General features: G+C 64.6%; 51 protein-coding genes and 1 pseudogene (2 of these 52 running past the window's edge). 24 read left to right on the plus strand and 28 right to left on the minus strand.

Going from position 1 to position 56,952, the window contains the following annotated elements:
- Positions 1-157: the beginning of a LacI family DNA-binding transcriptional regulator gene (locus NU688_RS30305; RefSeq protein WP_257864553.1), read on the minus strand. 902 nt of this gene lie to the left of the window's left edge; only the first 157 of its 1,059 coding nucleotides appear in the window; its start codon is at positions 155-157; its stop codon lies off the left edge, out of view.
- 168 nt (positions 158-325) lie between these two features.
- Between NU688_RS30305 and NU688_RS30310 the strand changes: the two genes are divergently transcribed.
- A complete protein-coding gene (locus NU688_RS30310) occupies positions 326-991 on the plus strand; it encodes an FABP family protein (protein ID WP_257864555.1) in 666 nt (221 codons plus the stop codon).
- Here NU688_RS30310 and NU688_RS30315 read toward each other — a convergent pair.
- Together NU688_RS30315 and NU688_RS30320 are read right to left on the minus strand one after the other, a co-directional pair.
- Entirely contained in the window at positions 961-2,106 is a 1,146-nt protein-coding gene (locus tag NU688_RS30315; RefSeq protein ID WP_257864557.1) for an aromatic ring-hydroxylating dioxygenase subunit alpha, read from the minus strand. The genes NU688_RS30310 and NU688_RS30315 overlap by 31 nt on opposite strands.
- Positions 2,107-2,210: 104 nt before the next feature.
- A complete protein-coding gene (locus tag NU688_RS30320; RefSeq protein ID WP_257864559.1) occupies positions 2,211-3,122 on the minus strand; it encodes a LysR family transcriptional regulator in 912 nt (303 codons plus the stop codon).
- 88 nt (positions 3,123-3,210) lie between these two features.
- Between NU688_RS30320 and NU688_RS30325 the strand changes: the two genes are divergently transcribed.
- From NU688_RS30325 to NU688_RS30340, 4 genes are all read left to right on the plus strand, one after another.
- Positions 3,211-4,602, plus strand: a complete 1,392-nt coding sequence (locus NU688_RS30325) for an acyclic terpene utilization AtuA family protein (protein WP_257864561.1) — start codon at positions 3,211-3,213, stop codon at positions 4,600-4,602.
- 130 nt (positions 4,603-4,732) lie between these two features.
- Positions 4,733-5,110 (plus strand): hypothetical protein, encoded by a 378-nt coding sequence (locus NU688_RS30330; RefSeq protein ID WP_257864562.1) that lies wholly within the window; start codon positions 4,733-4,735, stop codon positions 5,108-5,110.
- 45 nt (positions 5,111-5,155) lie between these two features.
- Entirely contained in the window at positions 5,156-6,121 is a 966-nt protein-coding gene (locus tag NU688_RS30335) for a tripartite tricarboxylate transporter substrate binding protein (protein WP_257864563.1), read from the plus strand.
- A 76-nt stretch (positions 6,122-6,197) separates the two neighbouring features.
- Positions 6,198-8,294 carry an alpha/beta hydrolase domain-containing protein gene (locus tag NU688_RS30340; protein WP_257864564.1) on the plus strand — a complete coding sequence of 699 codons (2,097 nt, stop codon included), beginning with the start codon at positions 6,198-6,200 and terminating at the stop codon, positions 8,292-8,294.
- Here the strand turns inward: NU688_RS30340 and NU688_RS30345 are convergent, their stop codons facing one another.
- On the minus strand, positions 8,295-9,083 hold the full coding sequence (locus NU688_RS30345; protein WP_257864565.1) for an NAD(P)H-dependent oxidoreductase: 789 nt from the start codon (positions 9,081-9,083) through the stop codon (positions 8,295-8,297).
- 92 nt (positions 9,084-9,175) lie between these two features.
- On the opposite strand from NU688_RS30345, the gene NU688_RS30350 reads away from it, so the two are divergent.
- A complete protein-coding gene (locus tag NU688_RS30350) occupies positions 9,176-10,069 on the plus strand; it encodes a LysR family transcriptional regulator (RefSeq protein WP_257864566.1) in 894 nt (297 codons plus the stop codon).
- 25 nt (positions 10,070-10,094) lie between these two features.
- Here the strand turns inward: NU688_RS30350 and NU688_RS30355 are convergent, their stop codons facing one another.
- The 4 genes from NU688_RS30355 to NU688_RS30370 all read right to left on the minus strand — a co-directional run bounded on the left by NU688_RS30355 (position 10,095) and on the right by NU688_RS30370 (position 12,952).
- The gene (locus tag NU688_RS30355; protein ID WP_257864567.1) at positions 10,095-10,796 is read right to left on the minus strand and encodes a phytanoyl-CoA dioxygenase family protein; all 702 of its coding nucleotides are present in this window, start codon (positions 10,794-10,796) and stop codon (positions 10,095-10,097) included.
- 203 nt (positions 10,797-10,999) lie between these two features.
- On the minus strand, positions 11,000-11,977 hold the full coding sequence (locus tag NU688_RS30360; RefSeq protein ID WP_257864568.1) for a tripartite tricarboxylate transporter substrate-binding protein: 978 nt from the start codon (positions 11,975-11,977) through the stop codon (positions 11,000-11,002).
- A 76-nt stretch (positions 11,978-12,053) separates the two neighbouring features.
- Positions 12,054-12,506, minus strand: coding sequence for a heme-binding protein (locus NU688_RS30365; RefSeq protein ID WP_257864569.1), 453 nt, complete (start codon positions 12,504-12,506; stop codon positions 12,054-12,056).
- Positions 12,503-12,952 (minus strand): nuclear transport factor 2 family protein, encoded by a 450-nt coding sequence (locus NU688_RS30370; protein WP_257864571.1) that lies wholly within the window; start codon positions 12,950-12,952, stop codon positions 12,503-12,505. Before NU688_RS30370 ends, NU688_RS30365 begins: the two co-directional genes overlap by 4 nt.
- Positions 12,953-13,063: 111 nt before the next feature.
- On the opposite strand from NU688_RS30370, the gene NU688_RS30375 reads away from it, so the two are divergent.
- On the plus strand, positions 13,064-13,903 hold the full coding sequence (locus tag NU688_RS30375; RefSeq protein WP_257864573.1) for a FadR/GntR family transcriptional regulator: 840 nt from the start codon (positions 13,064-13,066) through the stop codon (positions 13,901-13,903).
- 106 nt (positions 13,904-14,009) lie between these two features.
- Here the strand turns inward: NU688_RS30375 and NU688_RS30380 are convergent, their stop codons facing one another.
- From NU688_RS30380 to NU688_RS30405, 6 genes are all read right to left on the minus strand, one after another.
- Positions 14,010-14,492 carry a hypothetical protein gene (locus NU688_RS30380; protein WP_257864575.1) on the minus strand — a complete coding sequence of 161 codons (483 nt, stop codon included), beginning with the start codon at positions 14,490-14,492 and terminating at the stop codon, positions 14,010-14,012.
- A gap of 154 nt (positions 14,493-14,646) precedes the next feature.
- On the minus strand, positions 14,647-16,413 hold the full coding sequence (locus NU688_RS30385; protein ID WP_257864675.1) for a CocE/NonD family hydrolase: 1,767 nt from the start codon (positions 16,411-16,413) through the stop codon (positions 14,647-14,649).
- A 402-nt stretch (positions 16,414-16,815) separates the two neighbouring features.
- Positions 16,816-17,217 carry a hypothetical protein gene (locus NU688_RS30390; protein WP_257864576.1) on the minus strand — a complete coding sequence of 134 codons (402 nt, stop codon included), beginning with the start codon at positions 17,215-17,217 and terminating at the stop codon, positions 16,816-16,818.
- Positions 17,218-17,229: 12 nt separating this feature from the next.
- Positions 17,230-18,783 (minus strand): peptidase, encoded by a 1,554-nt coding sequence (locus NU688_RS30395; protein ID WP_257864677.1) that lies wholly within the window; start codon positions 18,781-18,783, stop codon positions 17,230-17,232.
- 532 nt (positions 18,784-19,315) lie between these two features.
- Entirely contained in the window at positions 19,316-20,887 is a 1,572-nt protein-coding gene (locus NU688_RS30400; RefSeq protein ID WP_257864577.1) for a S10 family peptidase, read from the minus strand.
- Between the two features lie 419 nt (positions 20,888-21,306).
- Complete coding sequence (locus NU688_RS30405) at positions 21,307-22,233, minus strand: LysR family transcriptional regulator (RefSeq protein WP_257864578.1); 927 nt, start codon at positions 22,231-22,233, stop codon at positions 21,307-21,309.
- A 141-nt stretch (positions 22,234-22,374) separates the two neighbouring features.
- On the opposite strand from NU688_RS30405, the gene NU688_RS30410 reads away from it, so the two are divergent.
- The 3 genes from NU688_RS30410 (at position 22,375) to NU688_RS30420 (ending at position 26,463) form a co-directional block, all read left to right on the plus strand.
- Positions 22,375-23,808 carry an MFS transporter gene (locus NU688_RS30410; RefSeq protein WP_257864579.1) on the plus strand — a complete coding sequence of 478 codons (1,434 nt, stop codon included), beginning with the start codon at positions 22,375-22,377 and terminating at the stop codon, positions 23,806-23,808.
- Positions 23,809-23,938: 130 nt separating this feature from the next.
- Positions 23,939-25,348, plus strand: coding sequence for a DUF2130 domain-containing protein (locus tag NU688_RS30415; protein WP_257864581.1), 1,410 nt, complete (start codon positions 23,939-23,941; stop codon positions 25,346-25,348).
- Positions 25,349-25,827: 479 nt separating this feature from the next.
- A complete protein-coding gene (locus tag NU688_RS30420; RefSeq protein ID WP_257864583.1) occupies positions 25,828-26,463 on the plus strand; it encodes a regulatory protein GemA in 636 nt (211 codons plus the stop codon).
- A 20-nt stretch (positions 26,464-26,483) separates the two neighbouring features.
- Here NU688_RS30420 and NU688_RS30425 read toward each other — a convergent pair whose 3' ends face one another.
- The 3 genes and pseudogenes from NU688_RS30425 to NU688_RS30435 all read right to left on the minus strand — a co-directional run bounded on the left by NU688_RS30425 (position 26,484) and on the right by NU688_RS30435 (position 28,174).
- A complete protein-coding gene (locus NU688_RS30425) occupies positions 26,484-27,251 on the minus strand; it encodes a GNAT family N-acetyltransferase (RefSeq protein WP_257864585.1) in 768 nt (255 codons plus the stop codon).
- A gap of 33 nt (positions 27,252-27,284) precedes the next feature.
- Positions 27,285-27,713, minus strand: a pseudogene (locus NU688_RS30430) (VOC family protein).
- A gap of 74 nt (positions 27,714-27,787) precedes the next feature.
- Positions 27,788-28,174, minus strand: coding sequence for a VOC family protein (locus NU688_RS30435; RefSeq protein WP_257864586.1), 387 nt, complete (start codon positions 28,172-28,174; stop codon positions 27,788-27,790).
- Between the two features lie 355 nt (positions 28,175-28,529).
- Here NU688_RS30435 and NU688_RS30440 point away from each other — a divergent pair, with 355 nt between their 5' ends.
- The 10 genes from NU688_RS30440 to NU688_RS30485 all read left to right on the plus strand — a co-directional run bounded on the left by NU688_RS30440 (position 28,530) and on the right by NU688_RS30485 (position 40,986).
- On the plus strand, positions 28,530-29,483 hold the full coding sequence (locus tag NU688_RS30440; protein WP_257864588.1) for a LysR family transcriptional regulator: 954 nt from the start codon (positions 28,530-28,532) through the stop codon (positions 29,481-29,483).
- Positions 29,484-29,715: 232 nt separating this feature from the next.
- Positions 29,716-31,338 carry a tannase/feruloyl esterase family alpha/beta hydrolase gene (locus NU688_RS30445; RefSeq protein WP_257864589.1) on the plus strand — a complete coding sequence of 541 codons (1,623 nt, stop codon included), beginning with the start codon at positions 29,716-29,718 and terminating at the stop codon, positions 31,336-31,338.
- Between the two features lie 128 nt (positions 31,339-31,466).
- On the plus strand, positions 31,467-32,819 hold the full coding sequence (locus NU688_RS30450) for an MFS transporter (RefSeq protein WP_257864590.1): 1,353 nt from the start codon (positions 31,467-31,469) through the stop codon (positions 32,817-32,819).
- A 184-nt stretch (positions 32,820-33,003) separates the two neighbouring features.
- Positions 33,004-33,813 (plus strand): alpha/beta fold hydrolase, encoded by an 810-nt coding sequence (locus NU688_RS30455; RefSeq protein ID WP_257864591.1) that lies wholly within the window; start codon positions 33,004-33,006, stop codon positions 33,811-33,813.
- 42 nt (positions 33,814-33,855) lie between these two features.
- On the plus strand, positions 33,856-36,252 hold the full coding sequence (locus NU688_RS30460) for a DUF6351 family protein (RefSeq protein WP_257864592.1): 2,397 nt from the start codon (positions 33,856-33,858) through the stop codon (positions 36,250-36,252).
- A gap of 150 nt (positions 36,253-36,402) precedes the next feature.
- Positions 36,403-37,560, plus strand: a complete 1,158-nt coding sequence (locus tag NU688_RS30465; RefSeq protein ID WP_257864594.1) for an ABC transporter substrate-binding protein — start codon at positions 36,403-36,405, stop codon at positions 37,558-37,560.
- Between the two features lie 138 nt (positions 37,561-37,698).
- Entirely contained in the window at positions 37,699-38,580 is an 882-nt protein-coding gene (locus NU688_RS30470; protein ID WP_257864595.1) for a branched-chain amino acid ABC transporter permease, read from the plus strand.
- 2 nt (positions 38,581-38,582) lie between these two features.
- Positions 38,583-39,446 (plus strand): branched-chain amino acid ABC transporter permease, encoded by an 864-nt coding sequence (locus NU688_RS30475; protein ID WP_257864678.1) that lies wholly within the window; start codon positions 38,583-38,585, stop codon positions 39,444-39,446.
- Positions 39,443-40,258, plus strand: a complete 816-nt coding sequence (locus NU688_RS30480) for an ABC transporter ATP-binding protein (RefSeq protein WP_257864596.1) — start codon at positions 39,443-39,445, stop codon at positions 40,256-40,258. The genes NU688_RS30475 and NU688_RS30480 overlap by 4 nt, the downstream gene beginning before the upstream one ends.
- Positions 40,255-40,986 (plus strand): ABC transporter ATP-binding protein, encoded by a 732-nt coding sequence (locus NU688_RS30485; RefSeq protein ID WP_257864597.1) that lies wholly within the window; start codon positions 40,255-40,257, stop codon positions 40,984-40,986. The genes NU688_RS30480 and NU688_RS30485 overlap by 4 nt, the downstream gene beginning before the upstream one ends.
- A gap of 40 nt (positions 40,987-41,026) precedes the next feature.
- Here the strand turns inward: NU688_RS30485 and NU688_RS30490 are convergent, their stop codons facing one another.
- Together NU688_RS30490 and NU688_RS30495 are read right to left on the minus strand one after the other, a co-directional pair.
- Positions 41,027-41,653, minus strand: coding sequence for a class I SAM-dependent methyltransferase (locus tag NU688_RS30490; RefSeq protein WP_257864598.1), 627 nt, complete (start codon positions 41,651-41,653; stop codon positions 41,027-41,029).
- A gap of 167 nt (positions 41,654-41,820) precedes the next feature.
- Positions 41,821-43,311 (minus strand): HD domain-containing phosphohydrolase, encoded by a 1,491-nt coding sequence (locus tag NU688_RS30495; RefSeq protein ID WP_257864599.1) that lies wholly within the window; start codon positions 43,309-43,311, stop codon positions 41,821-41,823.
- 171 nt (positions 43,312-43,482) lie between these two features.
- Between NU688_RS30495 and NU688_RS30500 the strand changes: the two genes are divergently transcribed.
- Positions 43,483-44,079 carry a DUF308 domain-containing protein gene (locus NU688_RS30500; RefSeq protein WP_257864600.1) on the plus strand — a complete coding sequence of 199 codons (597 nt, stop codon included), beginning with the start codon at positions 43,483-43,485 and terminating at the stop codon, positions 44,077-44,079.
- Between the two features lie 137 nt (positions 44,080-44,216).
- Here the strand turns inward: NU688_RS30500 and NU688_RS30505 are convergent, their stop codons facing one another.
- The 4 genes from NU688_RS30505 to NU688_RS30520 all read right to left on the minus strand — a co-directional run bounded on the left by NU688_RS30505 (position 44,217) and on the right by NU688_RS30520 (position 48,201).
- Complete coding sequence (locus NU688_RS30505; RefSeq protein WP_257864601.1) at positions 44,217-46,526, minus strand: FG-GAP repeat protein; 2,310 nt, start codon at positions 46,524-46,526, stop codon at positions 44,217-44,219.
- 71 nt (positions 46,527-46,597) lie between these two features.
- On the minus strand, positions 46,598-47,653 hold the full coding sequence (locus tag NU688_RS30510; RefSeq protein ID WP_257864602.1) for a hypothetical protein: 1,056 nt from the start codon (positions 47,651-47,653) through the stop codon (positions 46,598-46,600).
- Between the two features lie 3 nt (positions 47,654-47,656).
- Complete coding sequence (locus NU688_RS30515) at positions 47,657-47,908, minus strand: hypothetical protein (protein WP_257864603.1); 252 nt, start codon at positions 47,906-47,908, stop codon at positions 47,657-47,659.
- Positions 47,909-47,919: 11 nt separating this feature from the next.
- A complete protein-coding gene (locus NU688_RS30520) occupies positions 47,920-48,201 on the minus strand; it encodes a hypothetical protein (RefSeq protein ID WP_257864604.1) in 282 nt (93 codons plus the stop codon).
- Between the two features lie 450 nt (positions 48,202-48,651).
- Between NU688_RS30520 and NU688_RS30525 the strand changes: the two genes are divergently transcribed.
- The gene (locus tag NU688_RS30525; RefSeq protein ID WP_257864605.1) at positions 48,652-49,653 is read left to right on the plus strand and encodes an OmpA family protein; all 1,002 of its coding nucleotides are present in this window, start codon (positions 48,652-48,654) and stop codon (positions 49,651-49,653) included.
- Between the two features lie 21 nt (positions 49,654-49,674).
- Here NU688_RS30525 and NU688_RS30530 read toward each other — a convergent pair whose 3' ends face one another.
- Positions 49,675-50,169, minus strand: coding sequence for an Lrp/AsnC family transcriptional regulator (locus NU688_RS30530; protein WP_257864607.1), 495 nt, complete (start codon positions 50,167-50,169; stop codon positions 49,675-49,677).
- A gap of 65 nt (positions 50,170-50,234) precedes the next feature.
- Here NU688_RS30530 and ilvB point away from each other — a divergent pair, with 65 nt between their 5' ends.
- Positions 50,235-52,022, plus strand: a complete 1,788-nt coding sequence (ilvB, locus tag NU688_RS30535) for a biosynthetic-type acetolactate synthase large subunit (protein ID WP_257864608.1) — start codon at positions 50,235-50,237, stop codon at positions 52,020-52,022.
- A gap of 146 nt (positions 52,023-52,168) precedes the next feature.
- Here the strand turns inward: ilvB and NU688_RS30540 are convergent, their stop codons facing one another.
- The 4 genes from NU688_RS30540 to NU688_RS30555 form a co-directional block, all read right to left on the minus strand.
- Positions 52,169-53,728, minus strand: a complete 1,560-nt coding sequence (locus NU688_RS30540) for a sodium:proton antiporter (RefSeq protein ID WP_257864609.1) — start codon at positions 53,726-53,728, stop codon at positions 52,169-52,171.
- A gap of 80 nt (positions 53,729-53,808) precedes the next feature.
- Entirely contained in the window at positions 53,809-54,819 is a 1,011-nt protein-coding gene (locus NU688_RS30545) for an alpha/beta fold hydrolase (protein ID WP_257864610.1), read from the minus strand.
- Positions 54,820-54,930: 111 nt separating this feature from the next.
- Positions 54,931-55,407, minus strand: coding sequence for a MarR family winged helix-turn-helix transcriptional regulator (locus NU688_RS30550; RefSeq protein ID WP_257864611.1), 477 nt, complete (start codon positions 55,405-55,407; stop codon positions 54,931-54,933).
- Between the two features lie 66 nt (positions 55,408-55,473).
- On the minus strand, positions 55,474-56,457 hold the full coding sequence (locus NU688_RS30555) for an AraC family transcriptional regulator (RefSeq protein ID WP_257864612.1): 984 nt from the start codon (positions 56,455-56,457) through the stop codon (positions 55,474-55,476).
- A gap of 118 nt (positions 56,458-56,575) precedes the next feature.
- Here NU688_RS30555 and NU688_RS30560 point away from each other — a divergent pair, with 118 nt between their 5' ends.
- Positions 56,576-56,952: the 5' portion of a PaaI family thioesterase gene (locus NU688_RS30560; RefSeq protein ID WP_257864613.1), read on the plus strand. 34 nt of this gene lie beyond the right edge of the window; the window shows 377 of its 411 coding nt (coding positions 1-377); its start codon is at positions 56,576-56,578; the stop codon falls past the right edge of the window.

The following is a 56,952-nucleotide window of genomic DNA, read 5'->3' on the forward strand; positions in this document are numbered from 1 at the left end:
CGGCTTCATGCACCTGCGCGATCGAGCGCGCGTGCACGCCGGTGCGTTTGTTGAGCACCCGGTCCACGGTGGCCAGGCTCACGTCGGCTTCGCGCGCCACGTCGCTGAGTGTGGCCCGTCCGGTTTGCAGGGGGTGTCGCTGGGTGCTGGAGGGCATGGGCGGATTTTGAGGTGCGTACCTCATTTTGATGTGGGGGGAAACCCGGGAAGGGGGTTGGGGCGGGTATGTCTTGCTTCCTGGGAGGGGGAGCGCTGGAAAGTCTGGCGGCCGGACGCCCTCTTTTGGCGATACTTCGGCCCGTCACACCCAGATCCAGGAAAAAACATGGCCGATTATCCCCACGACATCTACACAGAACCCGAACCCGATCCGCACACGCTCTCCAACCTCGGCCCGCTTACCGGCCTCGCCGGCATCTGGACCAGCGCCGTGGGCCACGACGTGGCGCCAGGAGAAGACGGCCCCGAAGCGGAAGCCTACGTCGAGCATGCCGAGTTCCAACCCATCGATGCGCAGACCAACGGGCCGCAGATCTTCTACGGGCTGCGCTACCACGTGCGCATCGTCAAGCCCGACGAGGTCGAGAGCTTTCACGACCAGGTCGGCTACTGGCTCTGGGAGGCCGCCACCGGCACGGTGATCCAGACGCTGACGATTCCGCGCGGGCAGGCCGTCATGGCCATGGGGCACGCGGCGCCCGATGCGAAGTCGTTCAAGCTGGAGGCGGTGCGCGGCGCGGTGACCAACGGCATCCTGTCGAATCCGTTCCTGGAGCACGCGTTCAAGACGCTGCGTTACGACATCTCCGTGACGATCCACGACAACGCCAGCTGGTCGTACGAACAGGTGACGCTGCTCGATGTGCTCGGCAAGCCGGAGCCCTTTCGCCACACCGACCGCAACACGCTGCACAAGATTGCAGAGCCCACGCCGAACCCGACCGCGCGCGCTGCGCTGGCTCAGCTGATCGCCGCTTCCACGTCCGCGTGAAACTTCGCCGAGCACCACTCGGTGGCGCCGAAGTAGAGCGAGGCCTGCGCGCCGCTCGCCAGCGTTGACTGCGCCGACACGCCGAGCGCGAAGTCTTCGTCCAGCGCGCCCCAGAACGATGCGACGTTCTTGCGCCAGTAGTTCGTGGCCTTCTCGCTCTTCGGCAGCTCGGGAATCAGCGTGCTCGCGATCACGCGCGAGCGGCCGGGCGCCTCGGGCAGCACGGTGAAGGCATTGGCGTGGTCGCCCTCGTGCAGGACGAAGGTGGCCGGGAAGAAGAAGTAAATGATGTTCGAATGCGGGCCGACCTGCCACTCGCTCGAAGGCACTTCGCGCAAGCCTTCGATGCTGCGCTTGGGCAGGAAGAGGCGGTGATGCTGCCGGTCGTGGTCGGCCATCAGCAGGTTGTCGTAGAACAGCGCCGCGATGCTGTTGCGGTGCGCGTACTGGAAGTGATAGGTCTCCAGGTTGGCCTCGAACGGAATCTTCCAGTTCGCCGCGTTGTCGAAGGCGTGCTGGTGAAACGGCACCCAGCGGTCGTAGCCCCATGAGCGCAGGTCGGTGCAGAAGCGGCCTAGCCATGCATCGATATCGATCTCGGCGCTTTCACCCTCGGCCACCGCGCGGGGCACGACCCACACGAAGCCCAGCGCCTCCGCCACCGGCACGCGCGCGAGACTGCAATCCGAAGCCGGCGCATGCGGAAAGTCTTCGCCCGAGGGGCGGCCGCGCAATGCGCCGTCGAGCCCGTAGGTCCAGCTGTGGTACGGGCAGACGAGCGCACGCTGGTTCGACAGGCCCGCCGGCTTGAGCCGCGCGCCGCGGTGCCGGCAAGCGTTGATGAATCCATTGAGCTGGCCGTCCTGCGCGCGCACGAGCAAGAGCGGCAGGCCGGCGACGTCGATGGCGAACGAATCGCCTGCGTTGGCGAGCGAGGCCGAAGGGCAGAGTGCGAGCGGATGGCGGCGGAAGATGCGCTCCACCTCGAGCTCGTGGCGTGCCGGGTCGAGGTAGCGCGATACGGGACTCACGGCTGGTTCGCCGCGCTCGCTGCCGCCGTTTTCGATCAGCGCGAGTGCGCGGCGGATCAGTGCGATCTGTTCTTCTTGCTGCATGTGCGGTTGTCTCCGTGCAGGGGTGGGTGAGCCCATTGTGTCGAAAGGACCGCACAGAGGCTTGCATCAACTGGTCGAGTTGCCCCGTTGCCAGATAGGCGGATTCAGTCCAGCCGCAAGGACCCCAGCCGCGCGACCACAAGGTCATGCAGCGTCTGCGCCGCCACTGAGAGGCTGCCCTCCCGCCGCTGCACCAGATACAGCGTGCGCGTGAGCGCCGGCAGCGGCAATGGCCGCGTCACCAGCGTCTCGCGCCGGAAGTGAAAGAGCGTGAGCGCCGGCACCACACTGATGCCGAGCCCTGCCTCCACCAGCCCCATCACGGTGGCCAGGTGCTCCACCTCGAACACCGCGTTCAGCCGCAGCGGGTGCAGCGCCGCGTCGAGCGCCTGTCGCACGCTGCTGTTGCGCGCCATCTGGATGAAGGGCCACGGCGCGATTTTCTTCACCGTGAGGCGCGCCTCGTGCGCGAGCGGATGGTCGGCGCGGCACACGAGGTGGAAGCGATCGGTGCAGAGCTTGCGCGCGCGCAGGTCGCTGTCGGCCGCCGCGCCCGAGGCCGCGAGCGCGAAGTCGGCCTGGCCGCTGCGCACCAGTGCCACGCAGGCATCGGACAGCGCATCGTCCAGGTCGATGCGGATGCCGGGCCAGGCCTGCATGAACTCCGCGAACACCGCCGGCAGCCAGCCCGCGGCCAGCGAGGGCAGGGCTGCGACGCGCACGCGGCCCTTGCGGCGCTCCACGTGGTCGGCCAGGTCGCCCATGGCGCTGCCCATGTCGTCGAGCAGGCGGCGTGCCGAACTCTCGAAGAGCCGGCCTTCGGGCGTGAGCTGCACGCTGCGCGTGTCGCGGTCGAAAAGGCGCGTGCCGATGGCGTCTTCGAGCGTGCGGATCAGCGCGCTGAACGCGGGCTGCGACAGGTGGCTGGTCTGCGCCGCGCGCGTGAAGTTGCGGTGCTCGGCCAGCGCGAGAAAGGCGCGCAATTGCCGCGTGGAGAGGTCGGGCGTCTTTCTCATGTCTCTAGCCTTCTTATTTGAAATGCAGATCAATTGATCCGGATTTTCGATTTTACGGATCGCAACCCTTTGCCTACATTGCACCTCGATGAATGCCCAATCACTGCCCCCTTTGTTGATCGGCTGCGCGGCTGGTTTCTCCGGCGACCGCACGGATGCGGCCGGGCCGGTGGTCGATACGCTGATCGCGCGGCTCGCCGGTGCGCCGGCCGGGCAGCGCGCCTTCCTGATCTTCGAGACGCTGGCCGAACGCACGCTGGCACTCGCGCAACTGCGCCGCCGCGACAACCCCGAGGCCGGCTACGAGCCGCTGCTCGATGCGATGCTGCGGCCGGTGCTCGCGCGCTGCCTTGCGCATGGCATCCGCATCGTGAGCAACTTCGGCGCGGCCAATCCGCGTGCTGCGGCGCGGCATATCGCCCGCATGGCGCGCGAACTCGGAGCCGCTGAGCCGCACATCGCTGTAGTGGAGGGCGATGACCTCTCGGGCTCCGAACATCGCGCGCTGCTGAAAGACGCACTCGGCGCGCAGGTCGAGGGCTTGCGCGTCGTCAGCGCCAACGCATACATCGGCGCCGAGCCCATCGCCGCCGCGCTCGATGCGGGCGCGCAGATCGTCGTGTGCGGTCGCGTGGCCGACCCGTCGCTCACCGTGGGCCCGGCCATGTCGCACTTCGGATGGCGCGCCGACGACTGGCACCGCCTCGGCCGCGCCACCATGGCGGGCCATCTGCTCGAATGCGGCGCGCAGGTCTGTGGCGGCTACTTCGCCGACCCGGGCTACAAGGACGTGCCGGGGCTCGAAGCCGTGGGCTTTCCGATTGCCGAGATCGACGCCGACGGCCACTGCACCATCGGCAAGGCCGACAACACAGGCGGCCTCGTGAGCGAAGCCACGGTGAAGGAGCAACTGCTCTATGAAGTGCACGACCCGAGCGCCTACCTCACACCCGACGTGATCGCCGACATCGCCGAAGTCGAGGTGCGCGCGCTGCCCGGCAAGGACCGCGTCGAACTCTCCGGCGTCCGCGGCCATGAGCGGCCGAGCCACTACAAGGTCAACGTCTGCCACGAAGGCGGTTGGCTGGCCGAGGGCGAAATCTCCTATGCCGGCCCGCGCGCCGAAGCCCGAGCCCGGCTCGCGGCGGACGTGCTGCGCAAGCGGCTCGATGGCCTCGCCCTGCGCGTCGACCTCATCGGCGCGCTGAGCATCCTCGGCGATGACGCCGGCCGCGCGCTCGCCGACACGCCTGACACGGGCCTGCGCGACGTGCGCCTGCGCGTCGCGGCCACGCACGAAGACCGCGCACAGGCCGAGCGCCTGGCGCGCGAAGTGATGGCGCTCTACACCTGCGGCCCCGCGGGCGGCGGCGGCGTGCGCACCGCGCTCACGCCGCGGCTCAACACGCTCTCGTGCCTGCTGCCGCGCGACGCGGTGCCGGTGCGGTTTGAATTAATGGATGCGGAGGACTTGGTATGAGCAGCGTGTTGGTATTGGCTCCTTCTCCCGCTTGCGGGAGAAGGCGGGGGATGAGGGGGCATGCAGAGGCCCTGGGAGGCACCCTCACCCCAACCCTCTCCCGCAAGCGGGAGAGGGGGCAAGGCCGCGTATGAACCACCCGACGTCAGGGCTCGACTCGCTCATCGAAGTCCCCCTCTACCGCGCAGCCCACGGCCGCACCGGCGACAAGGGCGACCGCTCCAACATCAGCGTGATCGCATGGCGCGCCGAGTTCTATCCGCTGCTGCTCGATCAGCTCACACCCGAGCGCGTGGCCGCGCAGTTCCGCCACCGCGCGCCATCGCACGTGCAGCGCTTCGTGCTGCCCAGGCTGCACGCGATGAACTTCGTGCTCGACGCGGTGCTCGACGGCGGCGTCAACGATGCGCTGAACCTCGATGCGCATGGCAAGGCGCTCTCGTTCCTGCTGCTCGACATGCCGATCCAGATTCCTCGCGCGCTCGAACCGCTGCTCGCGGGGTCGTAGCGACGGCGTTCCCTTTTTCTTACTCATCCATCCGGAGACAAAACAATGAAACGATTTCCCCTCGCCGTACTGACCACGGCGCTCGCGCTGGCCCCGTTGCTGGGCCATGCACAGGCCTTCCCCGAGAAGTCCATCACCTTCGTCGTGCCGTTCGCGGCCGGCACCGCCACCGACCAGATCGCGCGCGCGCTCGGCAACAGCATCACGGCCGAGACCAAACAGCCCGTCATCATCGACAACAAGGCCGGCGCGAGCGGCTTCATCGCCTCGCAGAACGTGGCCAAGGCACCGGCCGATGGCTACACGGTGCTCATCACCACCAACACCACGCACGCCGCCAACGAGCACCTGTTCAAGAAGCTGCCTTACGACCCGGTGAAAGACTTCGCCCCCATCGCCGCGCTCGGCAAGGGCGGCCAGATCATGGTGGTGAACCCCTCGTTCCCCGCCAAGACCGTGGCCGAGTTCATAGCGCTCGCGAAGAAGGAGCCGGGCAAGTACAGCTTCGGCAGCGGCAGTTCGTCCAGTCGCATGGCCGGCGAACTGCTGCAGCAGATGGCCGACATCAAGCTGCTGCACGTGCCCTACAAGAGCAACACGCTGGCCGTGACCGACCTGCTCGGCGGGCAGATCCACATGATGATCACCGACACCGCCACAGGCCTGCCGCAAGTGAAGGGCGGCAAGCTGCGCGCGCTGGGCATGTCGAGCGCCAGCCGGTCGCCGCTCGCGCCCGACGTGCCCACCATTTCCGAGGCCGGCGTGAAGGGCTACGAGATGGGCTACTGGTTCGCGGCCTACGCGCCCGCGAAGACACCGCCCGCCGTCGTCAAGCGCTTGAACGAACTGCTCGTGAAGGCCGCGAAGAGCGAGTCGGCGAAGACCTCCTTCTACGAACCGACCGGCACCGAGGTGTTTACTACCTCGCCCGAGGAGCTGGCGAAGTTCCAGGCCGGCGAGTCGCAGAAGTGGGGCCGCATCGTGAAGGCGGCCGGCATCGAGGCCGAGTGATGTCCACGCGCTGATGCGCACGCCGTAGCGGAGATCGGCGCCGCGCAATACAGAACACCACAACAGGAGACAAACCATGAAACGCTGGAGCCTTGCGGCTGCCACGGTGGCTTCGGCCGCCCTTTTTCTGAGTGCCTGCGGCGGAAGCGGCGGTGGAGGCGGGGGCTTCGTGCTGCCGCCCTCCGCCGGAACGCCGCCACCCGTCACGCAACCCCCGGCCGCCACCGCGCCGAAATTCAGGCTCGCGATCAGCAAGACCGAAGACGTGCCCGGCACCTTCGGCAGTGCAGGCGCCTACGAGAAGATCAGCGGCACCTTCACCGGTGAGGTCGACCCGAAGGACGCGCGCAACGCGATCATCCAGGACCTGCAGCTCGCGCCGCTCAACGCCAACGGCAAGGTCGAGTACGCGTCGGACTTCGTGCTCTTCAAGCCCAAGGACATGACCAAGGCCAGCGGCGTGCTGCGCTACGACGCGCCCAACCGCGGCAACATCGTGAACCTCGATCCGTACTTCGCCGCGCGCGGCTACGTGTTCCTCACGGCCGCATGGCAGGGCGATGTGCCCGCAGCCGCCGGCAAGCTCACGCTCAACGTGCCGGTCGCGAAGAATGCCGATGGCAGCACCATCACCGGCCCCTACCGCGCCGAGTTGCTGCCCACGGTGGCGACGAACGATTCGCTGCCGCTGCCCGGCGGCCCGTTCAACGGCGCGATGCAGGCCTACGCGACCGCGAGCCTGGACAACACCAAGCCCGGCTATGTGCTCACGCGCCGCATCAACGAGGGCGATGCGCGCCAGCTCATTCCCGCGAGCGAGTGGAAGTTCGCCAAGTGCGCCGCGGGCACGCCATTCCCCGGCACGACCGACGAGACCAACGTGTGCCTGAAGGACAAATGGGACCCGGCCTACATGTACGAGCTGGTCTACATCGCGAAGGACCCGAAGGTCATGGGCCTCGGCCTCGCCGCGCTGCGCGACATGATCACCTTCTTCCATCGCGACGCGAGCGATGCGGCAGGCACGGCCAACCCCGTGGCCGCGGCGATCAAGAACACCATCGCATCGGGCGTCTCGCAGTGCGGCAACTTCATGAAGACCTTCGTGCACCTGGGCTTCAACGAGGACCGCGCGGGCCAGAAGGTGTTCGACGGCGTGTTCGCGCAGATCGCGGCGCGGCAGACCAACATCAACATGCGCTTCTCGATCCCCGGTGGCGGCGGCGGCGTGCGCACCGACCACACGGCTTTCGGCCAGGCCGGCACGCGCGGTCTTTCGAAGGACTACGTGGACGACGTGGCCCAGCGCCGCGGCGGCATCCTCTCGCGCTGCGAGGCGAGCGGCACCTGCCCCAAGCTCTTCATCGGCTTCAGCGGCACGGAGTTCTGGACCTTGCAGGGCTCGCCGCTGCTCACCGATGCATGGGGCACGGCAGACCTCGCGCAGCCGGCCAACGCGCGCATCTACTACTACGCGAGCACGCACCACCTGCTCGGCCTTGCCTCGCTGCCAGGCGCAAGCGCCGGCGCGCTCTACACGACCAACGCGAACACGAGCGTCATACCCGTCGTGCGCGCGCTCTACCAGAACCTCGAGGAGTGGGTCGTGAACGGCACCACGCCGCCCGACAGCCAGGTGCCCAAGCTCGCGAACGCCACGCTGGTGCGCCCGGCGCAGGTCAAGTTTCCGGCCATTCCGGGCGCGAACTACACGGGCCTGGTCAACACCTATTCGCTGCTCGACTGGGGCCCGAACTACCGCCCGCAGGACGAGACCGGCATCGCCACCCAGGTGCCGCCCGCATACCTGGGCCGCGACTACGCGATCCTCGTGCCGCAGGTCGATGCGGACGGCAACGACATCGCCGGCATTCGCAGCCTCGACGTGGTCGTGCCCGTGGGCACCAACACCGGGTGGAACTACACGAACAAGCCGGGCACGATCGATCAGGCAGGGCTTTTCGGCGCGTACTTTCCGTTCGTGAAGACGACGGCACAACGCGCCGGGACGACCGATCCGCGGCTCTCGCTGCAGGAGCGCTATACGAACCAGGCGGGCTATGTTGTAGCTGTGACCAACGCGGCCAACGACCTGGTGGCCAGGCGCTTCATGCTGCGCGTCGATGCCGATGCGGCGATTGCGAACGCGGCGGCCAACCCCGTGCTGCCCTAGTCAATCCGTCGTGTTCGCCACATGCGCCGCGAACCCGGTGCGGCCCGGCGCGATGTCGGGCCGCAGGGTGAGGGCGGGAATCTCGTAGTCGCCCGCGTTCTGCGGCCGGAATGCGATGGGCGTCGTCGTCCACAGCGCATCGAGCCGCTCGCCGAGGTCATCGGTGATCCGCGCATAGGCCGCGTCGTCGACCTTGCCCGTGCGGTACACCACAAAGGGCGGCAGCACCTCGAAGCCCGGGTAGTAGAGGATGCCGTGGTGAATGGGAAACAGCAGCTCGTCCATCGGCCCGTTGATGCCGCGCGGGCTGTAGTGCGGCGCCCAGCCGCCAGTGGTCACCACCAGCATTGCGCGCTTGCCCGCCAGCGTGCCTTCGCCGAAGCGGTCGCCCCAGTGCGTGTCGGAGTGCTCGCCGATGCCGTAGGCAAAGCCATAGGCATACACCCGCTCGACCCAACCCTTGAGGATGGCGGGCATCGAATACCACCAGAGCGGAAACTGGAAGATCACCGCATCGGCCCACAGCAGCTTGGCCTGCTCGCCGGCGATGTCGCCCGGCTGCGTGCCGTCTTCGAAGGCGCGCAGCGAATCGAGCACCGGATCGAAATGCGCGCCGGGCTCGACGTGCGAGAAGTCCGCCGCATCGAGCGGCGCCTTCCATTGCATCGCGTAGAGGTCGGAAATGCGCACTTCGTGCCCGGCTTGCGTGAGGCGCTCCACCATGAAGTTTTTCAGAGAGCCGTTGAGCGAGCGGGCTTCGGGGTGAGCGTGGACGAGGAGGACTTTCACGGTTGAATTGCCTGTGGAATGAAGAACATGCCCGCAGGTTAGGAGCGGTGGCGATATATTGGAAATGAATAGTTCGAATTCCAGCCATTGCCATGAACAATTTCAACCGCCTCGACCTCAATCTGTTGATCACGCTCGACGTGCTGCTTGCCGAGCGCAACGTCACTCGCGCCGCCGAGCGACTGAACCTCTCGCAGCCCTCGGTGAGCGTGCAGCTCGCCAAGTTGCGCGAGGCTTTCAATGACCCGCTGCTGGTGCCCGCGCAACGCGGCATGCGGCCTACGGCGCGCGCCGACGAGTTGCGCGAACCGCTGCGCGAAGCGCTGGAGTCACTGGGCCGCGCGGTGGCGCCGACCAAGCCCTTCGACCCCGCCGAAGCGACCACCACTTGGCGCGTGGCTGCGGCCGACTACGCCGAGTCGGCGATCTTGCTGCCGGCGCTCGCCGGGTTGCGCAAGGCGGCGCCGAACACGCGGCTGGCCGTGGTGGAGGCGGTGCCTTCGCGCATGGCGCGTCAGCTGGAGCATGGGGAGATCGATCTGTTCTTTCACACGAGCGTGGGCGCACCGGCGGGGCTGCATCGGCGGGTGCTGTTCAACGAGCGCTATGTGCTGGCGGGGAGGGCAGGGCATCCGCGGTTGAAGCGCCGGCCGACACTCGCGCAGTTCTGCGCGATGGAGCACGTGGTGGTGTCGATGAGCGGCGGCGGCTTCGTCGGGCCGACGGATGATGCGCTGGCGCAGATGGGACTGGCGCGGCGCGTGGCGCTGTCGGTGCCGCACTTTCTTTTCATGATGTCGGTGCTGGCCGAGACCGACATGGTGGCGATGCTGCCCGAACGGCTGGCGCGTGGCGCGCCGGGATTACGCGTGGTGGAGGCGCCGCTGGAAGTGCCGGGGTATGAGATGGCGATGCTGTGGCATGAAAGGCGGCATCGGGATGCGGGGCATCGGTGGGTGAGGGAGTGGATTGCGGGGAGTTTGTAGCCGGCTCCACGCGCCGGAGATGTCTTCAGGTATTGAGAAAGCAGCGAACCGTTGCCATCATCCGCACGTTCTTCGTCGCGTTGACCGATGGCGCGTGCAAGAGACGCAGGTCAATCAGGAAGACATCACCGGCGCGTCCGGACATCTCGACGATGTCGATGCCCAGTGGCTGAAGACTGCGCTCCAGGTCCCCCGGCGTCTTCAACACTTCACGGAGTCGAGAGGCCGAAGGCCGCCCCAGCGTGTCGACGCGATGCGATCCGGCCAATGCCAAGGTGGCGCCGCCACTGGGCGTGACGTCGTCGATCAGGAAGAAGGCCTGGACGCCCGGTAGCGGGTCCTGCGGTCCTGCCGCGATGTCGACATGCCAGTTCAATCCTTCGAGCGTCGCAGCTCCTTGATTGGGCGGTGACAGCAGCAGTTGCGTGTCCTGGATGGCGGACGGCGCGCGCCCGCCCAGCCGGGTGACGCACTCGATGAGATCCGGTGTCGCCAGCGCCGCATGCAGGCCCGGGACCTTCACGAGCGCTGACAGCTTTCCGATCTGCTGGAAGAGAGGGAGTCTTTGGAGCGAACCCGACAGGCTCTTTCCCCCGGGCAACGCCTTCAACCGCTTGAGCTCGTCAAGCAACTTCTGCCTGATGCCCGCTACCTGCTTCTTCGGATGGAAGCCTTCCAGCCGCAGATACCCCTTGTCGATGAAAAAGTCGGTTTGAGATGATTTCATTGCTTGAAGCTGCCGCGGTTCGTCAATGAAATTCGGACCGCGTGGGGGCGAGGATACAAGCGCTGCGGAGGCGGCTCGCCAGCTTGAGGTCGCGTGCAGCGCGCAGACCCTGCATGACGAGGCGCAGAGGCCGTTCGCGAGTTCGCGACACAGCGCTGGCTCACCGTGCAGGCACTGCCGCACCCCGCCCGTTCCAACCGGTGTCAGTCGATCGCGGTGTACCCGACCTGCTTGACCACCGTGCCCCAACGCTCGGTGTCGGAGCGCAGCAGCGAAGCGAACGCCGCCATCGGCATCGACTTCGGTTCCATCCCGATCACGGCCAGCGTCTCGGCGGCCGCGGGCTGCGCCAGCGCAGCGACGACGCGCGCATGCAGCGCCTCCGCCACGGCATCGGGCGTTGCCGCGGGCGCGAACAGTCCGAACCAGGTCGACGACTCGATCTCCTGCAGGCCCTGTTCCCGAAAGCTCGGCACGTTGGGCGTGAAGCGCGAGCGTTTCGCTTCGGAGGTGCCCAGGATGCGCAGCTTGCCCCCGCTGGCAAGCGGCATCAGATCGGTCAGTACGCCGACACAGGCGGCGATCTGTCCACCTGCGGCGTCTTGCGCCGCGAGGTTGGCGCCCCGGTAGGGAACGTGCGTCAGCTCGATCTTCGTGACGCGAGCGAACATCACGCCGGTGAAATGCAGCGTGGAGCCGGCACCCGAAGTCCCGAAGGCCGCCAGCGCCGGATTGGCCTTGCACCAGCGGGCGAAGTCGCGCATGTCGCGCACGTCGGCCGGAACGGACGGGCCGACCGCCAGCGCGATCGGCACCTTGCACAAGGCAGCGATGGGACGGAAATCGGTCAGCGGCGCATAGGGCAGGTTGCGGTACACGTGCGGGTACATCGTCAGGATTGCGTCGGGCGTGGCGAGCAGCGTGTGCCCGTCGGCGGTGGCGCGCTTGACGTACTCCGCCGCGAGCCGCCCGCCGGCGCCCGTGCGGTTCTCCACGACGTAGTTGAGCGTGCTGAGCGTGAGCTGGTTGGCTGCCAGGCGCGCAACGCTGTCCCCGGAAGACCCGGGCGGGAAGCCGCTGATGACGCGGCCATAGTTCGTGCTCTGTGCGCGGCCGGTGGGCAATGTCAGTGCGCCCATGGCCGCTGCGGTCGTTGCGGCGAAGCGCCGTCGGTTCAGCATGCTTGTCTCCTCGAAGTTGTCTGTTCGCTTGTTTTTTGTTTGCCTGCCTGCGATCGGCCTGCGCGGGCCTCGGATCTCAGCCAGGATCGGCGTGCCATCCAGCGGCCTTGATGCCGGCGAGCGCGCAGTCTTCGTCGTTGTCCGGCAGGTCGCCGCTGATGCCTACCGCGCCGACGACGTCGCCCTCTGCATTGCGCACGAGCACACCGCCCGGCACGGGCACCATGCGCCCTTCGGATGTGGCCGCCAGCGCCGCATAGAAGCCCGGATGCGCCTGCGCGCGCTCGGCGAGCGTGCGGCCGCCCAGTCCCATGCCCAGCGCGCCCCAGGCCTTGCCGATGGCGATCTGGGGCCGCAGGATGCCGGAGCCGTCCTCGCGCTGAAAGGCAACAAGATGGCCGCCCGCATCGAGCACGGCGACCGTGAGCGGCTTGAGCTGCAGGCTGCGGCCCCGGGCCAGTGCGACGTCGACGATGCGCGATGCGGACGCAAGGTCGAGGCGACCCGATGGGTTTGCGGTAGCGCTCATGTTGCGAAAGCCAAGGCGCGTTCGACGCGGCGCGACGCGAAACGCCAGCGGCCGTCGGAGTCCTTGACGAAGGTGTCGGCCATGTCGTTCACCCGGACCTGCATGGCCTGGCCTTCGCCGGGCTGCTCGTAGGTGACCTGCACGGCGGTGGCAACGATGTGCGCTGGCAGTGCGCGCTCGATGCGCAGGTTCGACCAGACATGGCGCGTGCGGCGGCCGGGCCGTGCCGCGCGGCGCAGGCAGTCGTCGGCAATCGCCTGCTGGCCGTTCAGGTCGAGTCCACCGACGTGCAGCGTGCCATCGGGCGAAAACAGTTCGCCAAGCGCCGAGCCATCGCCACGGTCGGCGTGCCACGCGAAGTCGGTCAGCAGTCGTTCGATCGCCGCCTGGTCGGCGGTGGGGAGTTGGTGCGTTGGCACAGGTTCCTGGGTCGATGTGGATTGCATGTCTGGGCGTCGGGATTGCGGCATAGGATCGGGTCGGAATGCACCTGGGCAATCCGATGAAAGTCACCAGGTGACTTGGTAAAATGTAGTCATTGAGAACACAGAAGTCAAATGCCCGAAACGCTCCCCTCGACCGCCGCCGCCCCCTGGACGCCCCAACGCATCGAGCGCGGCAATGCAGCCGATCAGATCGTTCAGGAACTGCGGGCGCGGATCCTTTCCGGCGCTCTCGCTCGCGGGGCGCGCCTGCCCACCGAAAAGCAACTCGCCTCCGGCTATGGCGTGAGCGGTGCAACCGTGCGCGAGGCTGTGCGCGGCTTGACGACATTGGGATTGATCGAGGTCCGGCACGGCAGCGGCGCCTATGTGACGGCGCGCCTCGATCAGCTGCTGTCGGCGCCCTTGCACTCGGTGATCGAGCTCGAGCAGGTCGGCATCACGGAGATCTTCGGCGTGCTCGGCGCACTCAACGCACATGCCGCCGAAACGGCAGCGCGCCATGCGACAGACACCGAGATTGCCGCCATGCGCCAGGCGCTCGAAGCCATCGAAGAGGCCACCGACCGCGATGGCGTGTCCGAAGGGTTGGCCTCCTTTCTGGACGCGCTCGCACTGGCCTCCGGCAATCCCTTGCTGGTGGTGCTCTGTCGCTTTCTCTCGCGCATCCAGATCGACATCGCGCGCGAGCACTCGGGCGAGACCTTGAAGGACTGGCGCCGCACCGTGCGCAAGCTGGCAACCGAGCGGGCCCGGCTGGTCGACGCCATCGAAGCGCGCACGCCGGAGGCTGCGTCAGCCGCAGCCCGCGCGTATCACGAGCGGGCGCTGGCAGTCATCGGTTCCTTGCCCCGTTCGAGCAGCGTACGGATCGACGATCCGATGCTGGCGCGTCTTTTTCAAACCGCGCACGGACGGGATCTTCGAGCGCCCCGGGGACCGATCCGCCCGTGACATCCCGAGGGCCGGACGCTGCAGGGCGTCATCGGGAAGCACCAACAACAAAGCCTTGCAGGCCAACGACCTGCAAGGCTTTTTTTGCCGGAGCGTGACCGGCGACCTACTTCCTGCGCCCCTGCTTGCTGAACCCCTCGTGGTCGGTGTGCGAGACCTTCTCGCCGGCCGAGCACTGGCTGCTGAACGTGACCTTCTGCGAGTCGCCGTAGTAGGTGGCGTACAGGTGCCACAGCTGGCCGTCCAGGCCGAAGGTGATGTGCAACTGGTAGTTGGAGCCCGAGCGCGCGTTGCCCGTTCCCACTTGCTCGACCCACTGGTGCAGGCCCTTGACGACGATCACGTCCCGCGCATCCGAGTTCACATAGTCGCCCAGCCTGCTTGCGCCGGGGCCGCCCGGATGGCAGTTCTGCGCGCCGGGGCGCGCGAACAGCTCCTTCATCTTGGCTTCGTTGTTGTAGTCGTCGATCAGCATCTTGTCGTAGCTGAGACTGGGGTTCAGCCCCAGCAGGGCCGTGCTGTTCCAGGCCCTGTGGCCGGTGTAGTTCCGGTAGAGCAGGTTCGTTCCATCGTGGAAAGTCACGGACATCACGACACTCCAATGAAGCCGAAAGTGTGGATTCTTGTCGTGTTCCTTTCGCGGATGAAGTCGTCCAAACGGCCTATCTCCAACTGCCCGCAGGAGACGCAGGTTCATCAGGAAAACGTCACTCTTTGCCGGCCACCTCTGCATGGGCCTCTGCTCAGTTCAGCTTCATCACGGCTACGGGATTTGCCTTTGGCACGAGTGGCATGTCCAGTGTCGTATTGGCAAGGTCCAGCGATATCGTCTCACCGCTCCAGTTGTTGTACGCCTGGATCACCAGCGAGATTTTTCTCCCCGGCAAGACTGTGAAGTCGCGCGGCATCATCTCCAGCGAAACCTTGTATGCCGTATCCGGAGCAATGGTCTCCGGTTTCTCCAGGGACTTGTAGAAACTGGGATTGGCCCAGCCCCAAGTCACGGCCTGCCCATCGACGAACAGCTTCGCCTTGAGATCGGTTGCGCCATTCGGGAACTTGACGGTTGTCGTCACATAGATCGTGCCGGCAAAGCGGGTTGCATTGACGAGAGGCCGGGTCGCGAAACTTCCGCTGTCGGCGCTATCGCTTAGCGTCAAAGGTCCTCCCGCCGATCCGTCTCCGGCATCTGGAGTCAACAACAGGCCCGTGCCAGGGGCGGCGTCGCGATGCAGGTAATACGAAACCGTCTTCGTTGCCGGCCAGGCGTCTTCCTTCACCAGGATCCCGCCCGAGGTGATGCAATCCCTTGGGTTGTGAGCAGCGGAGCCAGGCTGATTGCAGTGGCCTGTCAGCGTGTCGCTCAAGTCGGTCCGCGGCTCGCCGCCAAGGTCTCCGGCAACGCTGTCTCCAGGCGGCGTCTCCCGAACGTAAGTCGGCTGTGCCTCGACGCCGTTGTTCACGCCAAAGAGATAGCGCGAGTACCACAGCATGATTTGCTTTTGCCACTCTTTCTGCCAGGCCGGATCGTCGTGATCCTTGGCGTGGAACCACAGCTGCACCGGCTTTTTCAGTTGATGGAGCGTCTGGTACAGCTGAACGCCATTCTTTGTCTTGACGTTGTTGTCGCTCTGACCGTGCGCGATGAGCGTCGCGGCCTTGATGTTGCCCGCCAGTGCGAGCGTATTGCGTTCCTTCCAGAAGTCGGTGTAGGCGAGTGTTTCGTCGTCAACGCCCGCGTCCAGTTTGGCGAAGTTGGCTTTGCAGTCGGCCGGTGGGCTTTGCTTGTTGTAGCTCTTGGCATAGCCGTTGAGAGTGACGACGCCAAGCTCGTCGGGGACCACGCCGTTGTACCGTGAGAAATAGTCGTAGGCATTGCTGATGCCGTCCACCGGAACGATGGCTTCGAGGCCGGTGACGCCCGTGACGGCGGCCATGGTGGGCAAGGTTCCGCCATAGGAAATCCCTTCCATGGCAACGTGGTTCGTCGACCAGGCTGCAGTCACTGCGGCACCGCTGTCGTCAAACCCTTTCGCGGAAGGGTCGCCCGCCAGCCAGCGAACAACATCCGCCATGGCCTGGCGCTCCGCACCGTCCATGATGCTGGCGCAACCCTCCGATTGGTAGCTCCCGATCGTGTCCGCGTAGACGACGGTGTAGCCCATCCGCAGATACTGATCTTCGCCAAGAAAGGGTTGCCGCTTCCCGACATAGGTCGGGTCTCCGTAGTAGATGGACGGTCGAACGATCACCGGTGTCTTCAAGCCATCGGCAACCTCAGCCGGTTGCACGATGCGCAAGGCAAGACGATCGGGTTTTCCGTTGTTGTCGGTGTCGAGCGCCGTCTGAACCTTGACGCTGAACTTCAACGGCGCCCGGCTCGGAGAGAGCCAGGGCAGCACCATGCCGTTCTCGACGACGGGGCCGTCATGCCCCGGGTAAAGACCGGCAAGCGCGGGATAGGGCACGTCTGTCGGGGACTTCTCGAACTGGGGCCCCACACCGGGCAACGGCTCCGGCGCCGGGATCGGCCCGGGAGGTGGCTCTTGCGTGATGGTCTGCGGCGCGGTTGCCACTGGCAGGAAGACAACGGAGGGTGCGCCGTCTCCACCGCCTCCGCATGCACTGATGACCGCACTGATGAGCGCGGCGGCCGCAGCGGCACCGGCGATCTGAAGTCCGCGTGTTGTCAGCCTTTGCCTTTTGTTCTTTGACGTATCCAGCTCTTCGACACTCTTTTTCATTTCGACATTCCCCTATGTGGTGAGGTATTGCAATGGCTGGCTGGTCGCCAGGTTGCACAGGAAATTTCTTGCCGACACGGGCCGACACGTGGCGCCCAGGCTCACTGAGAGCGGGCGCCACGAAACCGCGCCGGCTCGATGGCCGGCGCGGTTTCATCGATCAGCTTTTCATTTGCTGCTCGATTGCGCCGCGGCCTTCATGCTCATGATTCGCTGCGGCGTACGTTGCGATATGAAGCGCAGCACGTCGTCGAGCCGCACATAGCCGCTGCCACTGCTGTCGATTTCGCTGAAATGGTCGCTGACGAAGCCCCATCCCGCCGCCTTGGCCTGCGCTTGCGACAGCAGGCCGTTGGTATCGCCGCCCGCGGCAGCGGCGAAGCGCTCGCGGGTCTGGGTTTCGACACCTTGCACAACAGATTTTTCAGTCGGCTTCGGTGGAGGAACCCAGTCCTTGGGCAGCGGCGGAGGGAGGGGAAGATCGTTGTAGGCATGTGCGTTGCTCATACCCATCAATGGAACGATGGTGGCGATGGCGCTGACGGTCAACCAGAAGGAAGTGTTTTTCATGGAGCACCTCGATTAATGAAGTTGAAGCGCGGAAGCACTGACACTGGCACTGCTGCTGCCGAGTGCATCCTGGGTCGGCAGGGCGTAGTAGTCGTCAAGCGTCTGCTTGAGCGGTGCCCGCGAAGACTCGGTGTTGTAGATCATGTGGCCGCCCTCGAACCATTTGACGGGAATCCGGCTGATCAGGCCCGCGCCTTCGAGATCGAGTTCGGTCTGGAAGCCCGACGTCGCAATGTCCTCATAGCCGTGAAGGATCAGTATCTTGCTGTCCGGATTGAAGGTCAAAACCGCCTGGATGTCGGTGATGCTTTGTGGGCGGCTATCGACGTCGCTGTCGATGCGCGCCCACTTCCAGATGTAGCGCGGCTCGTCGTTCAAAGGCTGGTAGGCCCCTTTGAACTTGTAGTTCACGAAATCCGGAAAATAGGTCTTGAGCTGGTTCAGGAAGGCGAGGTTGATGTAAGAGTCCGCGTCCTTGTCAGGACTGTTGCTGTCGGGAACCATCATTCGCCCGTCATAGCGGCCGAGCACCGAGCCCGGGATCAGGGTTTGTTCATAGAAAGCGGGAATGAAGTTGAAGTACATCGCCGAATACTCCGTAGAAATGCCGGTGTAGGCCTCCAATTGATCAAGCACAGCCTTGCCTTGGGTGCTGCCGGCAAAGGTACTCCATGCGTCGCTGTCCTTGGGCTGGAGGTAATTGCTCGGGTCGAAGTACGTGGTCAGCGTGTCCTTGAACGTCGTCCTTGCGAACGTCCTCAATTCGGCAAGGTATTGCTCCTGGGTCTTGGTCCCTCGCTTGGTGGATTTTTTCAAGTAGTCCGCGACCATTGCATAGGACGGGATATAGCCCTCGCAAGAAGACCGCCCTCGCGTCATCTCGCAGCTGGTGTTGTAGTTGACCAGCGGCGAATTGAGGATGAATCCGGCCAGCACCTTCGCGGGTTTGCCCGAGAGATCGGGCATGTAGTGGCTGGTGCCGGCCTGCTCCAGCAGGTTGGCGACGATGGGCGTGCGGATGCCGCCATAAGACTCGCCATAGAGGTACTTGGGTGAGCTCTGCCGGTTGAACTTGTTGATGTAAGCGGTAATGAAGTCGGCCACCACCTGGGCGTCGATGTCGGTGCCCCAAAGGTCTTTGTTCTTCAGGGGCGCGATGGCCGTGGAGAGACCGGTGCCGGGCGGATCGACGAAGACGATGTCCGACTTGTCGAGCAGGGAGATCGCGTTGTCCTCGAACGGAAAGCTCTCGGGTTGCTTCGTGGGATCGGGCATGTTGGGCGCATCCGACTTCAGCCGCTTCGGACCCCAGGAGCCCATGTGCAGCCAGATGGAGGCGGAGCCGGGGCCGCCGTTCCAAAGGAAGGTCACGGGGCGGTTTTCCTTGGGTAGTGCATCCCGTGTGTAGGAGGTGTAGAAGACCGCTGCTTCCGCTCCCGATTTCCTGGTGGGCGCAACGTTCCGGTAGGCCACGAGATGCCCTGCGCGCGCGACGTAAGGCAGAACCTTCCCGTTGATCGTGATCGTGTGCTGCTTGACCGAGGTGTCTTCGTTGATCGCGGACAGATCGATCGAACCATCGGACGTTGTGTCGTAGGTGTTGGGGTCGTCCAGCACCTTGTCTGCAGGCGCCACTCGGGCGAAGACCGCTGCTTCCGGTTCCGCTTCGGCTGGCGTTGGGGGCGGTGCAGGTGGCGTGGCTCCCGCGCCGGAAGCACCGGCAACCGGTGTGAAGGATGAGGAGCCACCGCTCCCGCCGCCGCACGCTGTCAGCGCGGTGACCGTAAAAGCCGTGATGACGGCTCGACTTAAGCTTCTGTTATGCATTTGATGTTGCTTCCCTAGAGACAAAAAAAGAACGGCGGGCTTGGTATGCGCCGTTCACCTTCGTGTCGGGTCAAGAGATGCCATTCACGTTGCAAATGGCCGCATGACCGACGCGTATCGGCACCCGTTGTGCAGGCGCCGAATTTCGACGAACTTCAAGTCTTCTCTTTGCACGGCAGATCCAACGCCACCGGCAATGGATCGACATGGAAATTCCGATCCCCGGGGCGGGGCGGGTCCGATGGCATCAAGAGGAGGGAGTCGGAACGCATCAGTCCATCAAAAGCGACGCGGTTTCCGCCTGCCGCTTCATGATCCGCGCGGTCGGATCGCGTTGCGTGGCTGTGTCGTAGAAACTGCTCACGTCTTGCCGCAAGGTCGATTTGACGGCCTGGTCGAGATACAGCATGTGCCCCGACGGATAGGCTTTCATCTTCAGATTGGCGGCCTTGAGCTTCGAATCCAGCGAGGTGCCCAGAAGATTCATTTCCGTCTGATGGAAGGTGATGGCCGAATCGTAGAGACCCGTGGCAACAAAGACCTTGAGGTCGGGATTCAGGCTCATCGTGAGCGCCAGGTCTTCGGTGGTGACCAGTTCGCCGTAGGAGTCGCCATTGGCCCTCTTGCCTGGCTGGGCGTGGGTCCAGTCCCAGTTGTTGATGACAGCGTTGTCGGCGGGTTTGGTGAAGGGGCTCGCCGGGAAGTACTTCAATTCCTCGCGCAGCAACGTGTTGAAGGTTGCATAGAAGGCGCTGCTGATATTGACCGAGGACGGATCGTCCGAGACCGAAGCGGCGGCACCCGGCGTGAACAGGCGCGTAGCGCGCCCGTCGTACCGCCCGATGGTCAGGAATTGATCCGCCAGAAGGCGATTGCGCAGCGTCGCGGATGAAGGCAGCTTGCCGCTCGCGGTCAGGACCGAGACCGGCATGCCGAGGTAGTCGGAGACCTGAGTCTTGATCTCCGGCGTCATCAGCGCTGCATTCGCCAGGGCCTTGGCGTAAGTGCCGTCAGAGAACAGGACCACTTCGTTCATCAGGTGCTGCAATGGCTTGGTCGCATGCGCTGGTGCGAGCTTCTTGTGATACCAGGCATTCGCCGCGAAGGTGGCGAGCTTGCCCACCGAATCTTCCCCCAGCGTGTTGTTGGTCGAAGGGCCGATCAGCACGATACCGTTCAGGTCGATGGCCTCTCGTTGAAGTCGCAGCGACAGGATCGACGACCGGTGTCCGCCATACGATTCGCCCAGCAGGAACTTGGGCGAATTCATGCGGCCGTTGACATGCAGGTAGCGCTTGATGAACTGCTTGACCGACTCCGCGTCCTGGTCCGCGCCCCAGAAATCCGAATTGACGGCAGGCTTGATCGCTGTCGAGTACCCGGTGCCGACCGGGTGGATGAAGACCAGGTCGGTGCGGTCCAGCAGGTTGTCGGGGTTGTCCTTGATCGTGTAGGGCGCCGGTGCCGTGAAGTCCGGCATCGACGTCGGCGTGAACGTGGGGCCGAACGACCCCATCATCAACCAGATCGAAGGGCTGCCCGGGCCACCGTTGTAGATGAAGGTGACAGGGCGCTTGGCCGCGGGCACGTTGTCGACGGTGTAGGCCACGTAGAAGATCGATGCGTTCTTCGCGAGCGTCTTGGCGTCCTCGGTGACGAGGTGCCCTGTGGTGGCGGTGTAGCGGATCGTCTTGCCGTCGATGACGGCATCGCGCTGTACCACCGCGGCGCCCTCGACGGCGCTATCGAGCGCGGCATCGGGCTCGCCACTGTAGGCGGTGTTGTCGGTGAACGGTTTGTCCGCGGCAAGCGGGATCGTTGCCGGCGGCGCGACTTCGGTCACCGACGTATCCGGCGACGGCGGCTGCACAACGGACGGTGGGGCTGCTCCCGCGAAAGGGTTCGGCACGAATCCGGAATCCGAGCCTCCGCCGCATGCGGCCAAGCAAAGGCACAAGGCCGCTGCGAGTCCGGTTCTTCCGATCGAAATGCCGCGATGGGCAGGCTGCAAGTGCGCCATGGTTTCTCCCTGTGTTGAATCTGCTTTCGCGAGCAAGCTTAGTGCCAGAGCAGAGGCCAAAGGGAGTCGGAATCACTGGTGTGATCCCGTAGCCAATACAGCGTTGCTAACGCAACAAAATGGCAAACACGTCGATCGGCTTCGCAAATTCGGCGGTGATGACTCTCGGCCAGAAAGCAAGGGTGACGTCGCCGGCAACAGTCGGGCCACAGCCGACGTTCAAGGTCGAAGCCCGAACGCAATCACGGCGTGCTTGTCTGCTCATTCAGCGGCCGGCAAACCTCCAGCACCACCCCACGCAGCCACCGATGCGCAGGGTCCCGATCCAGACGCGGATGCCACATCTGCGACACGGTGATCTGCGCCGTGGGCATCGGCAGTGGAAACGAGCGCAGCGTGCCCCGTGCCCTCAGGTGTTCGAAGTACGAGGACGGTATCAGTGCCACCAGATCGGTCGCGGCCGCGATCGACAAGGCGGTGCTGAAGCTGGGCACGACGACCGCGGCATTGCGCACCAGGCCCATCGCCGCGAGTGCAACGTCCACCGGCCCCTCGGTCCGGCCGTGGCGTGACGTGACCACGTGGTCGCAGGCCGCATAGCGCTCGGCAGTGATCCCGGGTGCGGCGAGCAGGGGATGGCCCTCGCGCACCACGGCGACGAAGTAGTCGCGAAACAGCGCCTGCACCCGCACCTCCGGGCCCGACTCGCCGAGCACGCCGACGTCTAGGTCGATCAAACCTTCGCGCAGGGGGCGAACGTCCTTGTCGGGCTTGGGCGTGAAGCGCAGGCGAACGCCGGGCGCCTCGCGCGCGGCGCGCGCCACCAGCTGATGCGCGAAGCCCTCGATGAAGCCGTCGTTGGCCCGTATGGTGAAGAGGTGCTGGAGCGCGCGAGGGTCCATGCCCGCGCCCGCAGGCTGAAGCACCGCGCGCGACTCCTGCACCAGCTCCCTTGCGCGATCGCGCAGTGCCAGCGCATGCGGCGTAAGCACCATCGCGCGACCCGCGCGTACGAGCAGCTCGTCCCCGGTCGATTCCCGCAACCGCGCGAGCGCGCGGCTCATGGCCGACTCGCTCAGGCCCAGGCGCTCGGCGGCTCTCGCGACGCTGCCCTCGGAAAGAAGTGCGTTCAACGCAAACAGCAGGTTCAGGTCGGCATCTGTTGGCATGCACTGAACCTAGCACGGCTGCGGTGGTTTCGACAGGCGCCGCATGCAGGAACAAGCTGCGCGCCACGCGCTGGGCAAGCTGCATGGGCCGTCCTAAGCTGGCCTGGCGCAATAGAGTGTGCCTCTTCCAGTTGCCCAATCATGTTGTCATCTACGCTTAGCCCCGACTCTTCTTCCACCATCGGCCGCACCGTCGAAACCCAAGAGGTGAACGCCGTGCATGACGCCGATGGCCTGCCGCTGCCGCGGCGCTTCGCGGCCGTCGCCGCGATTCTGGGCGCGGGCGTGCTGGTGGTGCTCGACGGCGCCATCGCCAACATCGCGCTGCCGAGCATCGCGCAGCAATTGCGGGCGACGCCCGCCGATGCCGTCTGGATCATCACCGCCTACCAGTTGGCCGTGGTCATGTTCCTGTTGCCGGCTTCCGCCATCGGGGAGCGGTTCGGGTATCGGCGCGTGTTCGCCGGCGGCGTGGCGTTGTTCACCGCGGCGTCGGTGTTGTGCGCGTTGGCCCCGTCGCTGTCATGGCTCGTGGCCGCGCGGTGCCTTCAGGGCCTGGGCAGCGCGGCCGTGATGCCCCTGGGGCTGGCGTTGTTGCGGTTCACTTATCCGCGTCGATTGCTGGCGCGCTCCATCGCCTGGAATGCGCTCGCCGTCGCGGCCGCTTCGGCGTCGGGTCCCACCCTTGGCGCTTTCATACTCTCCGCGGCAAGCTGGCCGTGGCTCTTTGCGGTGAACCTGCCGATCGGCCTCGTCGTGCTTGTCGCCTGCGCAGGGTTGCCGAGCCCGCCGCGCTCGGCACGCCACATCGACGTGTGGAGCATCGCGCTCAACGCGGCACTGTTCGCCTCCTTCGTCATGGGAAGCGACCGGCTCGTCGCGCATCCGTGGCAGGGTGGCGCGTTGCTCGCGTTGTCGGCCATCTGCATGGTCCTGTTGGTGCGGCGCGAGATGCCCAAGGCGGCACCGTTGATTCCGCTCGACCTGCTGCGCGTGCATTCCTTTCGCGTCTCGGTCATCGCCTCCGTGTGCTGCTTCACCGGCCAGATGGCGGCCCTTGTGGCGCTGCCGTTCTACATCCAGCACGAACTCGGCCAGAGCGCGGTGACTGCCGGCCTCCTGATGACTCCTTGGCCCTTGGCGGTGATGCTGGCCGCGCCGGTCTCGGCGCGCCTGGCCCAGCGCGTACCGACCGCATGGCTGTGCGCAGCCGGAAGCGCATGCTTCGCGAGCGGCCTGGCCCTGTGTGCCCTGTGGCCCCTGCACGGCAACCCGGCCTTGCCGCTCGCGGTGTTCACGAGCCTCGCCGGCCTGGGCTTCGGCTTCTTCCAGACGCCCAACAACCAGAACATGCTGCTCTCCGCGCCCAAGGAGCGCAGCGGCGCCGCCGGTGGCGCGCAAGGCACTGCACGGCTCACGGGGCTGACGCTCGGCAGCCTGGGGATGAGCCTGGCGTTCGCGCTGCTGCCGCCGCACAGCGCGGTGCACTGGGGGCTGGGGATGGCGGCCCTGGCTGCGTTGGCCGGGAGCGTGGTGAGCTTGCTCAGGAGCCCCGCACGCGCCGTGGCCGCCTGACCGATGCCGGCAAGCGAGGGGCGGCGCCGCCGACTCGTGGCAGGATTCGCCCCCACAGCCATCAACGCATGCCGCATGAAGCGAATCGAGACCCCCCGACGCATCGTCGTCATGCGGAAAGCAACCAGTCATGCATGAAATCATCTGCCCGCACTGCGGGAAAGCCTTCAAGATCGACGAGGCCGGGTACGCCGACATCCTCAAGCAGGTTCGCGACAGCGACTTCGACAAGCAACTGCACGAGCGCCTCGAACTGGCCGCGCAGGACAAGCGCAATGCCGTCGAACTCGCGCAGGCCAGGGCCGCCAGCGAGTTGCAAGCGGCCGCTGCAGCCAAGGACGCCGAGATCCAGCAACTGAAGGCCAGCCTCGACGCCGGCGAGGTCGCGCGAAAGCTCGCCGTGAGCGAGGCCCTGGGCGCCGTCGAAAAAGAACGCGACGCGCTCGCCAACGAACTCGAACAAGCCAGGCAAGACAAGCGAACCGCGGCCGAGCTGGCCCAGGCGAAGCACGCGAGCGAACTGGAGCGGGGCGCTGCCGTCAAGGACGCGGAGATCCAGGCCCTGAAGGCCAAGCTCGATGCCATCGAGGTGGCGCAACGGCTCGCGGTCACCGAGGCCGTCAGCGTGGTCGAGAAGGAGCGCGACGAACTCAGAAGTGGCCTCGGGCGGGCCGAACTCGAAAAGCAGCTCGCCGAGAAGTCGCTCAAGGACAAGTACGAGACGCAGATCAAGGACCGTGACGACGCGATCGAGCGCCTGCGGGACATGAAGGCTCGCCTGTCGACCAAGATGGTCGGCGAGACCCTCGAGCAGCACTGCGAGACCGAGTTCAACCGCATTCGGTCGATGGCGTTTCCGAGGGCGTATTTCGAGAAGGACAACGACGCGCGCACCGGCAGCAAGGGCGACTACGTCTTTCGCGACGCGGACGAGGCGGGCACCGAGATCGTCTCGATCATGTTCGAGATGAAGAACGAGAGCGACCGCACCGCCACGAAGAACAGGAACGAGGATTTCCTGAAGGAGCTGGACAAGGACCGCACCGAGAAGGGCTGCGAATACGCGGTGCTGGTCTCCCTGCTGGAGCCCGACAGCGAGCTCTACAACACCGGCATCGTCGACGTGTTCCACCGCTACCCGAAGATGTACGTCGTGCGGCCGCAGTTCTTTCTTCCGATCATCACGCTGCTGCGGAACGCGGCGATGAACTCGCTCAAGTACAAGTCGGAGCTTGCGCTCTTCAAGGCACAGAACATCGACATCACGAACTTCGAGAACGAGCTGGAGACGTTCAAGAGCGCGTTCGCCAAGAACTACGACCTGGCCTCCAGGCGCTTCCAGACCGCGATCGATGAAATCGACAAGTCGATCGACCATCTGCAAAAAACGAAGGAGGCGCTGCTCGGCACGGACCGGAACCTCCGCCTTGCGAACGACAAGGCGCAGGACGTGACGATCAAGAAGCTGACGCGGGGCAACCCGACGATGGCAGCCAAGTTCACCGAGCTCAAGAAGGATGGCCCTCCCGATGCGGAATGAGCCGTGTCATCCACGCCCGAGACGTGTCTTGAATGCCACTGCCCAAGTTCCTGGGGATACCGGCTCAAAGAAGACTGCGTTGCGCTGCAGAATTCGTCGTCTCGCGTGAAGTTTTTCACGTTTTAAAGCGAGATAAACTTGCGCAAAGAGACAGTGTTTCGTTTCTAGCCCTGCTTCATGATAGTGAATCTAGAACCTTCGTTTCTCATGCCTGTGCATTGCACGATGGATCCGTTGTATCGGCAGTGATTTCCAGCCCGGTCAGTTGGACTTCATCAAGCGACTCATGCAGCATTTGCTCACTGGTAATTTAACTAGGGAGCAACAGTTGAAGATGAATCGATGGGCAGTACTACTTTTCGCTTCGGCCCTCAACCTGGGCGCCGAAAGTCACATCGAGTTGTGCGAACGCGTGCTGTGACATTGCGCGCACTTGCCGATGGCACGCAGCCCGTTGTAGAGCGCAAGGACGCCGGCGCATGAGCGCCGAGCGGTTTCGCCTGATCAAGCTGATCCACCTGGCCTGCCGCGAACTCGAGCGCGCGGGGAAGATGGACGAACTGACTTACCGGACCATGCTGCGTGCAGCCGGAGGTGCCGATTCGACCAAGGACATGGGCATTCCGGCGCTGGAGCGTGTCCTGGCGCGGGCCAGGAAGGTCCGTTTCGTGGTGCGCCATATCGGCTTTGGCCGCCGCCGCCAGGACACGCGGCCCGAAGCCCGCAAGGTGCGAGCGCTGTGGTTGTTCCTGCATGCCCTGGGCCAGGTCAAGAACCCGTCCGAGGAGGCTTTGGCGCGCTACGTGAAGCGCATCGCATACATCGATGACATGCATTGGGCCGACAGCCTGGTCATGCGCCGCCTGATCGAGACCATGAAGAAGTGGGCGATGCGTGTCTTGCCGGGCATCGTCGATGGTTTGCGTCGCACGATCGACCAGGCCGGCGGCAAGGACCAGCTGAACGAGGGCCAGATCCGGTTGCGCCGACAGGCCGACAAGGCGCTGCGTGCCAGCGACGGATTTCAAGGCTATTGGGCGGCCTGGATGGCCCTGAACGAGGCACTGGGCATCCAGTTCGCAGCCGATATCGCCGAGTTGGGAGTCAGGGAGTGAGCGTCGAATCGCGCTGGGCGTCAGGTGTCATGCGCTGTGTCACGCGCATCGCGGCAGACAAGAACTGAGCGCGAACCGACAGACTCGTAGCCATACTTGGCATAGAGACCGAAAGATGCGACCTCCTGGCCAGGCGCAAGGCAGGTATGCGTGGCGCCGAGTTCGCGCGCCTTGTTCTCCAGCGCGAGCATGATGAAGTTGCACAGCCCCATGCCGCGATGCGAGGGCCGCGTGAACATATCGGAGATGTACGCGACGCTTTGCGGCAGGGCAATCAACTGACCCTTGGCAACCACTTCGCTGTCGACCGTGGCGTAGAAGTTGTGAATGAACGGATCGCGCGATGTGCCGGGGTTCGAGATGCCGGGGAGCGACGCGTAGTCCTCCATGTCCCCGGCGTTGGCGACCTCGTGAATGCTGGCACCTCGCGCAAGCGGTCGACTCCACACCGTGCTCAGTGCGCGGCCCAGCAGGGTGCTGCCCCAGGCTTCGGCGTAGCCAGCATCAACGAAATGCCGTGCCTCGCGCGCCGGATCGGGGGAGAACATGTTGACGACGTGTTCCTCCTTGCTGGCGGTTGCTCTGCCTACCTCGTGCAGGCAACTTGCCCCGGAGCCGACGCAGAAGAATTCGCGGGTGTATTCAAACTGCCGCGGCCATGGCCAGGACAGCGGTGCCGGATAGACGATCTCGGTCGTGGTGCCATGTGAAGAAACGGATGCACCCACTTCTTTTTGCTCACGATGGGCGATCGAGCGAATGAATGAGGTGACGGATTCGAATTTCATGTTTCGGAGCGCAAACGGGGCACCACGCAGTGATCAAAACGCGATTCGCACCGAAGCCGCACTCCGATCCGCTTCACCGTGAAACACGGCCTCGATGTTGTTGCCATCCGGGTCCAGCACAAACGCCGCGTAGTAGCCGGGGTGCTAGGGGCGTTCTCCCGGCGCACCGTTGTCCCTTCCGCCATGTGCCAGTGCGGCCTTGTGGAATGCGTCCACCATCGCGCGGTCTTGCGCCTGGAACGCGATGTGATGGCGTCCGGTCAGTTCGCCCCGCACCTCCTCGCTGTCGGGCGTAGACACGAACAGTTCATCGGCCCAGAAGTTGCGCCCGTCGGAGCCGCCCATGGGGATCTCCAGCACATCGAAGACGGCTGCGTAGAAGGCCTTGCTGGCCGCCAGATCGCGAACGACCAGGCCGATGTGGTCGATCAGGCGGCCGCGACGCAGTTCCTGTTTCTTCATGAGAGGCTCCTGGCAGTTGAGGTCGGAGCGACGGAATCTACCAGCGCCTCTCATCGCGCTCGGCTGGCGCGTCGCTACCCCTGCGCGATCTCCTCATGAATGCAGAGGTAGTTCCCCTCGGTGTCCTTGAACCACGCCGCCTTTTCCGAGCCGAGCACGCAGACGTGGTCGACGGTTTTCAGCTCGGGGTAGTCATAGTCCTCGAACACCACGCCGGCGCGCTTCAGGTTCGCGATGCTGGCGGTGATGTCGTCGACCTGAAAGCTGATCGCCGTGTGGTCGGCCTTGGTTCCCTCCGGTTTGGGAAACAGCGACAGTGTGCTGCCGCCCACCGAGTAGACGCACTTGCCATCGGGCCGCAGGCCCCCGGGTTTCAGGCCGAGGCAACCCTCGTAGAAGGCGCGGGCGCGGTCCATGTCCTTGACGGGAAGCATGGTCGTGATAGACGAGTCGGACAACATGGGAGGTCCTTTCGTACAAGTCGGCACAGCGGTGGTTGCTGGGGCCATCACCTTTGCTGGTCGGCCGGAAATCAGCTTACGCCGACAACGGGGGCGATGCCAGTGTTAGTGCGCGAGTGCGCGCCGACCGCCCGGCATCCTGAACCCAGGGCCGTTTCGGAAATCGAGACCCAAAACTGTCAAGCGCATGACAGAAGCGAGGGGATACCCGCGTCGATGCCCTCCAAGTGCCTCCCTATGCTGGCCTCGGCATTTCGCGTTGCACGACGACCAGAAGAAAAACCGGAGACAGGGAGCGATTTCGCGTGCGTGCGCGTTGTCGCTTTCCTGCCGGCGCTGGACACAAGGGGACCTGATGGAGTTGCGCCAGTTCAAGTATTTTTTGTCCATCGTCGACAGCGGCAGCGTGTCCCGGGCGGCCCAGCATCTGCACGTTGCGCAATCTGCCTTGAGCAGGCAGGTGGCCGAACTCGAATCCGAACTGGGCGTGCAACTGCTCGTGCGAAGCCGCAGCGGCATCGTGACCACCGACGCCGGAAAGCTGTTCTATGAACATGCCCGGGGCATCACCAAGCAGATCGACGATTTGCGCAACGCCATCCGCAATTCCGCCGAGACGATATCCGGCTCCGTGATCGTCGCGCTGCCGCAGTCGGTGGCGGTCACGCTCGCGTTGGCCCTGACCCTCGCCGTGGCCAGGGACTACCCGGGCCTTTCGTTCCAACTCAACGAGGAGCTGTCGGGGCACGTGGTCGAGCAACTGACGCGCGGGCAGATCGATCTGACGATCCTCACCGACATCGTTCCGCGCAGCGACCTCGTGTTCGTTCCGCTGATCGAGGAGGCCTTCGTCTTTCTGCATTCGCCGACGGACCCCGATGCCCCGCCCCCCGGAGAGGTTTCGCTGGCGCAGGCCTGCGTGCGTCCGGTGGTCTTGCCGGGTGCGCAGAACGGGCACACGACACGCTGGGTCATCGATGCAGCGCTCCGGGCGGCCGGCCTGCCTGTGTTGCGCATCGCCGCGGAGATCAACTCGCTCGGGGTGCTCAAGGATGCGGTCGAGGCCGGCATCGGCCCGACGATATTGCCGCCCTCCCTGGTGCAACGCGAGTTGAGAGAAGGGCGCCTGGTGGCCCACTCGATCCGGTCCAAGGCGCTGGTGCGCGTGCTGTGCCTGTGTACCGCACGGGATGTGCCGGAATCGAGGGCGAGGGCGGCTGTCTGCAGATTGATCGAACGCGTGGCGCGCGATCTCTGCGAGAGCGGTCGATGGGTGGGGGCGCGCTATGTGGGGCCTGCTGTCGATTGAGGCCCGGGCTAATTACCCAGGAAGTGTTTGAGCGGTCATCTAATTTCGAGATTTTCATATCTCGAAGTTGTATCGAATTCGGGCGTAAACCCGCTATTTCGATCGGAAGGTGACTGCGAGGATTCCGCTGCTACAGAAATGCGAGGACATGGAGATGCGGTGCATCCGCAGGCCTCTGGTTATGGCAATTCGTGGCTGAAAAGGTAAATCCAAACACATTCAGGGAAGACAAATGAAATTATCTCAATTGACATGCGGATTGGCGCTGGCATTTTCGCTGTCACCCATGCTGAGTCAGGCGGCCCCGGCGACAATGAATTCCGGGAAGTGCACGATGGTGCAAATCGCTGCCAATCTGGAAAATCTTGTTGGACAGTTGGGTTGGAGCAAAAATTCCGCAAGCGTATCGACCGCAAATTGGAGTTTGCTTACTTCATCCTGCGAAGTCACTGGAAAAATCAAACCGAAGGATGTCAATGCGCCGGATATCAATTTCAGTGTCAGTCTTCCTGCGAATTGGAACGACCGTGCATTGTTGATGGGCGGTGGCGGACTTGATGGATTTGTCGTGCCCGCTGTCCTCTTGCAAATAAAGAATTCAGGCTTCGTCATATTCACCAACGATTCGGGACATCAGTTGGACCTCGTGAAAGGTCTATCCAACGGCGATCTAGCTGGCGGAAGCTTCGCCATGAACGATGAAGCGCTGAATAATTTTGCGGGTGACTCACTGAAAAAAACCAGAGATGCAGTAAATCAACTGATCAATATTATTTACGGAAAGGCTCCGAAGTATTGGTACGCAATTGGCGGTTCGGAAGGAGGGCGTGAGGTATTGACGTTGGCGCAAAGGTGGCCTGAAGATTGGGACGGGATATCCAGCGCAACGCCAGCTCTGAATTTTGCCGACATGAACAGAGCGTTCATCAGGCGACTACAGGCATGGAAGGCTCCAGGAGGCGCTCTCGGTTTGGGCGAGCTTGACGCATTGAGCAAAAGCGTAATGTCGACATGCGATGCGCTCGATGGCGTGGAAGATCAGCTCGTGAGCAACATAGATGCTTGTCGTAAAGCATTCGACCCGATGACGGCCACACGACCATCTCCCTGGCCATTGCCGCCCGCGCCTTTGCATTGCCCCCCCCGTGTTTCGAGCTCCCTGCTCTATGCATGCCTATCGGATGCGCAAATCAAGACCGTTCAAGTCGTGATCAATCCGATTGAATTTGCCGAGCCTTCCAACTTCGGCGCCCGGAATTATCCTGGATACAAGCCGAACAGCAATTTCGCTTCAGGACTTCTCATCAACCAAGGCTTGTTGGCGGATCCTTACTACAAATACTTCGTTACGCGAAATTCTTCCGCTGATTATATGGATATGGATACCCTGAGTCTTTCCGGGCCGTTTAAAGAGCGCTTCCAAGCCTTGGAGAAACTTTTCAATACGAGCCCCGATCTGAATAAATTCTTCAAGAAGGGCGGGAAAATTCTTTTGACGCATGGTACGGATGATCAGGTAATTTCACCGCAAAGCACCCGAAACTACTATGAAGCGGTTGTGCAAAACGTGGCAACGTCGAAATCTATATCTGCATCGGAAGCGGCAACAGCGGTGAAAGAGAATGTGCGATTTTACGAATTTCCCGGTGGTATGCATGGCGGCGCAGTGAATCTGGGAACATGGGATGATTTAAAGGCATTGAAAGATTGGGTCGAAAATGGCAAAGCACCTGTCAATCCGATCTTATCGGGTGGGTCCCGCGACATCCCATTGTGTGAATATCCGACGTGGCCAAAATACAATGGTTCCGGCGATGTCAAGGCTGCATCGAGCTTTACGTGCGCCACGAATTAATGGCCCTGCCGCAATAAGCTCTTTCGGAGCGTGCATGCCGAGAGTCGGTGTGCAGAGTTGAGAAAGGAGGCAATTCGCCTCCTTTCTCGGTTGACCCGCAGCATGCGCTGTGAATCCCGGAATATTTCATGACAACCACTTTTGCCGTGCCCCATTTGCAAAGCGATGTTCGGTGGGCCCTCCCCAGCCGCGCCAGAACCATCACCGCCGTCACCATCGGCAATGCCCTCGAATTCTTCGATTTCACGGTCTACAGCTTCTACGCCATCCTGATCGGCAAATTGTTTTTCCCCGTTTCCTCCACCGAGGGGCAATTGCTGCTCTCGATCGCGACCTTCGGCGTCGGGTTTCTCGCCCGCCCGCTGGGCGGCATCTTCATCGGCCAGTACGCCGACAGGCGCGGCCGCAAGGCCGCGATGACCTTGACGATCATGTTGATGGCCCTGGGCTGCGCCATGATCGCGCTGGCCCCGACCTATGCGCAGATCGGCTTGGCGGCGCCGCTCATCATCGTTGTGGCGCGCCTGCTCCAGGGCTTTTCCGCCGGCGGCGAATCCGGCGCGGCGGTGACGCTTCTGATGGAAAACGGCACACCGCGCAACCGCGGCTTTCTCACGAGCTGGTTCATCGCGAGCCAGGGTCTCGGCATCGTGATCGGGGCGGGCATTGCGGTATGGCTGGCGAACATTCTTTCGCCCGCCGCGCTCGAGAGTTGGGGCTGGCGCATTCCGTTTGCGCTGGGTGTGCTGATTGCGCCTGTGGGGTTCTATATCCGCCGCCAGTTGCACGAGACCCTGGTTTCGCGCGAGGCGACCACCGGCGCCGCACCGCACGCTGCGGCAATCGCGAAGCCCGACGTCGATCGCCCCAGCCCGCTTCGACAGCTCGTGAAGTCCCACAAGCTCGACACCTTGCGCGGCATTCTGCTGATCATGGGGACGGCGGTGTCCGCCTACCTCATCCTGCTGTACATGCCGACCTACGCCATCCGCGAGCTCGGCCTGCCCGCGAACTCGGCGTTGTTCGCGAGCGTGCTGTCCGCCGCGGTCACCTTCGTCCTGGGCCCCATCGTCGGCATGATGGCCGACACCTGGGGGCGCAAGCCGCTGATCGTCGTGGGGCGCGTGGCGTCGGTCATCCTCGTGTACCCGTGCTTCCTGTGGCTGAACGCCGCGCCCAGCGTCGCGAACCTGCTGATCGCCGTCTTCGCACTGAGCGTGCTCTACACCCTGCACGCGGTGCCGACGCTCACGATGCTGCCCGAGATGCTGCCCAAGGCGGTGCGCGCCACCATCACCTCGGTCAGCGCAGGCGTAGGCATCTCCGTCTTCGGGGGCACCGCGCAACTGATTGCGGTGTGGCTCATCGGTGCGACCGGCAACAAGCTCGCGCCGGCGCTGTACCTGATCGTCGCGCTGATCGTTTCGTCCTGGCCGCTGCGCCATCTGGTGGACCAGACCGGCCGCAGGATCGACGACTGAGAAGCTGTGAATAAACCTACTGCGCGGTCCGATCTAGCACCTGCGGTCCTCACCGTACAAAGTACGGTTCCGGTCCTCGGTGCAAGCTCGAACCGCTCGCTACGGTTTCTTCACACCTTCTTGAGAGTCTTCTTCTTGCGCGCGCTTTTTTTTGGCCGCTGCCCAAACGCCAACGAACATCCCCATGAGCTTCGCCAAATCCGGAAACACCCCCATCTACTACGAGCGCCGGGGGCAGGGGCCCGCGGTCGTCTTTCTGCACGGTGCAGGATCGAACGGGGCCACATGGTGGCAGCAACTGCCGGCCTTTGCCAGCCGGTACACGTGCATCACCGTCGACAACCGCGGCTTCGGTCGGAGCGTGGCGTCGACCGCTGCCGAATTCAGCCTCGACGTGTTCGTGAGCGACGTGCTGGCCGTGCTGGATGCCGAAAGCATCGACAGCGCCGCGCTGGTGTGCCAGTCGCTCGGGGGCATGACCGGATTGCGCGTGGCGTTGCGGCACCCGCATCGGGTGTGGGCGTTTGCCTGTTGCGATTCGCCCATGGCGATCGGGCACGCACAGATGCTTTTGGACATTCGCACTTTTCTCTCGTCGGTGGACCCCGGGGATCTGGAGAACAGCGCGTTGAGCAGAGGCTTTGTGCAACGACATCCCGAGTTGTCGCTGCTCTATCGGCAGATCAATCAATTCAATCCGGCCATGTTCAACGAGGACGCCAGCGCCGGCCTGCGTGCGCGCCTTGGCGCGTTGATGGCGCCGGACCAGCTGCTGCCGCTGGATGCGCTGCAGGCGCTGCGGTGCCCCACGCTGCTCCTGGTCGGCGTCGAGGATCCGCTGGTGACTCCGGCGGTGGTGCGCGACGTGAGCCGCTACATCCCCGGCAGCCGGATGGTGGAGATTGAGGGGGCAGGGCACTCCCCGTACTTCGAGCAGCCCTTGCGCTTCAACACGGAAGTGCTGGCGTTTCTGGACCAGGCGGCGAAACCCTAGCGCGCCGTTCCGCAGGTCGTTAAAAAAATCAAGGAGACAAGAATGAAGCATGAAAAGACTTTGGTGCGCTCTCTGGCCGTCGGCGTGCTCTGTGCTGCTGCGGTCGTCGCGTGCGGCGGAGGAGGCGGCAGTGAATTTCGGTTCTTCCCGAGCGGTGCAGGCGGAGGTGGAGGCGACGGCTCAGGAGACAGTCCCGTCGCGGCCATCGCGCTGAAAACGCTTTCCAATCGCGCGGACCTGATCAGCGATGGCGATGCGCTGATGGAGGTCGTCCTGCCCCAGGGAGTGAAGAGCGAGGATGTCCGCGTGGATGTCAATGGAACGGACGTGTCCCCGCAGTTCGCGGTGCGGGACAACGGTCGCATGATCGGGCTGGTCGCCGGATTGCACGCGGGCGAGAACCAGGTGAGTGCGAAACCCAGTGCCAATGCAACAAACGTTCGGGGCGCGCGTCTGGTGGTGACCAACTACAGCCGAAGTGGAAACATCTTCGCCGGCGCTCCGATCCAGCCGTGGGTGTGCGCCACGAAAACCGGAAGTGCGGTGACCGTCAGCGTTCCCGGCACGGGCCTCTCCGCCTCCACGACGCCCCGCCCCAATGGGCTCGACAGCGACCCCGTCGATGCCGACTGCAATGCGCCGACCACGTTCAGCTACTACTTCATGCCGAAGGCCAAGGAAGGGAGCGCGTGCACCTTCACGGTTGCGGTCACGGTCCCGGGGACCACGCCTTGCTTCCAGCCCTACGACCCGAAATCGCGTCCCGCGGATGCGCAGATCGCCGATGTGACGACAGATCGCGGAGATACGGTGAAGGCGCTCCTGCGCCTGGAGCGCGGGGTGCTGGATCGCGGCATCTACCAGGTCGTTGGCCTCTTCGATCCCGCGAAGCCATGGACGCCTGTTGCGCCGCAAAAAGGCTGGAACGGCAAGGTGTTGTGGAGCTTTGCCGGAGCGGCCACCGGCAATCGATTCCAGCAACAACCCCTGAGCGATCCATTCAACGACCGGGCGCTGCGGGCGGGGTTCATCACCGTGACCTCGGCGTTGACGGACCACCAGCTGAACAACAACGACCTGCTGGCGACGGAAGCGATGATGATGATCAAGGAGCACATCGTCGACACCTATGGCGAGATCCGCTATGCGATGGGGTTCGGTGCTTCCGGAGGGTCGACGATGCAAACCGTTCCGACATCGATCATGCCGGGCTTGCTCGACGGATTGATCACCCTTGTCAGCTTCCCGGACACCGTCACCATCTGGGGCGAGACACGCGACTGCATGGCGCTCGAAAAATTCTATGCAAGCGCCAACGCAGGCGGCTGGAGTGAAGACGCCCGATCGACCATCAATGGCCACCCCTCATCTGCCTACTGCAAGAGCTGGGTGACGGCGTATGAAACCGGGCAGGATCCGACACTGCCGGTCAACTGCGGGGGGCTGCCCGCATCCATCGTGTACGACCCGGTTCTGCGGCCCGACGGTGTGCGTTGCTCGCTGCATGACGCGCTCGCGCCCCTCGTCGGCACGGTCAAGGATGTCGACGGTATCCAGAAAACCAGACTTCACTTCGACAACGTCGGCGTGCAGTACGGCTTGAAGGCACTGCAGGGCGGCAAGATCACGGTCGAGCAATTCGTTGCGCTCAACGAGGGTGTCGGCAGTCTGGACCTCGACAGCCAATGGACCGGCGGCGTGCCTGCAAGTCCCAAGCTTCCCGCCCCCCGATTCAAGGCGTCGGAAGATGCAATTTCGGCCCTGTATCGAAGTGGCATGGTGCAGAACGCCAAAAATCTCGCCGGATTTCCCATCCTCGATATCCGTGTAGATGCGGGCGGAGGGAATTTCCACATGGCGTGGCGCTCACTCTCGCAACGCGCCCGGCTCGATGCGGCCAATGGCGGCCACGCGAACCATGTGATGTGGGCCGCCGGTGTGCTGGCACCTGAATTTGCGCAAGGCAGGCTCAAGAACAAGGACGGCTTCGCCACCATGGACCAGTGGCTGGGCGCCATCGAAGCGGACAAGACGGCCGACCCCAAGGCGCAGAAAGTGATACGCAACAAGCCTTCGGCGGCAGAGGACACCTGCTACGCCATGGGCAGCTCGCCAGCCGATCTGAAAGAAGTGCCGTTCGATTCGGGCGCCTGCTTTCTCAATGCGAAGCCCTTCGAATCTCCGCGCATGGCGTCCGGCGAGCCGCTCACGGGTGACGTCTTAAAGTGCCGACTCAAGCCGCTGGCCTTCGCCTCGGCCGATTACACGGGCAAGGCGTTTACCTCGGGTCAGCAGGCGCGCATGCAGGCTGTCTTTCCGGAAGGCGTGTGCGACTGGAACCAGCCCAGCGCGGGCCAGGTCCCCTGGACGCCGACGACCTTCAAGGCGGGGCCTGGCGGCACGGCGCTGGGCGCGGCACCGGTATCGCAGCCTTTGTAGCAGCCGTCGTCCGTCGGCATCATTGTTCCGATTCGATTGGCGAGGAGACCGACCAGTGCCCGACCGACAACATTGATTGGCGTATCCTGCTGCCGCAAATCTAAAGCGTTACTTCGCCTTCATTTATCCAATTTGAGAGACACGCAACAAATGAACCGTCTTATTCCCTTCAAGCCCGCACTCTTCGCACTCGCCGCCGCGGCAGCCGCCTTCGGCGCCCAGGCCGCCGACATCAAGATCGGCGTGGCCGCAGCCCTCTCGGGCGGCGCCGCCCAATACGGCGCGGCCATCCGCAACGGCTTCCAACTGGCAGCCGACGAAATCAACGCCGCGGGCGGCATCAACGGCGACAAGATCGTGCTGGCCATCGAAGACGAGCAGGGCAAGAAGGAAGACGCCATCAACGTCTTCAAGAAACTGATCTTCCAGGACAAGGTCCTCATGACCTTCGGCCCCACGCTGTCGAACTCGGCCCAGGCGGCCCACCCGATCGCCCAGGCCTCCAAGACCGTGGCCTTCGGCACTTCGAACACGGCCGACGGCATCACCTCCATCGGCGACTACATCTTTCGCAACGCGGTGACCGAGGCCGACGTGCTGCCCGAGACGCTGCGCGTGGCCGTCAAGCACGCCAACATCAAGAAGGTCGCGGTGCTCTACGGCAACGACGACGTGTTCACCAAGAGCGGCTACGACAACTTCAAGAAGGCGCTGGACGCGCTGAAGCTGCCGATCACCACGACCGAGACCTTCGCCAAGGGCGACGTGGACTTCAAGGCCCAGCTCACCAAGATCAAGGCCGGCAACCCCGATGCCATCGTGCTGTCGGCCCTGCTGGCGGAAGGCGCACCGGTCATGGTGCAGGCGCGCCAGCTCGGCCTGAACGTGCCGGTCATCGGCGGCAACGGCATGAACTCGACCAAGATCTTCGATCTGGCCAAGGGCAGCTCGGACAACCTCTACGTCGGCAGCCCCTGGTCGGCCAGCAACGCCACGCCCGAGAACACGAAGTTCCAGAAGGCCTACAACGACAAGTACAAGGTCGCGCCCGACCAGTTCGCGGCACAGGCCTACGACGGCCTGCACATCGTGGCGCAGGCGCTCAAGGGCGTGAAGCTGTCGGGCAACCTGGCGGCCGACCGCAGCGCGCTGCGCGACGCCCTGCCCAACGTGAAGTGGACCGGCGCCACCGGCGCCTTCGCCTTCGCACGCATCAACGACAAGGCCGGCAAGCCCGCCGGCTACGACGCGAAGCAGCAGGCCATCGTGAGCGTGACAAAGGGTTCTGCGTTCGTGATCGAGAAGTAGGCAGCGCCGGGGCGGGACCGTATCGCGCGGCCCGCCGCCGGCCTTTGCAAACTCGGGCCTCTTGCGCCCGTTTTCTTTTTTTCATTTGAATTTGCCGCCGCAACGCCCCCGCCGCGCGCGGCCTGACGGAAGCCCATCGTGCTCGATCAACAGCTTGTCAATGCCTTGTCGCTGGGGTGCGTCTACGCACTCTTTGCGCTCGGCTTCACCCTCATCTTCGGCGTGCTCGGCGTCATCAACCTGTCGCATGGCGCTGTCTTCATGGTCGGCGCGTATTCGGCGGCCGAGTTCATGCGGGTGCTGAACATGCCGCTGTGGGTCGGCCTGCCTTTCGCGTTCGCGTTCTGCGGCGTGCTCGGCCTCTTGATCGACGTGCTGGTGCTCAAGCCGCTGCGCAAGCGCAATGCGCCCCACCTGATTCCGATGATCGCCACCATCGGCGTGGCCATCATCCTGAACAACGGCATCCAGGGCATCTTCGGCGCGGAGAACCTGCGCTTTCCGGCCGGCACCATTCCCGACGACGCCCTGGTGTTCGCAGGCATTCACGTCACGGTGCTCGAGCTGGGCATCGTGCTGTCGTCCTTCGTGCTGATGGGCGTGCTGATGCTGTCGCTGCAGCGCACGCAGCTGGGCCGCGCGCTGCGTGCCATTGCCGAATCGCCCAAGGCGGCCTATCTCGTGGGCGTGAACGTCGAGGGCCTGTTCTACCTGACCTCGTTCGTGGCCGCGGGCCTGGGCGGCGTGGCGGGCGTGCTGATCGGCCTGTACTCCAACGCGCTGTTCCCGCTGATGGGCCAGCCGATGCTCGAGAAGGGCATCGCGGTGATCATCCTGGGCGGCATGGGCGACATCCGCGGCGCACTGCTGGGCGGGCTGTTCCTCGGTTTCGCCGAGGTGCTGTCGGTGGCCTACGTGGGCTCCAACATGCGCGACGCGGTGGCCTTCGGCCTGCTGTTCCTGGTGTTGCTGGTGCGCCCCAAGGGCCTGTTCGGTTCCCTGAAGGAGCGCAAGGTTTGATGATGGAAGCCTTTGACAATTTCTGGGCGGTCTACAGCAACCTGGTGCTCTCGCTGGGCATCAACGGGTTGCTGGCGCTCTCGATCTGGCTCACGCTTGCCTGCGGCATGCTGGCGCTGGCCAACGCGGCCTTCATGGGCATCGGCGCGTACACCGCATCGATCCTCACGCTGACCTACGGCGTGCCGTTCCCGGTGGCCATTGCCGCCGGCATGGCGGCGCCGGCGCTGGTCGCCTTCCTCATCGGCAAGCCGACGCTGCGCCTGTCGGGCGTGTACCTCGCGATGGCCACGCTGGCCTTCGGCGAAGTGGTGCGCATCGCCATCCTCAACGCCGAGTCGCTCACGGGCGGCGCGCTGGGCCTGAACGGCATTCCGCAATCGACCGCGTGGTGGCATGTGGCGCTGGCATTGGTGCTCGTGCTGCTGGTGCTGTGGCGCGTGCGCCGCTCCAAGGTCGGCCGCGCCTTCGAGGCCATCAAGGAAGACGAAACCGCCGCCGGCCTGATGGGCATCGACGTGGCCGGCCACAAGATGCTGGCCTTCGTGCTGGGCGGCGCCATTGCCGGCCTGGCGGGCACGCTGAATGCCCACCTGACCTTCTTCATCGGCCCGGCCGAGTACGGTTTCTACCGCGCGGTCGACATCCTCACGATGGCGATCCTCGGCGGCATCGGCAGCCTCATGGGACCGCTGCTGGGCGGCGCCATCCTCACGCTGCTGCCCGAGATGCTGCGTGGCCTGGGCGCCTTCCGCCTGGTGGTCAACGGCTTCATCCTGGTGCTGATCGTGCTGTTCCTGCCCAAGGGCATCTGGGACCCGGCGCGCATCCGGCAGTGGTTTGGCCGCAAGGGGAGTGCGGTATGAGCGATACCAACACGCTTCTCACACTCACGAACGTGTCGCGCCACTTCGGCGGGCTCAAGGTCCTGCAGGACGTGAGCCTCGACATCCCCAAGGGCGGCATCTTCGGGCTCATCGGCCCGAACGGCGCCGGCAAGACGACGGTGTTCAACCTGATCACCGGCCTCTTGCCGACCACCAGCGGCACCATCCATTTCGAAGGCCAGGACCTGGCCGGCCGCAAGCCCTTCCAGATCACGCGCGGCGGCATCGCGCGCACCTTCCAGAACATCCGCATCTTCAAGGAGATGTCGCTGCTGGAAAACGTCACGGTCGGCATGGACGCCCGGCTGCGCTACGGCGCCTTCGGCCTCCTGGCCGGATCGGGCCTGTTCCGCAGCGAGGAGAAGCGCGCCCGAGACCGCGCACGCGAGCTGCTCAGCTGGGTCAGGCTCGACCACAAGGCGCACGAGACGGCCGACAACCTCTCGTACGGCGACCAGCGCAAGCTCGAACTCGCGCGCGCGCTGGCCACGGAGCCCAGGCTGCTGCTGCTGGACGAGCCGGTCGCGGGCATGAACAGCACCGAGAAAAGCGAACTGATGGTCGAGATCGAGAACATCGCGGCGCGCGGCTACTCGGTGTTCATGATCGAGCACGACATGCGCTTCGTGATGGGCCTGTGCCGGCAGATCGCAGTGCTCAATTTCGGCCGCATCATCGCGCGCGGCGGGCCCGACGAGATCCGCAACGACCCGCAGGTGATCGAGGCCTACCTCGGCCGCGAAGATGATGAACGCGACGAAGCCACCAACGACCAGAAAGCCGCCGCATGAGCGCCGCAACGACAAACCCCTTGCTGCAGGTGCAAGACCTGAAGGTGAACTTCGGACATGTGCAGGCCGTCAAGGGCATCGACTTCGAACTGCACGAAGGGCAGATCACCACGCTCGTCGGCGCCAACGGCGCCGGCAAGTCGACCACGCTGCTGGCGCTGTCGGGGCTGGTGAAAAAGGCCTCGGGCCGCGTCATCTTCGCGGGCCAGGACATCGGCGCTCTCTCGCCGCACAAGATCGTGGCTGGCGGCGTGGTGCAGGTGGCCGAAGGCCGCGCCACGCTGACCACGCTCACGGTGCGCGAGAACCTCGAACTCGGTGCCTACACGCGGCGCGACGGCGCGGCGGCGCGCACCGCCGACCTGGAACGCATCTATGCGCTGTTCCCGGTATTGAAGGACCGGGCCGACGGCCTGGCCGGTAATCTCTCGGGCGGCGAGCAGCAGATGCTGGCGATCGGCCGTGCACTGATGGCAAAGCCGCGCGTGCTGTTGCTGGACGAGCCTTCGATGGGCCTCGCGCCGATCATCGTGCAGGACATCTTTCGCACGCTGCGCGAGATCAACAAGCAGGGCCTGACGATCTTCCTGGTGGAGCAGAACGTGCGCCAGGCGTTGAAGATCGCCGACCGGGCGTATGTGATCGAGACGGGATCGATCGTGCTGTCGGGTACGGGACGCGAGCTGTTGGGCAACCCCAAGGTGCAGGAGGCCTACCTGGGGAGTTGATCCCGTCTTTGCAAGCCCGGGCGAGTGCCTTGAAGTGCGCTCAGCCCGGCTCTTTGCGGCACAGGCAGTAGATGAACTTCTGCACGGTTCCGAACGGCGTGTGGTGCTCCTCGCGCTCCTGCTTCAGGAGCGTGAACGGAGCGCCGAACTCCGCGTGCAGCCCATCGGCGCTGTAGCGCATGACGGGCAGGCCACTGCACTTGTCGGGACCATCCTCGGCGAACGTTGCCACGATGACCTGGCCGCCGGGTTTGACCGCACGCAGCACGGCGCGGACGTAGGCCTCGCGCTCCTCGCGTGCAGTAAGGAAATGGAAGACCGCCCGGTCGTGCCAGACGTCGTAGGCGTGTGGCGCAAGCTCGACCTGGGTGATGTCGCCGACAAGCCAGGTCACATCGCGCGCGTGTTCGCGTTCACCGAGGCGGGCCTTGGCCGCCGACAGCGCGGCCTCGGACAGGTCGAGCACGGTCAGGTTGGAATAGCCCTCGCCCAGGAGGTCATCGACAAGCGTGGAGGCGCCCCCACCGACATCGATGATGGCGATATCCTTTGCCTGGCCGGTTTGGCCGATGAGTTGAACGGACTGAGAGGCGTGCGCCTGGAACCAACTGACACCGGTGGTGGTTTTCGTTGTGTAGACCTGTTCCCAATGCTCTTTGGACTGCATGCGAACTCCTTGTTCTGAAGTGTCGGCACGATGGCGCCACCTCAAATGTACAGACGAGACCCCGCTGTCGAAGCCGAGAGGAAATGAATGGCTGCACGCATGCCGCCGATGCAGTGCGAGAAGCCGTTCATGCACTGCGTTCGATGGGTGCGACCCGCACTCGGCGCTCAAATCAACCCCCGGGTTGCCGCCTTCAACGTCGCGGCCGCGCGGGTCGAACATTCGAGCTTGAGGAACACGCGCTCGACATGCGTTCGCACCGTGCGCGGGCTGATGCCCAGCGCGCGAGCGACTTCCTTGGTGTTCTCGCCCTTGCTGATGCAGCGCAGAACCTCCAGCTCGCGCTCCGACAAAGACTGCTCGCCGCGCTGCGGCGCCGCCACGGACTTCGAGGGCGCATGCGACATCGCGCAGGCGAGCAATGCATCGACAACGTTCTGGTCGAAGCGGCCCGCCTCGACGTCTTCCTTCATGCAGCCCAGCGCCTCTGCTTCGGTGAATTCCGCGCGCCACGGACGGCGCGTGCGAAGAGAAACCCACCGCTCGGCCGCCGCGACGAATTGCCCCTCCAGCGGCATCGCCGTGCCCGACCGGCCGCGGAAATAGCCCGAGCCATCGCGGCGCTCGAAAGCGAAGGACGCGATTTCCGCTTCGGCCGCGAGCCCGTCGATTTGCCCGGCAGCGCGGGAGGTCCAGTACGGCACGAGCCGCAGGCGTTCGAGTGACGAGGCCGGCAGCGGCTCGGGCGCGTTCCAGATCGCGTTGGGCACCGACGCCCGCCCGATGCCGTGGATCAGCCCGGCCTTGTACGTGCGGTGGCACAGGGTTTCGTCGAGGCCCGCGTGCGCACTGCCATCGCGCGCCAGCTGGGCCACGCGGCGCGAGTAACCCGTCATCCAGGGCAGCTTGAGATCGATCACGTCGCCCACCAACTCCAGCCCGACGCGTTGAAGCATCGAGGCGGGCTGGTCGACCACGTCGGTCCACGGCGGGGCAGGGGAGTCCAGCGCTTTCATCCACGTCGAGACCCACGGTGCGCTGGCGTCGACAAGAGAGCCGGGGTAAACGCTGTTCGCGCGCCCGCGGGCCAGCGTGAGCGCTTCGTCGAGCCCGTAGAGGCGGCTGAAGATTTCGAGATCGCTTGCCAGGGCCACGACGTACGTTGCGAGCGGCACGTCATCGCCTTGCAGCAGACCGGGCACGCCGCCGCCGTCGTAGGTCTCGAAGATCGCGCGCAGCGCCGCTTCGGTGTCGGGGTTCAGGCCCAGCGTGTTCGCGATGTCGCCGGCGATTTCGCAATGGATGTTGGCCATGTTGAGCATCGCGCCCGGGATGGCCGCGCTGCGCGGTTGATGTTGCTGCTGTTGTTGCGGCGCGCGGGGCTTTTGCGATGCAAGCAGGGCTTGCCTGCCCTGCACGTCGTCGTCCAGGAAGTCCGCGAACTCCTGTGCGTTGGCCGTGCAGCCCGACCAGCGCAGCAGCGCGACGTGCCGGGCGGCCTCGACCTGCGACGGGTCGCAGCGGGCTTGCGTCGCGATCATTCCCGCGAGCCACGCGGTGCGCAGCGAATGGTCGGTGGGCTGGCCCATGCTCAGGTCGCCGATGAAAGCGAGCGCGCGGATGGCGTCGAAAACGGCGATGGTGGTGTCGTCTGGCATGAGAGGGCTGGAGCAAAAGGACAGCATCGCACAGCCCGTCTTTTTGGGCCTTGTCGGTCATTCGACCGATACCGCGGCCGATGCAGCCCAAACAGAATGGGCTGCACCCGCTCCGTTCGAGGGGCGACAACCTTTCTTCCTCCCCATCTCGCGGTTTTTACCGCCATTGCCATGTCCGACACCAACCAGTCCCAACTACTTCTTCTTCAGCGAGCCGCGTGGCTGCGCAAGCTCTACTTCACTCGCGCGGCCTTTTCCTTTGTGTGGGTCGCGCTGGCCTTCACCGTCGCCAAGAGCTCGCCCGTTTTGGCGAGCGTGCTGCTGATCGTTTATCCCGCATGGGACGCGCTGGCCAACCTGTGGGACGCCCGGATGACGGGCGGCGCAAAGGCCAACCCCACGCAGGTCTTGAACGCTTGGATCAGCGCGCTGATCACCGTTGCCGTCGCGGTTTCGCTGGGGCTCAAGCTGCAGCTCATTCTGGCGATCTTCGGGGCGTGGGCCATCGTTGCAGGGCTGCTTCAGCTGGCGACGGCCATTCGTCGGCGCAAGAGCGACAAAGGGCAGTGGGTGATGATGTTGAGCGGGGCGCAGTCGGCGCTGGCCGGGGGATTCTTTGTGGCACAGCAAGGAAGCGCGGCGCCCGTCGTGCAGACCTTCGCTGGTTACGCAGCGGTGGGGGCCATCTACTTCCTGATTTCGGGGCTGGTCATTCTGTTTCGGAAGTCCAAAGGCAAGGCCGGTGGCTTCGTTTCCGAGAAGGTTTGATTCCGATGTCGAGCACCTCACGCTCCCCACGCATTTCGCGCTTATGCGCGAGGGCCCGCCCGGCTTTCACAGCCGGGCGGGCCCTCGCGTCTTTGGACGTTGCCCTTGTCCCGTTTCAGCGAGAGAGGCGCTTTCCGTCAATAGAGGTAGACGGCTCCCACGTCGTGCGCGTCGTTGTTCTTGAAGTCACCACCGATGCCGTTGGCCCGGCTGTCTTCGCCCGGCGCACCGGCAGCAACGGTCTTGCCATCGCCTGAAACAGAGATCGATTGGCCCAGGAAGTCGTTGTAGTCGAGGATCTTGCCGGTCGCGGCAGTGGTACTGCGCCAGGCTCCCTGGGACTTGACGAAACGGATGACCACGCCCGTCTTGTTGGGACCGGAGTAATCGAGTTCCGCGTTGATGCCCTGCATGCCGGCACTCATCACCGGGCCGCCTGCCACCAGCACGCTGCCGTCGGAAGACAATGCGACCGAACGGCCGAACTCGGCGCTGTTCTTGGGGAGCGGCGAATAGACATAGCCGTCCTGCGCGTAGCTCGTGCCGCCGCCATCGAGGTTGAAGAAGGTGACAGCACCGGCGAAGTCCGTCGGGCCCACCGTCTTGAGCGGTATACCGGCAGCGATCGAGCTGCCATCCGCCGATATCGCCACGGCCGCCCCCAGCTTGTTGCCAGGCTGCGGAAGGCTCTCCTTCAGGTAGTAGGTCTTGCTCAGCGTGGGAATCGTCCACTTGAGGACCAGCACCGCGCCCGAATGCCAGGCGTCCGGGGTGGAGTCCAAGGGCATGCCCACGGCCAGCGTGGCGCCGTCGTCGGAAACCGCGAGCGAACGGCCTTCTCCCGGAATCGAGGTCGAGGCGGAATTGAAATGGCTCCAGGTGCCGTCGACCTTGCGATAGCCGTGCACCGAATTTCCGTTGCCGGCGACCCATGCGATCGAACCGTCGGCAGACAGCGCGGTCGCCGAGCCGAACTTCTCGCTCAGCGTCGACGTGGCTGCCTTCAGGTACGCCACTTCGGCCCAAGTGGTCCCCGTGCGCTCGAACACATAGGCCGCGCCCGACTCCAGCACCGTGTTGTCGGCCTTGTCGCCGCCCACCTTGGTGGCCGAACTGGACTCTCCGGAGGCGCCCACCAGGACGGTGCTGCCGTCCTTCGAGATCGACAACGAGCTGCCGAAGTTGTCGCCGACCTCTGCATTCGAGGCCGTCAGGCGCGTTTCGAACGCCCACTGTCCGCTGCGACGGGAATAGATTTCGATGAAGCCGGCATGCCAGATGGAACTCGCTGCCACTACCAGCCAAGTGCCATCCTTGGACAAGGCAACCGACTGGCCGTATTGGATGTTGCTCACCGAACCGGTGGAAGGCTTCAGATAGCCGATGGCGTTGTTCGCGACGGGAACCAGCACAGGGCTGGCAACGGGATTGCTGCACCCGCTCGCGTTGCAGGCCTGCAGCCTGAAGGTGAACAGGTGGGAGTTTGTGTCCATCAAGACCACGTTCTGAAGGCTGAACGTGGTGCCCGTGATGTTGTCGCCGACCACCTTGAACGGAGCGCCACCCACGTCCTGGGTGATCTTGTAGTAGGTGGCATGCGGCACGCCTCCCCACGAGAAGTTGTAGGCCTTGACGCCATAGGACACGACCTCCATCGGCCTGCTGGGCGGCGGCGGCACCGGGACCACGGTGTCGGTGCAATTGACCGCGATCGACGAGACATTCGCGGTGACGTTGCCGGAGCCGTTCGAGACGACGCAGGTCTGGGCCGCGGGCATCGTCTTCACGCTGACCGCATAGGTCCCGCCATGCGGGAAGGGGTCGCGGAAAGTAAAGGCGCCGTTGGCGCTGACGGTCAGGTCAGTGGCGCCATCGCTGCGCAGCACGACGCTGCCTTTCAGGCCGGTGATGTTTCCGCCCAGGGTGTACGCGAGTTGGGAGCAGGTCACCTTCACAGTGGTGACGGGGCCCTTGGCGGTTCCGGTGCCATTGTTGACCGCGCATGTGAACCCGACCGACTGTGCCACCAGCGTGATTTCGTAGGGATTGTTCGCGATCACGGCGATCGGCGCGGTGAACACCCCGCTGCCATTCACCGTGAATTCGTCGATGCCATTCAGACGGAGGCGCAAAGGGCCCGTGAGTCCCGATACCGTACCGCCGATGGAGTAGGAGGAGCCTGCGTGCATTTCGGCTCGTTCCGAGAGGACCTTCGGGCCTTCCCCGCGCAGGACCGCAGCGATGCCACCCAATGAGTCCGCTTGTGCGGCTGACAGGCCTTGAATACCGGACGGGTCTTGCAGTTCCGCTTTTGCGGTTGCGGCTGGAGTCGCGCTTGGCTCACTGGTCGACTGTGATGAGGACGACGGCCCTGCCGGCAAACCGATGGAGCTTTCTCCTCCGCCACCCCCGCCGCAAGACGCGAGAGCAACCATCAGCAGCGTCACGGCTGCTCTGCAAGCAAGTTTGTTCATCCCTCACCCCAGCAATTTTGTGAATATTTTTCGATGACGGCGACTTACGGCGTGGGCCTGCAGCTTAGTCTTGCTACCCCGATGTAGCGCGCGCGTGAGGGGAACACGGAAGCTATGTAGCTGAGTGCAATCATCATGGTGCCGCGTGTCTCGCTATCGCCAAGCATGTAGGAGACGACGGACTTGTCCGGGTGGAAGGCCGTCTGGCGACCCGATGGCGAATTGAAGAAGGCGGAGAGAGGCACCGTGCCTGCATCACTGCCAGCCGTGACCTGGATTGCACCGGCGATGTCAGCACCGCCATAGCGGTTAAAACTGACAGTCGCAGAAGCGGTCACCATGCCATGGATGGGCGCGTTGCTCGGGGCGTTGTCTAGATAGGTCGGGGTCGTGAAGGCGCCGGTGTCGCAAATGAGCGGAGGAGCGTCGCCCGAGGGTAAATCCGGAAGTTCATTGAATGCGAGGTAGTGGTACGAGCGCTTGAAATCGCCTGTGAGAAGAACGCTCTTGCCGGAGCCCAGAGTGACGGTGCCGGTCACCCAGCGTCCGATGGCGAAGCTCGCATCGCCGTTGATGTTCTTTGTTGCGCTATTGCCTGTGAGGGTGGCGTCATTCAGACGCACCATCGCGCCGTTGGCAGTTTGCTCACTTTGCGTGATGAACTCGAAGAAAATCTCGGTGCCGGAGGTATCCGGGCCAGAGGCAGTCAGCATATAGCGCGCATGGTTGCCGCTACCGATGTAGTAGCGCTCGGGGTTGCCGCCTGGCACGAATCGCGCCGATACCGAACCGGAGTCGGAGATGGCGCCGAGCATTTTGGCTCGCTCCGAGAGCGCATCCAGGCCCTGTCCGCGCAGGGTAGCTACGACACCTGATGAGTCTGCTTGTGCGGCCGACAGCCCTTGAATACCGGACGGATCTTGCAGTTCCGCTTTTGCGGTGACGGCTGGAGTCGCGGCTGGCTCACTGATCGACTGTGATGGCGGCGACTGCCCTGCCGGCAAACCGATGGAGCTTTCTCCTCCGCTACCACCTCCGCCGCAAGATGCGAGAGCAGCCATCAGCAGCGTCGCGGCTGCCCTGCAAGCAAGTTTGTTCATCCCTCACTCCAACAATCTTTGTGAATATTTTTCGTTGACCGCGACTTTCCAAGCGAAGGTGGCTTCTCCAGGAACGTCGGTTTCCGCGCGGCATTTTGCATGACGCGGGCTAAAGCTCTGTGTCGAACTGCCTTGCCGCGTCCGCGCTTGTTTTTTGCCGTTTTCTTTTTGCGGCGGGTGGCGGGTTGAATCCGCCGCCGCATGCCGCCACAGGCGGCCGAGCGGCGCCTGTTCATGCTCCGTCAGCCGGAGCATGCCCATATCGATCAGGCTTGCCCAGCCCGCTCGCTCAAACACCGCTGATGCAACTCCGCCGCCTGATCCACCATATCCGCCGCAAGCCACATCACGTTCTCCAGATGCTTCGGCCCGTCGCCGCCGGACCAATCGATGCCTTCGCCATGGCAGCACCACAGCAGCGACTTCAACTGCTCCAGCCTGTTCTCAAGAAGGTCTGCCGCGCTGGGCCCGTCCGTGGCGATGGGGGCGCCGGTCGACTTGCCGCGGGATGCCGGCATGGGACGCCCGGCCATAATTCGTTTAGCCATTTGTTGTGCTTTCTTTCAAAGTTGTTGCACGTCATGTGGTCAGACGGTCGGGGTGTGTCAGCACCTCGGCCGTCGCCTTTTGTGCCTCGCGTTTTCCATCGAATGCGCATGGCACCGATGGCCCGCCGCGAGGCGAAGCGGTTCATTCATCAAAGCCTGTTGTGTGAGATGCCTTCCTTGCCCACTGTGTGGGCCGTCAAATGGCTGGGGCATTTACTGTAGAGATGCGCGAGGCGTCGAGGGCGGCTGAATTCGCTAGTAAATCTCGAATCGCGCGAGTCAATGGTTGCCAAGCGTGGCACGCGCGCAAGCAAGCCATCGGGCAATCCAATCAGTTGAGCAAGCAACCGAGCAACCGCCTTCGCAACGGCATAGGCCGTCCGTCGAATGCACAGCAGCCTGCGCACTCTCTAGCATTCGAAGCGTCGCCGCTCTTCCCCTGATATCTCGATGAAACAGCTTGCCTCCTTCGCTGTCATGGCGCTGCTTTCGCTGGCCGCCTCCACCGTCTCCGCCGCCACACCGCCCGAAAAAGACCACCCCCTCGTCGGCCGCTACGAAGGCGCGGTGCTCGACGGCACCAGGGTCTCGGCCTACGACGAGGTCGGCCTCATCAAGGAGCCGTTCCAGAACTGGGGCGGCGGCAAGCCCGATCTGCTGAAGCTCGAGGGCAAGATTTCGCTCTATCACTACAAGCTGCCGGCCGGGCGTTCGCTGCTCGAAGTGCAGCGCAACTACGAGGCGAGCCTGAAGGCCAAGGGCTTCGACGTGCTCTTCACCTGCGGCACCGCCAACGCCTCGTGCTACCAGAAGCGCCCCAACAGCGTGGACACGACCACGCCCTCTGACTTTGCCCTTGCGTTCGACGACCCCGAGTGGCCGCGCTTGGGCAAGAGCGGCGACTACGTGCGCAACTACTTTTCGGTGAGCGGGCGTTACCTGCTGGCGAAGAAAACCGGCCCCACCGGCACCGTGTACGCCAGCATCGCTCTCGCCGAGCACAACGCCGATGTCGGCAACCATGCCTTCGTGCGCGTGGTCGAGAGCAAGGCGATGGAGGGCGACAAGATCGTGTTCGTCGATGCCTCGGCGATGCAGAAGAGCCTGGCCGAGACGGGGCGCATCAACCTCTACGGCATCCTGTTCGACCTGGACAAGGACGTGATCCGCCCCGAGTCGCAGCCCACGCTCGACGAGATGACCAAGCTCATGCGCAACAACCCGCCGCTGAAGCTCTCGGTGGTGGGGCACACCGATGCGCAAGGGGAGGCGAAGCACAACGACGACCTCTCCAAGCGCCGCGCGGTCGCGGTGATCGGCGTGCTGGTGAAGGCGGGCGTGGACCCGCGCCGCTTCACCACGCGCGGTGCGGGTGCGGCCGAGCCGGTGGCGCCGAACGACAACGAGACGGGGCGCGCGAAGAACCGGCGGGTCGAGTTGGTGCGGCTCTGAGCCCGGGGGAGGGCGGCGCCGTCAGATGACGGGCACGCTGGTCTCCTTCAGGACGCGCAGCACGAAGTGCGATTTGCTGTGGCGGATGCCGGGGATCTTGTAGAGCTTTTCGCGCAGTAGCCGCTCGTAGTCGCGCGTGTCGCGCACGGCGATGCGGATGTAGTAGTCGTAGTCGCCTGACACCAGATAAGCCTCCTGAATCTCCGGAATGGTCGCGAGCACGCGGCCGAAGTCGTAGAGCGTCTCGTCGGTGTGGCTCTCGAGCGTGACCTGCACGATCACCGAGTCGTGATAGCCGAGCTTGGCCGGATCGACGTCGACGGTGTAGCGCTTGATGACGCCCTGCGCCTCCAGCTTCTTGATGCGCGTCCAGCAGCTGGTGGGCGAGAGGCCGACCTCGTTGCCGATTTCCTGCAGGGTCTTGCGCGAGTCGAGCAGCAGCACGCGGAGGATGGCCATGTCGATCTTGTCGAAAGATCCTTCTTCGGAAGTCGCTGTTTTCCGATTGGTTTTCATAAATTGGACCTAAAGAGCCAAAAGAAAGAAGCAAATTCTGCCTCAGGAGCGGAAGAATTGACGGCATGAGATTGCTCGACATACCCCTCACGTCTTCCCTGTCCCTTCATCCCGAGGCCGCTCCCCGCGTGCGCAACGGGGCGGAGGCCCTGCTCGACACGCTGGTCGAGTGCGGCGTCGACACGATCTTCGGCTACCCCGGCGGCGCCGCACTGCCGCTGTACGACGCGCTGCACGGCGAGCCGCGGCTGCGCCATGTGCTGGTGCGCCACGAGCAGGCCGCGGTGCATGCGGCCGAGGGCTATGCGCGCAGCACGGGGCGGGTCGGCGTGGTGCTGGTCACCTCGGGGCCGGGCGTGGGCAACACCATCACCGGGCTGCTCGATGCGATGAGCGATTCGGTGCCGGTGCTGTGCATCAGCGGGCAGGTGGCGACGGCGGTGATCGGCACGCAGGCCTTTCAGGAGAGCGACGCACTGGGCATGTCGCGCTCGGTGACCAAGTGGAACCAGCAGGTGCGCGCGGCCGATGACGTGCCGGCGCTGGTGCGCCGCGCACTCGAAATCGCATCGACGGGCCGGCCGGGGCCGGTGCTGCTCGATGTGCCGAAGGACATTCAGCTGATGCGTTTGGGTCATGGTGGCGCTTCGACGCCGCTGCGCCCGCTGCGCACGAGCAGGTCGGCGTTGCCGCCGAAGGCGATGCTGCAGCGCGCGGCCGACTTGCTCTCGACGGCGCGGCGGCCGGTGCTCTATGGCGGCGGCGGGCTCATCAACTCGGGGCCTGCAGCCTGCGAGGCCTTCACGCAGTTGGTGAATCGCCTGCACGCGCCCTGCACGCTGACGCTGATGGGCCTGGGCGCCTTTCCGGCATCGGACCCGAAGTTCATCGGCATGCTCGGCATGCACGGCAACCTGGAGGCGAACCTCGCGATGCACGAAGCCGACCTGGTGGTGTGCGTCGGCGCGCGCTTCGATGACCGCGTGACTGGCAAGCTCGACGAGTTCTGCCCGCATGCGCGAAAGATCCACATCGACATCGACCCGACGAGCATCAACAAGATCGTGCAGGTCGATGTGCCGATGGTGGGCGACTGCGCGACGATCCTCGATGCGGTGCTGGCGCTGCTGCCCGAAGAGGGCTTTGCGCCCGAGCGGCTGGCGCCGTGGTGGGCGCGCATCGAGCGTTGGCGCGCGGAAGATTGCTTGAAGTTCGAGCCACGCGCGGATGCGATCCTGCCGCAGCAACTCGTGTCGTCACTGCAGCAGGCCATCGGCCGGAGCGGGCGCGAGGCGATCGTCTCGACCGATGTGGGCCAGCACCAGATGTGGGCCGCGCAGTACCTGCGCTTCGACAGCCCACGGCACTGGCTCACCTCGGGCGGCGCGGGCACGATGGGCTATGGCCTGCCCGCCGCCATCGGCGCGCAGATCGGCCACCCCGATGCGCTGTGCGTGTGCGTGAGCGGCGATGCATCGGTGCTCATGAACATCCAGGAGCTGTCGACTGCGGTGCAGCACCGCACGCCGGTGAAGCTGGTGCTGTGCAACAACGGCTACATGGGCATGGTGCGGCAGTGGCAGGAGCTGAACCACGGCAACCGGCTGAGCCACAGCTGGAACGAGGCGCTGCCGGATTTCGTGGCGCTGGCGAAGGCGTTTGGATGGGGGGCGCGGCGGGTGTCGGCCCCGGCCGAACTCGAAGCCGCGCTGGTCGAATGCCTCGCGAGCGAAGGGCCGTTCTTTCTCGACGTGCAGGTCGCGGCGCAGGAGAACTGCTTTCCGATGATGCCGTCGGGGCATGGGCATCACCGGGTGATGCTGGCGAAGGACAGGTGGTACGAGGAGGGCTGATGCCCGGTTTTTCTCCCTCCCCTTCCGGGGGAGGGCAGGGGTGGGGGCAAGCGGCGTTCGATAAAGCGCTGCGATGAATTGAACGCCGTCGTGCCCCCATCCCAGCCTTCCCCCGGAAGGGGAAGGAGCAAGAGAGGGAGCAAACGCTACACGCTCTGCAGCCTCACATCATTGGCAGGAATGGCATTGAGCTCCGCCCAATCCATCTCTTCCTCGAGCCGGTGGTAGGTGTCGTCCTCGATCTGCCCACCGGCGCGCAGCGCATCGAGTGCCTGGCGTTGCGCGCGAATCGCCGTGGCGCGCAGGCGGTCGTGTGCCGTCCTGGCCTGCGGCTGGTTCTCATTGGATGCGATGACCCGCGTTGCGCGGTATTCGTCGCGCACGGCATCGGCCGCGTCGCCGTCTTCGGCCTCCAGCGCGGAGAGGGCCGCATCCATCATCGCGGTGCGGGCGAGCGAGATTTCCTTGTCGAGCGATGCGTCGGGCTCGATCTTCAAGGCCTTGATCAGCGGCCCGATGGTGAAGCCCTGGATCACCAGCGTGCCGAGCACGACCGCGAACGCGCTCAGCACGATGAGGTCGCGCCCCGGAAAATCCGCCGGCAGCGCAAAGGCCGTGGCCATGGTGACCAGCCCGCGCATGCCTGACCATCCGACGAGGAGGCCGATGCGCTTCGAAGGGATCGAGACGCCCTTGGGCTTCAGGCCCAGGCGGTGCTTCACCGTGCGCATCACCGCCCCGTAGAACAGCACCCACACCACCCGCACAGCGATGACCAGCGCGAGCACGAGGCCCGCGAACTGGAGTGCGTGCGTGAGCGCAGGGCCGGAGAGACGGTCGAGGATGCCGCGCGCCTGCAGGCCCATCAGGAAGAACGCCAGCACATTGAGCGTGAACACCACCGCGCCCCACACCGCATAGGAGTGCACGCGGTCCCGCGGCGCGCTGCGGCCCGGGGCGTACTGGCCCAGCGTCATGCCGAAGGCGACCACCGAGATGATCGGCGACAGGTGCAGCCGTTCGGCCACGATCCACGCGGCAAAAGTCATCACGAACTGGAAGATGATGGCCGAGCGCGTGCCCGCGAAGATCGGCCCGACCACGTGCAGGTTGATCTTGGCGAGCACGATGCCCACCACGGCGCCGCCTGGCACCGCGATCAGCAGCATCGGCAGCGAACTCGCGATCGGCTGGTGCGCGGCACCCGCCGCCGACACCGCCACGCCGAACACCAGCAGCGCGACCGCATCGTTGAGCAGGCTCTCGCCGTTGATGAGCGACAGCGTGCGTCGCGGAACGCGGAACTGCTGCATCACCGCCGCCGCGGCCACCGCATCGGGCGGCGCGACGATGGCGCCGAGGGTGATCGCCGCGGCAATCGGCAACCCCGCGAAGGCCCAGCCGGCCCATGCCACCACGGCGGTGGTCAACAGCACTGCGACCAGCACCAGCGAGACCAGCGGCATCCAGTGGCGCCGCAGCTCGCGCGGCGAGGTGTCGAAGGCCGAGTCGAGCAACGCGGGCGCGATGAAGAGTGCGAGCGCCAGGTGCGGATCGAAGTTGATGTGCGGCACCCACGGCATCGCGCCAAGCCCGACGCCGGCCAGTGCCAGCAGCGAGGGGTAGGGCAGCGCGAGGCGGCGCGAGAGTTGCAGCAGCAGGCACGCCGCGACCAGCATGAGAAGGACGTTTTCGAAGATGTCCACCGGGGCCTCTCAGTTCTTCGTGTTGTGCCCGCAATACTAAAAGAGGCTAAGAGAGGCCCGGCCAATCGCCGAGGGGGCGATCAGGACTTGATGAACGCCAGCAGGTCGGCGTTGAACTTGTCCTTGTGCGTGTCGGTCAGGCCGTGCGGCGCGCCGGGGTAGACGATGAGCTTGTTGTTCTTCACCAGCTTGGCCGAGGCCAGGCCCGCTGCGCCGATGGGCACGATCTGGTCGTCGTCGCCGTGGATGATGAGCGTGGGCACGTCGAACTTCTTCAGGTCTTCGGTGAAGTCGGTTTCGGAGAACGCCTTGATCGAGTCGTAGGTGTTCTTGTGGCCGCCGAGCATGCCCTGCGCCCACCATGCATCGATGAGGCCTTGCGAAGATTTCGCGCCCGGGCGATTGAAGCCGTAGAAGGGGCCCGAGGGCACGTCCTTGTAGAACTGCGAGCGGTTGGCCAGTTGCGCGGCGCGCAGGCCGTCGAACACTTCGATGGGCAGGCCGCCGGGGTTGGCGGCAGTCTTCAGCATGAGCGGCGGCACGGCCGAGATGAGCGCGGCCTTGGCCACGCGCTTCGTGCCGTGGCGGCCGATGTAGCGCGCCACTTCGCCGCCGCCGGTCGAGAAGCCGACGAGCACGACGTTCTTCAGGTCCAGCGTTTCGATGACCGTGGCCAGGTCGTCGGCGTAGGTGTCCATGTCGTTGCCGTTCCAGGGCTGGCTGGAGCGGCCGTGGCCGCGGCGGTCGTGCGCCACGGTGCGATAGCCCTGCGACGAGAGGAAGAGCATCTGCGATTCCCAGCTGTCCGAGTCGAGCGGCCAGCCGTGGCTGAACACGACGGTCTGGCCGGTGCTGGGGCCCCAGTCCTTGAAGTAGAGCTGGGTGCCGTCTTTGGTAACGATGGTGTTGCTCATGGTCTGCTTTCCTTTGAGTGAAGAGGCGGGAACCGCACCGTGCTTTGGCGCGGCGGTGGAAGCGGCGGATGCCGCGGACGAGAAGCCGGTGCCCACGAGGGCGCCGGCTGCGACGGAGGCGCCGCCGAGCAGCAGGCTGCGGCGGGTGGCGGTGGATTTCAGGCTGTTGGCGGACATGGTGCGTTCCTTCGGTGACGTGGTGGTGGAGAGGGAATTCGTATCGCTTGTATTAATATCGCATGCGATATAAATGGCATGAAAAAACAGGAAGGCGGATGCGGCGAGCCATCACGCGTTCCTGTCGAGGTTCGAGCGCAGAGCGAGCAATTGGTCGCGCAGGTTGCCGATGTCCTCGGGCTCCAGCGCCATCGCCGTGGCCACGCAGGCCGGCAACGCGCGGGCCTTCTTGTGCATGGCGCGGCCTTCGGTGGTGAGCGACACGATGACCTGGCGCTCGTCCGATGCCGAGCGCACGCGCTGGATGAGCCCGCGCGTCTCGAGCCGCTTGAGCAGGGGCGTGAGGGTGGTGGTTTCGAGCGCGAGGCGCTTGCAGATCTCGGAGACGTTGACCGAGTCCTTCTCCCACAACACGAGCATGACGAGGTACTGGAGGTAGGTCAGGTCCAGGTCGCGCAGCAGGCCGCGGTACACCTTGTTGAGGCTCAGCATCGTGGAGTACACGGCGAAGCAGAGCTGCTCGTCGAGCGCCAGCGGATTGGTCGCGGGGGCTTCGGCGGGGGGGGCGGTGGGGCGCTTGGAAGGCATGGGGCGAATATTAGATCGCATGCGATCTAGTTGCAAGCGATATTTTCCGATGACCCCTCAGACGCCTTAAGCCGGCGATCTGCGCCAGGCCCCTGGCGGTGTCCCGAACTGGCTCCTGAAGCAGCGACTGAAGTGGCTCGCATCGCCAAAGCCGTTGCGATACGCAATCTCCGAAACACTCAGGTGATCGAGCCTGCGGTTCGCGAGCTCTTCCTTCGCGCGTTCGAGTCGGCGCGTCTTCAGGTACGCGCCGTACTGCGTGCGCTGCATCTCGAAGAGGCGGTGCGTGAGCCGCTTCGAAATACCCAATTCTTTCGAGACCGCATTGACCGACAGTTCCGCATCGCCCAGGTGCGCCTCGATATAGGCCACGAGCCGCTGCCAGCGGTCGCGCTCGCGGCGCTTGCCCTCTGCCACGTCGTCGTCCACCAATTCGCACGATTCGCAGTACGTCGCGGCCAGCAGCGAGACGAAGGACTGTTCCGAGAAATACGCGAGCGCCGGCGTGCCCTGCACCGGCCCGGGGAACACATGGCCCATGTGCGTGCGCGCGGCTTCGGCCAGCCGCGAATCGGCCTGTGCGATGGAAGGCACGAAGCGATCGTGCAGGTCCGCATGGATGCCGAAGAACCGGCCCGCCGGCACGCGCAGCATCACCAGCTTGCCGGGTGTCGTGAGCGTGCAGACGGACGGCAGCCGCGTGGTGCGGAAGGTGATGTCGCCCTGGCAAAAGGGCAGGCGCCGGCCGCCCTGGTCGATGGTGCCTTCGCCCTCGACGGCGATCATGGCCAGCACGTCGCCCGAGCCGCTGGGCGAGGCGAGCGCGGTGTCGTGCCGCACTGCAAGCGGTGTCGAGGTGAAGCTGATGGCCAGGCCGCCGCCCACAAGCCGGCAGGCTTCGAGGCTCATGCGCGGGTTGCTGTCCTGCACGCTGAGTTCGCCGGGGTAGACCAGCGAATCGAGCGCGCTGGAGTAGCCCTGCACGTCGCCCGGATAGAACGGGCGGAAGCGGGGCGCAAAGCTCAGTTCGGATGCGGTGTCGTGGTGCATGGTGGGGCTCCTGCCGTTGGCCCGCACGCTTCGTGCCAAGCGGCTGCAGTCTAGGTCTCGGCCCGGCTCGCAACGATCGAGACTTTCCACTAGGCTGCGGGATTCTCAGGAGACATCGATGACTGAAATCGCAGACATCCAGAAGCTGTTCGCCGGAATCTTTCCCGGCCTCATGGGCATCCGCGTGACGGTGCTGGAGCCCGACCGCGTGGTGGCGGAAATGGAGGTGCGGCAAGACCTCTGCACGGCCGGCGGCATCCTGCACGGGGGCGCATCGATGGCCTTTGCCGACACGCTGGGCGCGGTCGGCACGCTCGTGAACCTCTCGGGCGGCAAGCGCACGACGACCACCGACTCGAGCACCAAGTTCATCGCCGGCGCGCGCCTCGGCAGCACGGTGACGGGCACCTGCGTGGCGCTGCACCGCGGGCGCACCACGATGGTCTGGCAGACCGCGATCACGAATGCGGAAGGCAAGCTCTGCAGCGTTGTCAC

Origin of the sequence: Variovorax sp. ZS18.2.2 (assembly GCF_024701975.1) — a bacterium.
In the GTDB taxonomy this organism is placed as follows: Bacteria; Pseudomonadota; Gammaproteobacteria; order Burkholderiales; family Burkholderiaceae_C; genus Variovorax.

Coding starts and splice junctions, on each gene's coding strand:
- NU688_RS30520 (WP_257864604.1), bottom strand. CDS start 48,201: ATGGCTAAACGAATTATGGCCGGGCGTCCCATGCCGGCATCCCGCGGC.
- NU688_RS30425 (WP_257864585.1), bottom strand. CDS start 27,251: ATGAAATTCGAATCCGTCACCTCATTCATTCGCTCGATCGCCCATCGT.
- NU688_RS30510 (WP_257864602.1), bottom strand. CDS start 47,653: ATGAACAAACTTGCTTGCAGGGCAGCCGCGACGCTGCTGATGGCTGCT.
- NU688_RS30490 (WP_257864598.1), bottom strand. CDS start 41,653: ATGCAGTCCAAAGAGCATTGGGAACAGGTCTACACAACGAAAACCACC.
- NU688_RS30445 (WP_257864589.1), top strand. CDS start 29,716: ATGAAATTATCTCAATTGACATGCGGATTGGCGCTGGCATTTTCGCTG.
- NU688_RS30450 (WP_257864590.1), top strand. CDS start 31,467: ATGACAACCACTTTTGCCGTGCCCCATTTGCAAAGCGATGTTCGGTGG.
- NU688_RS30460 (WP_257864592.1), top strand. CDS start 33,856: ATGAAGCATGAAAAGACTTTGGTGCGCTCTCTGGCCGTCGGCGTGCTC.
- NU688_RS30390 (WP_257864576.1), bottom strand. CDS start 17,217: ATGAAAAACACTTCCTTCTGGTTGACCGTCAGCGCCATCGCCACCATC.
- NU688_RS30435 (WP_257864586.1), bottom strand. CDS start 28,174: ATGTTGTCCGACTCGTCTATCACGACCATGCTTCCCGTCAAGGACATG.
- NU688_RS30315 (WP_257864557.1), bottom strand. CDS start 2,106: ATGCAGCAAGAAGAACAGATCGCACTGATCCGCCGCGCACTCGCGCTG.
- NU688_RS30360 (WP_257864568.1), bottom strand. CDS start 11,977: ATGCTGAACCGACGGCGCTTCGCCGCAACGACCGCAGCGGCCATGGGC.
- ilvB (WP_257864608.1), top strand. CDS start 50,235: ATGAGATTGCTCGACATACCCCTCACGTCTTCCCTGTCCCTTCATCCC.
- NU688_RS30475 (WP_257864678.1), top strand. CDS start 38,583: ATGGAAGCCTTTGACAATTTCTGGGCGGTCTACAGCAACCTGGTGCTC.
- NU688_RS30550 (WP_257864611.1), bottom strand. CDS start 55,407: ATGCCTTCCAAGCGCCCCACCGCCCCCCCCGCCGAAGCCCCCGCGACC.
- NU688_RS30405 (WP_257864578.1), bottom strand. CDS start 22,233: ATGCCAACAGATGCCGACCTGAACCTGCTGTTTGCGTTGAACGCACTT.
- NU688_RS30410 (WP_257864579.1), top strand. CDS start 22,375: ATGTTGTCATCTACGCTTAGCCCCGACTCTTCTTCCACCATCGGCCGC.
- NU688_RS30525 (WP_257864605.1), top strand. CDS start 48,652: ATGAAACAGCTTGCCTCCTTCGCTGTCATGGCGCTGCTTTCGCTGGCC.
- NU688_RS30480 (WP_257864596.1), top strand. CDS start 39,443: ATGAGCGATACCAACACGCTTCTCACACTCACGAACGTGTCGCGCCAC.
- NU688_RS30365 (WP_257864569.1), bottom strand. CDS start 12,506: ATGAGCGCTACCGCAAACCCATCGGGTCGCCTCGACCTTGCGTCCGCA.
- NU688_RS30350 (WP_257864566.1), top strand. CDS start 9,176: ATGAACAATTTCAACCGCCTCGACCTCAATCTGTTGATCACGCTCGAC.
- NU688_RS30420 (WP_257864583.1), top strand. CDS start 25,828: ATGAGCGCCGAGCGGTTTCGCCTGATCAAGCTGATCCACCTGGCCTGC.
- NU688_RS30340 (WP_257864564.1), top strand. CDS start 6,198: ATGAAACGCTGGAGCCTTGCGGCTGCCACGGTGGCTTCGGCCGCCCTT.
- NU688_RS30310 (WP_257864555.1), top strand. CDS start 326: ATGGCCGATTATCCCCACGACATCTACACAGAACCCGAACCCGATCCG.
- NU688_RS30530 (WP_257864607.1), bottom strand. CDS start 50,169: ATGAAAACCAATCGGAAAACAGCGACTTCCGAAGAAGGATCTTTCGAC.
- NU688_RS30545 (WP_257864610.1), bottom strand. CDS start 54,819: ATGTCCGCCAACAGCCTGAAATCCACCGCCACCCGCCGCAGCCTGCTG.
- NU688_RS30485 (WP_257864597.1), top strand. CDS start 40,255: ATGAGCGCCGCAACGACAAACCCCTTGCTGCAGGTGCAAGACCTGAAG.
- NU688_RS30375 (WP_257864573.1), top strand. CDS start 13,064: ATGCCCGAAACGCTCCCCTCGACCGCCGCCGCCCCCTGGACGCCCCAA.
- NU688_RS30455 (WP_257864591.1), top strand. CDS start 33,004: ATGAGCTTCGCCAAATCCGGAAACACCCCCATCTACTACGAGCGCCGG.
- NU688_RS30320 (WP_257864559.1), bottom strand. CDS start 3,122: ATGAGAAAGACGCCCGACCTCTCCACGCGGCAATTGCGCGCCTTTCTC.
- NU688_RS30380 (WP_257864575.1), bottom strand. CDS start 14,492: ATGTCCGTGACTTTCCACGATGGAACGAACCTGCTCTACCGGAACTAC.
- NU688_RS30500 (WP_257864600.1), top strand. CDS start 43,483: ATGTCCGACACCAACCAGTCCCAACTACTTCTTCTTCAGCGAGCCGCG.
- NU688_RS30355 (WP_257864567.1), bottom strand. CDS start 10,796: ATGAAATCATCTCAAACCGACTTTTTCATCGACAAGGGGTATCTGCGG.
- NU688_RS30330 (WP_257864562.1), top strand. CDS start 4,733: ATGAACCACCCGACGTCAGGGCTCGACTCGCTCATCGAAGTCCCCCTC.
- NU688_RS30325 (WP_257864561.1), top strand. CDS start 3,211: ATGAATGCCCAATCACTGCCCCCTTTGTTGATCGGCTGCGCGGCTGGT.
- NU688_RS30465 (WP_257864594.1), top strand. CDS start 36,403: ATGAACCGTCTTATTCCCTTCAAGCCCGCACTCTTCGCACTCGCCGCC.
- NU688_RS30515 (WP_257864603.1), bottom strand. CDS start 47,908: ATGCTCCGGCTGACGGAGCATGAACAGGCGCCGCTCGGCCGCCTGTGG.
- NU688_RS30440 (WP_257864588.1), top strand. CDS start 28,530: ATGGAGTTGCGCCAGTTCAAGTATTTTTTGTCCATCGTCGACAGCGGC.
- NU688_RS30495 (WP_257864599.1), bottom strand. CDS start 43,311: ATGCCAGACGACACCACCATCGCCGTTTTCGACGCCATCCGCGCGCTC.
- NU688_RS30335 (WP_257864563.1), top strand. CDS start 5,156: ATGAAACGATTTCCCCTCGCCGTACTGACCACGGCGCTCGCGCTGGCC.
- NU688_RS30555 (WP_257864612.1), bottom strand. CDS start 56,457: ATGCACCACGACACCGCATCCGAACTGAGCTTTGCGCCCCGCTTCCGC.
- NU688_RS30415 (WP_257864581.1), top strand. CDS start 23,939: ATGCATGAAATCATCTGCCCGCACTGCGGGAAAGCCTTCAAGATCGAC.
- NU688_RS30370 (WP_257864571.1), bottom strand. CDS start 12,952: ATGCAATCCACATCGACCCAGGAACCTGTGCCAACGCACCAACTCCCC.